Annotated in this window: 49 protein-coding genes; 33 read left to right on the top strand and 16 right to left on the bottom strand. The window is 67.5% G+C overall.

Translation table 11 applies throughout. The features are described 5' to 3' along the window. Positions 1–80: 80 nt before the first annotated feature. A complete protein-coding gene (locus J7J50_RS07810) occupies positions 81–977 on the bottom strand; it encodes a LysR substrate-binding domain-containing protein (protein WP_215056913.1) in 897 nt (298 codons plus the stop codon). Positions 978–1,080: 103 nt separating this feature from the next. Here J7J50_RS07810 and J7J50_RS07815 point away from each other — a divergent pair, with 103 nt between their 5' ends. Next, positions 1,081–1,677, top strand: a complete 597-nt coding sequence (locus J7J50_RS07815) for a short chain dehydrogenase (RefSeq protein ID WP_215056914.1) — start codon at positions 1,081–1,083, stop codon at positions 1,675–1,677. A 6-nt stretch (positions 1,678–1,683) separates the two neighbouring features. Here the strand turns inward: J7J50_RS07815 and J7J50_RS07820 are convergent, their stop codons facing one another. The 11 genes from J7J50_RS07820 to rph all read right to left on the bottom strand — a co-directional run bounded on the left by J7J50_RS07820 (position 1,684) and on the right by rph (position 11,607). After that, positions 1,684–2,145 (bottom strand): nuclear transport factor 2 family protein, encoded by a 462-nt coding sequence (locus J7J50_RS07820; RefSeq protein WP_215056915.1) that lies wholly within the window; start codon positions 2,143–2,145, stop codon positions 1,684–1,686. A 138-nt stretch (positions 2,146–2,283) separates the two neighbouring features. Continuing rightward, a complete protein-coding gene (locus tag J7J50_RS07825) occupies positions 2,284–2,715 on the bottom strand; it encodes a nuclear transport factor 2 family protein (protein WP_215056916.1) in 432 nt (143 codons plus the stop codon). A gap of 75 nt (positions 2,716–2,790) precedes the next feature. Beyond that, entirely contained in the window at positions 2,791–3,111 is a 321-nt protein-coding gene (locus J7J50_RS07830; protein ID WP_215056917.1) for a low molecular weight protein tyrosine phosphatase family protein, read from the bottom strand. Positions 3,112–3,118: 7 nt separating this feature from the next. Further along, entirely contained in the window at positions 3,119–4,477 is a 1,359-nt protein-coding gene (gene pepQ, locus J7J50_RS07835; RefSeq protein WP_215056918.1) for a Xaa-Pro dipeptidase, read from the bottom strand. A gap of 340 nt (positions 4,478–4,817) precedes the next feature. After that, on the bottom strand, positions 4,818–5,168 hold the full coding sequence (locus J7J50_RS07840; RefSeq protein ID WP_057941739.1) for a PilZ domain-containing protein: 351 nt from the start codon (positions 5,166–5,168) through the stop codon (positions 4,818–4,820). Continuing rightward, positions 5,165–7,480, bottom strand: coding sequence for a DUF1631 family protein (locus tag J7J50_RS07845; RefSeq protein ID WP_215056919.1), 2,316 nt, complete (start codon positions 7,478–7,480; stop codon positions 5,165–5,167). The genes J7J50_RS07840 and J7J50_RS07845 overlap by 4 nt, the downstream gene beginning before the upstream one ends. A gap of 219 nt (positions 7,481–7,699) precedes the next feature. Continuing rightward, positions 7,700–8,863, bottom strand: a complete 1,164-nt coding sequence (gene hemW, locus J7J50_RS07850) for a radical SAM family heme chaperone HemW (protein ID WP_215056920.1) — start codon at positions 8,861–8,863, stop codon at positions 7,700–7,702. A gap of 52 nt (positions 8,864–8,915) precedes the next feature. After that, positions 8,916–9,491 (bottom strand): hypothetical protein, encoded by a 576-nt coding sequence (locus tag J7J50_RS07855; protein ID WP_215056921.1) that lies wholly within the window; start codon positions 9,489–9,491, stop codon positions 8,916–8,918. Then, positions 9,488–10,081, bottom strand: a complete 594-nt coding sequence (gene rdgB, locus J7J50_RS07860) for an RdgB/HAM1 family non-canonical purine NTP pyrophosphatase (protein WP_215056922.1) — start codon at positions 10,079–10,081, stop codon at positions 9,488–9,490. Before rdgB ends, J7J50_RS07855 begins: the two co-directional genes overlap by 4 nt. Continuing rightward, positions 10,078–10,470: a VOC family protein gene (locus J7J50_RS07865; protein ID WP_215056923.1), complete on the bottom strand. Its 393-nt coding sequence runs from the start codon at positions 10,468–10,470 to the stop codon at positions 10,078–10,080. Before J7J50_RS07865 ends, rdgB begins: the two co-directional genes overlap by 4 nt. 372 nt (positions 10,471–10,842) lie before the next feature. Further along, complete coding sequence (gene rph, locus J7J50_RS07870; RefSeq protein WP_215056924.1) at positions 10,843–11,607, bottom strand: ribonuclease PH; 765 nt, start codon at positions 11,605–11,607, stop codon at positions 10,843–10,845. Between the two features lie 68 nt (positions 11,608–11,675). Between rph and J7J50_RS07875 the strand changes: the two genes are divergently transcribed. From J7J50_RS07875 to J7J50_RS07895, 5 genes are all read left to right on the top strand, one after another. After that, positions 11,676–12,536, top strand: a complete 861-nt coding sequence (locus J7J50_RS07875; RefSeq protein ID WP_215056925.1) for a YicC/YloC family endoribonuclease — start codon at positions 11,676–11,678, stop codon at positions 12,534–12,536. Positions 12,537–12,645: 109 nt separating this feature from the next. Further along, entirely contained in the window at positions 12,646–13,260 is a 615-nt protein-coding gene (gene gmk, locus J7J50_RS07880; RefSeq protein ID WP_215056926.1) for a guanylate kinase, read from the top strand. A 213-nt stretch (positions 13,261–13,473) separates the two neighbouring features. Further along, entirely contained in the window at positions 13,474–13,773 is a 300-nt protein-coding gene (gene rpoZ / locus J7J50_RS07885) for a DNA-directed RNA polymerase subunit omega (RefSeq protein ID WP_036108756.1), read from the top strand. A 703-nt stretch (positions 13,774–14,476) separates the two neighbouring features. Then, entirely contained in the window at positions 14,477–16,636 is a 2,160-nt protein-coding gene (locus J7J50_RS07890) for a bifunctional (p)ppGpp synthetase/guanosine-3',5'-bis(diphosphate) 3'-pyrophosphohydrolase (RefSeq protein ID WP_251044543.1), read from the top strand. A 177-nt stretch (positions 16,637–16,813) separates the two neighbouring features. After that, positions 16,814–17,197 (top strand): RidA family protein, encoded by a 384-nt coding sequence (locus J7J50_RS07895; RefSeq protein ID WP_215056928.1) that lies wholly within the window; start codon positions 16,814–16,816, stop codon positions 17,195–17,197. Positions 17,198–17,304: 107 nt separating this feature from the next. Here the strand turns inward: J7J50_RS07895 and J7J50_RS07900 are convergent, their stop codons facing one another. Next, positions 17,305–18,372, bottom strand: coding sequence for an AraC family transcriptional regulator (locus J7J50_RS07900; protein ID WP_215056929.1), 1,068 nt, complete (start codon positions 18,370–18,372; stop codon positions 17,305–17,307). A 172-nt stretch (positions 18,373–18,544) separates the two neighbouring features. Between J7J50_RS07900 and J7J50_RS07905 the strand changes: the two genes are divergently transcribed. From J7J50_RS07905 to J7J50_RS07945, 9 genes are all read left to right on the top strand, one after another. Further along, the gene (locus J7J50_RS07905; protein WP_251044544.1) at positions 18,545–19,789 is read left to right on the top strand and encodes a parallel beta-helix domain-containing protein; all 1,245 of its coding nucleotides are present in this window, start codon (positions 18,545–18,547) and stop codon (positions 19,787–19,789) included. 3 nt (positions 19,790–19,792) lie between these two features. Then, positions 19,793–20,983: an SO2930 family diheme c-type cytochrome gene (locus J7J50_RS07910; RefSeq protein WP_215056930.1), complete on the top strand. Its 1,191-nt coding sequence runs from the start codon at positions 19,793–19,795 to the stop codon at positions 20,981–20,983. Between the two features lie 239 nt (positions 20,984–21,222). Further along, entirely contained in the window at positions 21,223–23,646 is a 2,424-nt protein-coding gene (locus tag J7J50_RS07915; protein ID WP_215056931.1) for a TonB-dependent receptor, read from the top strand. 72 nt (positions 23,647–23,718) lie between these two features. Next, complete coding sequence (gene recG, locus J7J50_RS07920; protein ID WP_215056932.1) at positions 23,719–25,836, top strand: ATP-dependent DNA helicase RecG; 2,118 nt, start codon at positions 23,719–23,721, stop codon at positions 25,834–25,836. A gap of 613 nt (positions 25,837–26,449) precedes the next feature. Beyond that, positions 26,450–27,184, top strand: a complete 735-nt coding sequence (locus tag J7J50_RS07925) for a hypothetical protein (protein WP_215056933.1) — start codon at positions 26,450–26,452, stop codon at positions 27,182–27,184. A gap of 417 nt (positions 27,185–27,601) precedes the next feature. Beyond that, positions 27,602–28,258, top strand: coding sequence for a DUF4166 domain-containing protein (locus J7J50_RS07930; RefSeq protein WP_215056934.1), 657 nt, complete (start codon positions 27,602–27,604; stop codon positions 28,256–28,258). Next, positions 28,255–29,196 (top strand): nucleoside hydrolase, encoded by a 942-nt coding sequence (locus J7J50_RS07935; RefSeq protein ID WP_215056935.1) that lies wholly within the window; start codon positions 28,255–28,257, stop codon positions 29,194–29,196. Before J7J50_RS07930 ends, J7J50_RS07935 begins: the two co-directional genes overlap by 4 nt. A gap of 394 nt (positions 29,197–29,590) precedes the next feature. Continuing rightward, the gene (locus J7J50_RS07940) at positions 29,591–29,833 is read left to right on the top strand and encodes a type B 50S ribosomal protein L31 (RefSeq protein ID WP_215056936.1); all 243 of its coding nucleotides are present in this window, start codon (positions 29,591–29,593) and stop codon (positions 29,831–29,833) included. 718 nt (positions 29,834–30,551) lie between these two features. Then, positions 30,552–31,859, top strand: a complete 1,308-nt coding sequence (locus tag J7J50_RS07945) for a citrate synthase (protein ID WP_215056937.1) — start codon at positions 30,552–30,554, stop codon at positions 31,857–31,859. Positions 31,860–32,003: 144 nt separating this feature from the next. Here J7J50_RS07945 and J7J50_RS07950 read toward each other — a convergent pair whose 3' ends face one another. Together J7J50_RS07950 and J7J50_RS07955 are read right to left on the bottom strand one after the other, a co-directional pair. Continuing rightward, positions 32,004–32,657: a hypothetical protein gene (locus J7J50_RS07950; RefSeq protein ID WP_057941760.1), complete on the bottom strand. Its 654-nt coding sequence runs from the start codon at positions 32,655–32,657 to the stop codon at positions 32,004–32,006. Positions 32,658–32,881: 224 nt separating this feature from the next. Further along, the gene (locus J7J50_RS07955) at positions 32,882–35,455 is read right to left on the bottom strand and encodes a penicillin-binding protein 1A (RefSeq protein WP_215056938.1); all 2,574 of its coding nucleotides are present in this window, start codon (positions 35,453–35,455) and stop codon (positions 32,882–32,884) included. Between the two features lie 576 nt (positions 35,456–36,031). Between J7J50_RS07955 and J7J50_RS07960 the strand changes: the two genes are divergently transcribed. The 13 genes from J7J50_RS07960 (at position 36,032) to J7J50_RS08020 (ending at position 51,677) form a co-directional block, all read left to right on the top strand. Further along, the gene (locus tag J7J50_RS07960) at positions 36,032–37,090 is read left to right on the top strand and encodes a pilus assembly protein PilM (RefSeq protein ID WP_215056939.1); all 1,059 of its coding nucleotides are present in this window, start codon (positions 36,032–36,034) and stop codon (positions 37,088–37,090) included. Then, complete coding sequence (locus J7J50_RS07965; protein ID WP_215063040.1) at positions 37,090–37,911, top strand: PilN domain-containing protein; 822 nt, start codon at positions 37,090–37,092, stop codon at positions 37,909–37,911. The genes J7J50_RS07960 and J7J50_RS07965 overlap by 1 nt, the downstream gene beginning before the upstream one ends. Then, entirely contained in the window at positions 37,908–38,618 is a 711-nt protein-coding gene (pilO, locus tag J7J50_RS07970; protein ID WP_215060607.1) for a type 4a pilus biogenesis protein PilO, read from the top strand. Before J7J50_RS07965 ends, pilO begins: the two co-directional genes overlap by 4 nt. Before the next feature lies 1 nt (position 38,619). After that, complete coding sequence (locus tag J7J50_RS07975) at positions 38,620–39,171, top strand: pilus assembly protein PilP (RefSeq protein ID WP_215060609.1); 552 nt, start codon at positions 38,620–38,622, stop codon at positions 39,169–39,171. Between the two features lie 15 nt (positions 39,172–39,186). Continuing rightward, positions 39,187–41,310 (top strand): type IV pilus secretin PilQ, encoded by a 2,124-nt coding sequence (pilQ, locus tag J7J50_RS07980; protein ID WP_251044546.1) that lies wholly within the window; start codon positions 39,187–39,189, stop codon positions 41,308–41,310. Positions 41,311–41,647: 337 nt separating this feature from the next. Continuing rightward, the gene (locus J7J50_RS07985) at positions 41,648–42,670 is read left to right on the top strand and encodes a MoxR family ATPase (protein ID WP_215060612.1); all 1,023 of its coding nucleotides are present in this window, start codon (positions 41,648–41,650) and stop codon (positions 42,668–42,670) included. A 130-nt stretch (positions 42,671–42,800) separates the two neighbouring features. Then, positions 42,801–43,697, top strand: coding sequence for a DUF58 domain-containing protein (locus J7J50_RS07990; RefSeq protein WP_215060614.1), 897 nt, complete (start codon positions 42,801–42,803; stop codon positions 43,695–43,697). Beyond that, positions 43,697–44,149 (top strand): DUF4381 domain-containing protein, encoded by a 453-nt coding sequence (locus J7J50_RS07995; RefSeq protein WP_215060615.1) that lies wholly within the window; start codon positions 43,697–43,699, stop codon positions 44,147–44,149. Before J7J50_RS07990 ends, J7J50_RS07995 begins: the two co-directional genes overlap by 1 nt. Beyond that, complete coding sequence (locus J7J50_RS08000; protein ID WP_215060617.1) at positions 44,149–45,168, top strand: VWA domain-containing protein; 1,020 nt, start codon at positions 44,149–44,151, stop codon at positions 45,166–45,168. The genes J7J50_RS07995 and J7J50_RS08000 overlap by 1 nt, the downstream gene beginning before the upstream one ends. Continuing rightward, positions 45,165–46,907: a VWA domain-containing protein gene (locus J7J50_RS08005; protein ID WP_215060619.1), complete on the top strand. Its 1,743-nt coding sequence runs from the start codon at positions 45,165–45,167 to the stop codon at positions 46,905–46,907. Before J7J50_RS08000 ends, J7J50_RS08005 begins: the two co-directional genes overlap by 4 nt. 5 nt (positions 46,908–46,912) lie before the next feature. Continuing rightward, complete coding sequence (locus J7J50_RS08010; RefSeq protein ID WP_215060621.1) at positions 46,913–48,616, top strand: BatD family protein; 1,704 nt, start codon at positions 46,913–46,915, stop codon at positions 48,614–48,616. A 291-nt stretch (positions 48,617–48,907) separates the two neighbouring features. Beyond that, positions 48,908–50,284, top strand: coding sequence for a dicarboxylate/amino acid:cation symporter (locus J7J50_RS08015; RefSeq protein WP_215060623.1), 1,377 nt, complete (start codon positions 48,908–48,910; stop codon positions 50,282–50,284). 460 nt (positions 50,285–50,744) lie between these two features. Then, positions 50,745–51,677, top strand: a complete 933-nt coding sequence (locus J7J50_RS08020; protein WP_215060625.1) for a transporter — start codon at positions 50,745–50,747, stop codon at positions 51,675–51,677. Positions 51,678–51,781: 104 nt separating this feature from the next. Here J7J50_RS08020 and J7J50_RS08025 read toward each other — a convergent pair whose 3' ends face one another. Further along, the gene (locus J7J50_RS08025) at positions 51,782–52,558 is read right to left on the bottom strand and encodes an IclR family transcriptional regulator C-terminal domain-containing protein (RefSeq protein WP_215060627.1); all 777 of its coding nucleotides are present in this window, start codon (positions 52,556–52,558) and stop codon (positions 51,782–51,784) included. Positions 52,559–52,942: 384 nt separating this feature from the next. On the opposite strand from J7J50_RS08025, the gene J7J50_RS08030 reads away from it, so the two are divergent. From J7J50_RS08030 to pcaG, 5 genes are all read left to right on the top strand, one after another. Beyond that, on the top strand, positions 52,943–53,803 hold the full coding sequence (locus J7J50_RS08030; protein WP_215060629.1) for a CoA-transferase: 861 nt from the start codon (positions 52,943–52,945) through the stop codon (positions 53,801–53,803). Then, a complete protein-coding gene (locus J7J50_RS08035) occupies positions 53,800–54,594 on the top strand; it encodes a CoA-transferase subunit beta (RefSeq protein WP_215060631.1) in 795 nt (264 codons plus the stop codon). Before J7J50_RS08030 ends, J7J50_RS08035 begins: the two co-directional genes overlap by 4 nt. Then, positions 54,591–55,799 carry a 3-oxoadipyl-CoA thiolase gene (gene pcaF / locus J7J50_RS08040; RefSeq protein WP_215060634.1) on the top strand — a complete coding sequence of 403 codons (1,209 nt, stop codon included), beginning with the start codon at positions 54,591–54,593 and terminating at the stop codon, positions 55,797–55,799. The genes J7J50_RS08035 and pcaF overlap by 4 nt, the downstream gene beginning before the upstream one ends. 106 nt (positions 55,800–55,905) lie before the next feature. Then, positions 55,906–56,610 carry a protocatechuate 3,4-dioxygenase subunit beta gene (pcaH, locus tag J7J50_RS08045; protein WP_215060636.1) on the top strand — a complete coding sequence of 235 codons (705 nt, stop codon included), beginning with the start codon at positions 55,906–55,908 and terminating at the stop codon, positions 56,608–56,610. Positions 56,611–56,620: 10 nt separating this feature from the next. After that, on the top strand, positions 56,621–57,184 hold the full coding sequence (gene pcaG / locus J7J50_RS08050) for a protocatechuate 3,4-dioxygenase subunit alpha (protein ID WP_215060638.1): 564 nt from the start codon (positions 56,621–56,623) through the stop codon (positions 57,182–57,184). Positions 57,185–57,193 lie beyond the last annotated feature (9 nt).

Genomic DNA, 57,193 nt, shown 5'->3' on the forward strand with positions numbered 1-57,193 from the left:
CAGCCCCAAAGCAAATCCCCCCTGGCCCCCCTTTTTCAAAGGGGGGAATCCTTCGGGCGGGCGTGCAACGACTCCTACGCCTAAACTTCCGGCCCCAACCGCTCCAACACGAACTCGATAAACCGACTGAGCTTCGGCAGCGGCTGCCGATCGCGCGGATACAGCAGATGCACCGGTCGCGGCGGCGGCAAGTCGTGCTCGAACAAACGCACCAATCGCCCGGCGGCGATATCGTCGGCCAACAGCACCTCCGGCTGCAGGACGATGCCGCACCCGTCCAGCGCCGCGCGCCGCAACGCTTCGCCGTGATTCGACGCGAACCGCCCGCTCAGCCGCAATGGCTCCGGGCCGATGCTGCCGAAACGCCAGCCGGCGTCGCGAAGCCAAAGCAGATGATTGAGGCAACTGTGATCGACCAGTTCGCGCGGATCGGTCGGCGTGCCGCGCTCGCGCAAATAATCCGGTGAGGCGCAGACGGTCATCCGGTACGGCCGCAACGGCCGCGCGATCAGATGATCGGAATCCGGCAACGGCCCGATCCGGATCGCGGCGTCGAAGGCTTCCGCGATCAGGTCGGACATGCGATCGGCCAGGGCCAGGTCCAGCGAAACGTCCGGATAGACGCGCAGAAACTGCGTGATCACCGGCGCGATCGCCGCGCCGCCCAGGGTCAGCGGCGCGGTCACGCGCAGATGGCCGCTGGGACGGCGGTCGTCGCGCAGGCGCTCGGCCACGGTGTCGGCGCGGCGGACCTGTTCCAGGATCAGCCGCGCCTCGTCCAGGAACGCCACGCCCACTTCGGTCAGCCGCTGCTTGCGCGTGTCGCGCTGGAGCAGGCGCGCGCCCAGATGCTCTTCCAACTGGCGGATGTGCTTGCCGACCATCACCGCCGACAACTGCTGCGCCTGCGCCGCGGCGGCGAAACTGCCGGTGTCGGCCACCGCGACGAACACGGCCATGCTGCGCAACTTGTCCACGTGGGCTAACCCGGAGTTAGGGGAGCGCGAAATCCTAGCGCATTCACCGGGCGCGCCTCGGTGCGCAGACTGGGCGCCTGAATTCCCAACCCGGACTATCCCCATGAAGATCCTGCTCGTAGGCGCCAGCGGCACCCTCGGCCGCGCCATCGCCGACACGTTGAAAAACCACGAAATCCTCGCCGCCGGCCGCAGCAGCGCCGACTACCCGGTCGATATCACCGACGACGCCAGCGTCGAGGCGCTGTTCGCCAAGACCGGCAAGCTCGATGCGATCGTGTCCGCGGCCGGCGTGCTGCACTTCGGCCCGCTGGAATCGATGCGCCCGGCCGATTTCGCCATCGGCTTGAACGACAAACTGCTCGGCCAGGTGCGTCTGGCGCTGCTGGGCCAGCATCACCTCAACGACGGCGGCTCGATCACCCTGACCACCGGCATCGTCGCCGAAGAGCCGATCCGCGCCGGCGCCAACGCCAGCGCGGTCAACCGCGCGCTGGAAGGCTTCGTGCAAGGCGCCGCGCTGGAACTCAGGCGCGACCTGCGCATCAACACGGTCAGCCCGAACGTGCTGAGCGAATCGTGGCAGGCCTACGGCGCGTTCTTCCCGGGGTTCGAACCGGTCACCGCCGCGCGCGCGGCGCTGGCGTATCAGCGCAGCGTCGAAGGCATCCAGAGCGGACGCGTGTTCAAGGTCTGGTGATGGCGCTCACGGCGCATCGGGCAGGCGCAGCGACGCTTGCCCGAGCACGTAGCGCCAACCCTGCGCGGTGCGCGCGTAGGTGTCGCTGTACCAGAGCCGGTATTCGAACGGCACGCCATCGGTCTTGCCCTTGAGCCACAACAGGGCGGTGACCACGCCGGTGTCGCCCCACACCCGCACGCGGCGTTCGCTGGCGTCCTGGCGTTCGTAGACGGTGCGCGCGTCGCGCGCCTCGCGCAGCAGCGCGGCCTTGTCGCTGATCTGGCCGCGGCCGCTGATCAGGACGAAATCGTCGTCGAGGATGTCCGCCATCGTCGCCGCATCGTTGGCTTTGACCGCGGCTTGGTAGCGGATGTCGAGGGCTTCGATCGCGGTCAGGTCTTCGCGCTGACCGGCCGTCGCCGCGCACGGCGATGCGAGCGAAGCGGCGAACAGGCAACCGCTTGCGAGGGCAGAAGGACGGGACATGAACTCGCTCCTGACAGGTTTGCGTCAGGCTAATCGGCGCCGCGTCGCGGCGCTCGCCGGAATCGGACAAGGTCATCGCGATGTTTGCCATGGCTTGCGCCTCCGCCCGCCCGCCGCGATCCGCGCCGCTTCAAAAATTCACTCGCGCTGCAAGATCGCCTTCATGCTCCGATGCTCGATCGGCGCCGAAGTGTGTTCGTGAACGATCTTCCAGCCGCCGTCGCGCCGCGCCAGCCCCAGGGTGATGCGGTTGTTCAACGAGCGCAGCCGTTCGCCGGACGCGGCGAAGGCGGTGTAGCTCAGGATCGCGTGGCCGATCGCCAGATCGGCGCCGAGCGTCGCCTGCGCCTGGTCGATCCCGACCACGACCCGCTCATCGCCGAGCGAGCCGAACCAGTCGCGCACCATCGCCCGCCACGGCTCGATGCCGCGCATCGACCAGTCGCTCCACATGTCGAAGATATGCACGTCGGCGTCGTAGAGCGCGACCAGGGCTTCGACATCCTTGGCCAGTACCGCGGCCGCATAGGCTTGCAGCGTGTGCAGGACGGGATCGTGCGTTTCGGCCATGGCAGTGCTCCGGTGAGGAAGGAAGGGATCGTGGATCTACGATCAGGTTCAGGACGGGCAGGCCGCGACGGGCGATCACAGATGCTTCGGCACCCGCGCCAGCAGCAACTCCACCAGCGCCGGCGCCATGTACTCGTAGTCGTCGGGAATATCCAGGCAGACCACGCGCTTGCCGCGCAACTGCGGCTTGAACTTGTGCTGCAACTTGTTGCGCTGGGCCTTTTCCATGACGAAGATCAGCTGCGCCCACTCGACCAGCTCGGCGCCGAGTGGTTGCTCGGCGTCGTGATTCAAGCCGGCCGAGGCGACGTCGAGGTCGTCGCGGCCGGCGAACACCTGTTCGGCGGTCGGGCTGCGCAGCTTGTTCTGGCTGCAGACGAACAGGACCCGGCGCATGCGCGATTCAGGCCGTGGCGGCGAATTCGTCGCGGGTCAGGTTGATCGGCGCGGCGTCGGTGCAGACCACGTCGTCCTCGATGCGGATGCCGCCGAACGGACGGAAGCGGTCGATGCGGCTCCAATCCACGCTGTCGGCGTGCTCGCCCTGACGCAAGCCGTCGAGCAGCAGATCGACGAAGTACAAACCCGGTTCGATCGTCACCGCCATGCCGGGCTCCAGCACGCGGGTCAGGCGCAGATACGGATGTCCGGCGGGCTTGTCGATGCGGCCGCCGCGATCGGAGGCGGCGAAGCCGGCGACCTCGTGCACCTGCAGGCCGATGCCGTGGCCGATGCCGTGCGGGAAGAACACGCCGCTGACGCCAGTGGCCACCGCCGCTTCCGGCGATGCCTTGAGCACGCCGAAGTCGTTGAGGATGCCCGCCAACGCCAGGTGCGCGTCGAGGTGGATGCGCTTGTAATCGGTGCCGGCGCGGACCTGATCGCACATCTTCAGCTGCGCGGCATCGACCGCGTCGATCAGCGCCTGGAATTCGTCGCGCGCATCGCTCGCATAGGCGCGGGTGATGTCGCAGGCGTAGCCGTGGTGGCTGGCGCCGGCGTCGATCAGGAAGCTGCGCGATTGCGCCGGCGCTTCGCGATCGAGCTCCATGTAGTGCAACACCGCGCCGTTCTGGTTGAGCGCGATGATGTTGCCGTAGGGCAGGTCGTGGGCGTCCTGGCGCGCGGCGGCGCAGTAGGCCAGGTGGATGTCGAATTCGCTCAGGCCGGCGCGGAACGCGGTCTCGGCGGCGCGGTGCGCGCGCACGCCCTTGCGCGTGGCTTCGCGCATCATCGCCACTTCGTATGGCGTCTTGTAGGCGCGGTGGTATTCCAGGTAATCGATCACCGGCTGCGGATTGTTCGGCGCGTAGTCGCCCAGCGCGCTCTGCGGCTCGCCGAGGATCGCGCAGCGCGCGGCGTCCTTGGGCAGATGCGCCAGCGCTTCGTCGGGCTTGCGGATCACGATCACATCGAAGTGCTCGACCCAATAACCGCTCGGCGCCTGCGGCACCACGTGCCAGTAATCGAAGGGCTGCAGATAGATCAGCGTGGGCTTGCGGCCCGGCGTGGCGATCAGCCAACTGCCCGGATTGCGGGTCAGCGGCAGCCAGGCCTTGAACTGCGGGTTGACCGCGTAGGGATAGTCGCGATCGTCGAAGAATTGGTAATGCAGGTTGCCGCTGGGCACGACCAGATGGTCGAAACCGCCGCGGTCGAGCGCTTCTTGCGTGCGGCGATGCAGTTCGGCGACGTGCTGCGCGTACAAGGCGTCGATAGCGGCGGACGCAGAAGAATCGGCGGTGCGGGCGGGGGCGTTCATGCGGGCGGGCCTGAGGGGAACCGGGCTATTTTGCCGGATTGCGGGGGAGGGGGATTTGCCGGTGCGGTGGGGCTGTCGGCGGCGAGCGACCAAGCCCCAGCGTTTGGAGCCCCTCTCCCGCTTGCCACCCAAGGTGACTTCCTTCGGGGCGCGGGGTGAGTGGACGCTGCTTGCGAGCCACTGGCTCGCGTGTCCGCGAACGCCCAAACGCAAAACGTTTGGGCCGGGAAGTGGTTGGGGTGAGGGCGCGCGGGGTCGCCGGTTGCATCGTCAGCCGAGTTTCGCGCGCCCTCATCCGCCCTTCGGGCACCTTCTCCCGCAAGCGGGAGAAGGGAGTGGGTTACTCGTAACTCGCCCCAGGCGAATCCAGCCACTGCCGCAAATGCAGCATCCCGTCCTCGGGCATGGCGATGAAACGGAAGCCGGTCCAGGTCTGGCCGGGCACGCTGGCGCGGTCCTGCCACAGCAGGTGCGCGCCGACTTCGATCGGCGAGGCGTGCTGCGGCGCGTCGCGCAGGTGGAAACGCAGTTGGTACAGCGCATCGTCGGTCAGCGGCGCGCTGGCGATCAGCATCATCCCGGTCTCGGACAGATTGCCCAGATGGCCGATCACGGTCTCGGTCATGGTGTCCACGACCTGCACCGTCTCGACGATGCGGCGACGACGGGTGCGGCGGAATTCTTCGTTCATGCCCGCGCTCCGTCGCCGTCGGCGTTTTTGCGCGCGCCGCCGAAGCCGCGCAGCACGTCCAGCGCGGCGTGCCAGGCGCGATCGACCAGGCGATTGCGTTCCTGCTCGACCACCCGCGCCTGTCCGCGCGCCATCATCCGCGCCAGGCTGTCCAGCGATTGCTCGCCCACGCGCTGGCCGCGCTGATTGACGAACAAGGCGTTGTCGGTGACCGGGCTGAACCACGACAGCCGGCGCCGCACCGCGTCGCCCTGCTGGTTCTGCACGAATTCGAACCACGTCCCGAACGGCAGCGCGCGGATGCGCTCCCAGCATTCCTGCTCGTGCGCGTCGCGCGAAGGCATCGGCGCGCGCGGGATCGGCGGGCTGTCTTCGCCCAGGCGGGTGCGCTGGCGCAGTTTCATCGCCAGCTCAGTGCGCGAGGCGGCTTCATCGCTCATGGCCGGGCCGACGGTGAGCTGGCGCGAGATTGCGCCGGCGTCGTCGGCGTGATAACCGACCAGGGTCAGCGCGTGTTCGATATCGGCGTCCAGGCCGCGCGGCGTGGCCGCGCCGGCGCCGCTGTGGTTGGCGGCGACGATCTGCCGGGTGATTTCCAGCTGCCGCTTCCAGGCTTCGGATTCTTCTCCGTGGCGCAGCAAGGTCAGGGTGAGTACGTCGGCCCAGGCCTGGCTCAGCAAGGTCTGGACGAAGCGCGGCAGGCGCTGGTCGGCGGTGCTGGTTTCCAGCGCTTCGAACGCGCGGCGCTTGGCCAGTTCGAGTTTTTCCTTGCCGCGCGCGGCCTCGACATGGCGGCGCTCGGTCACCTCGGCCTTGCGCGCCAAGGTTTGCAGATGGTCCTGCAAGCGCTGGTTGGCCGAGTCGAACGCGTCCGGGCTGCCGCGGTAGTGTTCGATCACGTGATCGACCGCCTGCCGCAGCGGCTCGTGCAGCTGCGGATCGACGTCTTCCGTCGGCGTCCAGCGCGCGCCGGCCTCGGCGACGGTGTTGAGCAGTTGCAGCGCCGGATGGCCGTCGTGGGCCAGCAGCGAGCGGTCCTGCAGGGCCGCGTGCAGCAGCGGCGCCTGCAGGCGGTTGAGCAGGGTCGAGATCATCGCGTCGCCGCGCAGGCGCTGGTCGATTTCCTCGAACAGCAGGCCGAGCAGTTCGAACACGTCGCCGTCTTCGCGCGACAAGGTGGTCGGGGCGGGTGCGCCGTCGACGGGACGGCTGCGTGCGATCAACGCCTGGCGCAGATCGGCGATCTTGCGCAGCGGCTGCGGGCCGCGCGGGCCTTCGTCCTTGATCTGGTTGAGCGCGTTGAGCAATTCAGCGGTGTCGAGCGGTTCGGCCGGCGCCGTCGCCGTCGCGGCCGGCGGGCGCGGACGCAGCTTGTCGACCAGTTCGCGGCGTTCGGACAGCCACTGCTGCAAGGTCGCGAAGTCGAGCGCGTCGGTCGCGGGCGTCGCGCCGGCCTGGCCGGACCAAGCGGTGTGCGGGCGCGCCGCGCCGGTCGCGGCTGCGGCCGGGGTTTGCGGCGGGCTGCCGGCCGTGGATTCGGTTCGCGCGATCTCGGCCGCGGCCGGCGCCGCCGTCTGCGCGGTCGGACGCGCGCGCAGCGGCACGAACGACAGACTCGGTAGCACGTTCTCGCGGGTCAGCAGGGCGTTCATCGATTCGACCAGAGCGGCGTAGCCCAGCATCACCTGCTGATCGAACACCCGGTACAAGTCCAGCCGCGATTCCAGGCTGATCTGCAGCGGCTGGCAGGCCTCGGCGAAGCTGCGGATCAACCGCTGCGGGCCGACCGGCAGGCGTTCGCTGTCGAACGCGGGCGCGCCGGCGAGCACGCCGAAGCGCTGGCCCAACAACAGCAGGCCGAGCCCGGCGCGCGATTCGTGGCGGCTGGCGATGCTGCGCAGCACCGTGCTTTCGTCCACTTCGCTGTCGTCCACCAACCGAAGTTCACGAAATTGAGGCGCGGCGTTAGCAGCCAGGCGCGAAACCCCACCCGCCGCATTCAGCGGATCCCGCAACCGGGTCAGCGAGCTTTCCAGCGCCAGCAGATAACGCGGAATCAGGTCCGCGCGCCGCAACCGCACCAGCCGCAGGGTTTCGAGATAACCCGACTGCAAGCCGGGATTGCGCGCCTGATCGGCCTGGCGGAACAACTGCTGTTCGAACTCGGCCAGCATCCGTTCCAGTTGCGGCGCGGTTTCGTCGCTGACCAGCGCGTACAGCTGTTCCAGCAAGCGACGAACGCGGCGAGGCAATGCAGCCGTGGCCAAGGTGGCCCGCGGTGAAGCGTCCAGTGGGTCGAACGTGACGGACATGGGATTTCGGTGCTGACGACCGCGAGATATAACCACGCCTCCCCGGCGCAGGCCAGCCCGAAAGGTCCGGGCGCAGCGTGCAGCCGACGGGAGGCGGCCATTGGCAGTTACGTTCTCAGGTGCGTGCAACGGCCACGCCGCAGTCTGGCCGCGGCGGCGTGGCGAAGCCGTGATTCCGCGGCGCGGGCGCGGCGGCGTCCAGGCGCTGCGCGGACAGGACTATTGCGACAGGAACAGCCCGACCACATCGTTGGTGAAACGTCGGCCCAGCTCGGTCGGCCGCACCCGGTCGCCGTCGCGTTCCAGCCAGCCGTGGGCGTAGGCCGCCTGCAATTGCGGCTCGATGTCCTGGCGCGACAGGCCCATGCACGACTCGAACGAGTCCAGCGAAAAGCCCTCGACCAGCCGCAGCACGTTGAGCATGTATTCGAACGGCCGCCGCTGCGGCGCGATGCGATCGTCGTCGCCGATCGCCGCCGGCGTGCCGGCCGCGGCCAGGTACTGGGTCGGATGCTTGAGCTTCCAGCGCCGCAGGATGTCCTGCTCGGAGCCCAAGGTGATCTTGGCGTGGGCGCCGGCGCCGATCCCGAGGTAATCGCCGTAACGCCAGTAATTGAGGTTGTGCTGGCAGCGCCGGCCGGGGCGGGCGTAGGCGCTGACCTCGTACTGGCCGTAGCCGTGCTCGGCCAGCAGGGCCTGGCAATGCTCCTGGATGTCCCAGGCGCCGTCTTCGTCGGGAATGTCCTGCGGCGGACGCGCGGCGAAGACGGTGTTGGGTTCCAGGGTCAGCTGATAGTGCGAGATGTGCGCCGGATCGAGGGCGAAGGCGCGCTCCAGGTCGGTCTCGGCCATGGCCAGGGTCTGGCCGGGCAGGGCGTACATCAGGTCCAGATTGAGATTGTCGAAGCCCGCGTCCTGGGCCAGCTTCACCGCCGAATCGGCGTCAGCGCTGTCGTGGATGCGGCCCAGCCGCTTCAGGCAGCCGTCGTCGAAGCTCTGGATGCCGAAACTCAGGCGGTTCACGCCGGCGGCCTTGTACAGCTCGAAGCGGCCGTGCTCGGCGGTGCCCGGATTGGTTTCCAGGGTGATCTCCGCGCCCGGCGCGAAGCGCAGGCGCGCGCTGGCGCCCTGCAGGAAGCGGTCGATGAACTCCGGCGGGAACAGGCTCGGGGTGCCGCCGCCGAAGAACACGCTGTGCACGGTGCGGCCCCAGACCAGCGGCAGGTCGTGTTCGAGGTCGGCGATCAGGGCATCGACGTAGGCGTCGAACGGCAGCGCGCCGCGGCCCTCGTGCGAGTTGAAGTCGCAATACGGGCATTTGCGCACGCACCAGGGCAGGTGCACGTACAGCGACAGCGGCGGGGTGGTCAGGGCAGGAGTCAACAGCGCGGGCCGGGCGCCAGGGCCCGGTATCGGTCGGAGGGGAGCCGATAGCTTACCGGTCGAGCGCCGCCCCGTAGCGGCGGGCGGCGAGCAGGGCGCGCAGATTGGCGTCCAGGGACACGTCCGGGCGGGCCTGGACCACCAGGCGCATGATCGTGGCCAGCGGCTCGGCGCGGCCGTCGCCGGACATGTCGCCGTCGAAAATGGTCGCCGTGGTCCAGCCCCGGTGCTCCGAGGGGGCCAGGCGCAGTTCCAGGGTCGAGGTCAGGCGCAGGCGCCCGTCCTTGGCCCGGTGCAGCGACATGCCGACCACTTCGTGCGGCTCGAAGGCGCGGCCGCGATGGCCGCTGGTGATGTTGGCGTAGCGGATCAGCCCGCCCGCGGAGGCGTCCACGCTGACCCGCTGGACCGCGGCGGCCGCGATCAGCCCGACCAGGGCCGCGAGCAGGCCCAGGGCCAGCTCGATCTCGGTGCTGAAGTTGTTGGCCCCGGCGCGCAGGCCGTCCTGGCGTATCCAGATCGCGATCGGCAGCGCCATCAGGTACAGCACCGCCACCAGCAGCACGGTGTGGCCGCCGGTGCGGAAGGCCCGGCGCGGCGGTGCGGCGGCGCGCAGCATGCGGTTCATCGCGCGACCTCGGCGAGCCTGGCGCGCAACGCCGCCAGCGCGAGCGCGCGATGGCTTACGCGGTTCTTCAGCGCGTCGTCGATTTCGCCGGCCGGCACCTGGTGCTGGGTATCGAAGAACACCGGCTGATAGCCGAAGCCGCGATCGCCCTGGCGCTGATGCAGGATGCGGCCGTGCCAGACGCCTTCGGCGATGACCGGGCGCGGATCGCCGGCGTGGCGCAGCAGCACGATCACCGCATAGAAATGCGCGCCGCGCTGATCGTCGGGGACGTCCTTGAGCGCGCTCAGCAGCTTGTCGATGTTGCCCTGGGCGTCGCCGTGGCGGTGATAGCGCGCCGAATACAGACCCGGCGCGCCGCCCAGCGCATCCACGCAGATGCCCGAGTCGTCGGCGAGCGCCGGCAGACCGGTGACCGCGCAGGCATGGCGCGCCTTCAGCAGCGCGTTCTCGACGAACGTGCTACCGGTTTCCTCGATGTCTTCGACCCCCAGATCGGATTGCGCCACCAGTTCGATGCCGGTGTCGCTGAGCAGGTCGCGCAGTTCCGCCAGCTTCCCGGCGTTACTGCTGGCCAGCACTAATCTCATGCCTTAAGTTCCAGCAAATCCCAGCGATTACCGTACAGGTCTTCAAATACGGCGACCGTGCCGTAGGTCTCGACGCGTGGAGATTCCATGAAGCGCACGCCGCGTTCGAGCATGGCGGCGTGGTCGCGATGGAAGTCGTCGGTGTGCAGGAAAAACCCGACCCGGCCGCCGGTCTGGTCGCCGATGCGCGCTTGTTGTCGTTCGCCCGAGGCCCGCGCCAGCAGCAGGGCGGTTTGCGCGCCGTCGGCGGGCGCGACCCGGACCCAGCGCTTGCCGCCGCCCTGGTCGATGTCTTCCAGCAAGACGAAGCCGAGCGACTGGGTGTAATAGGCGATGGCCTGGTCGTAGTCGGCGACGACCACGGTGATGCTGCCGATGCTGCGATTCATGACGATTCTCATGCGGGACCGCGCCCGCCGCGCGATCGGCGGCGGTTGCGGTCGAAAACGCGAGGCCGTGCCGGCCCCGTCGAAGCGGCGCCGGATCGAGGGGATGTCGAACGGCTTGCGACAATGATCGCGCAAGCGGCGGGAAGTTCAGCGCGGGCAGCGGAATTTGCGACGGATTACGCGGATGTGAGCACGCGTGATCGGGGGCTTGTGCTGGAAGCGGGAATTGGGATTCGGGAAGCGGGAAGCGGGAAGCGGGATGGGCGCTGTTGCGCCGAAGGCTTCGAAGCCTGCGCGGCGCGGCGCGCGGTGCGTTCGCGCGCCGCGAGGCGAATCGGGACGCCTCCCGATCCGCCCGCGGATATCGCGTGCTTAAACCGCCAGCGCTTCGCGCTGCTTGAGCACGAGTTCGGCGATGCCGGCTTCGGCCAGCGCCAGCAGGCCGTCGAGTTCTTCGCGGCGGAACGCATGGCCTTCGGCGGTGCCTTGCAGCTCGATGAAGCCGCCGCCGTCGTTCATCACCACGTTCATGTCGGTGTCGCAGTCGCTGTCTTCGGCGTAGTCCAGATCCAGCACCGGCACGCCGCGGTACACGCCGACCGACACCGCCGCGACCGCGCCGAAGATCGGATCGCGGGTGATCTCGCGCCGCGCCTGCAACCAGCGCACCGCATCGACCAGGGCCACGTAGGCGCCGGTGATCGCGGCGGTGCGGGTGCCGCCGTCGGCCTGCAGCACGTCGCAGTCCAGGGTGATGGTGCGTTCGCCCAGCGCCTTGCGGTCGATGCAGGCGCGCAGGGCGCGGCCGATCAGGCGCTGGATTTCCAGGGTGCGGCCGCCCTGCTTGCCGCGCGCGGCCTCGCGGTCGCTGCGGGTGTGGGTGGCGCGCGGCAGCATGCCGTACTCGGCGGTGACCCAGCCTTCGCCCTTGCCGCGCAGGAAGCCGGGGACCTTGTTTTCGACGCTGGCGGTGCACAGCACCTGGGTCTGGCCGAAGCTGACCAGCACCGAACCCTCGGCGTGGCGGGTGTAGCCGCGCTGGATGGTGACCTCGCGCATCTGGTCCGCGACGCGCCCGCTGGGGCGTGCGAGCGGACCGGCCGGAGCCTGGGCGGGTGCGGCTTTGGGACCGGTCATAAGCGCGGATTTACCGTTTGAGGGCCGGCGAGTTTACCATTCGCTCCCTGTAGGCTCGGAATTCGCGAATGATTCGCAGCATGACCGCCTTCGCCAGCGGCGAACGCGCGACACCCTGGGGCACGCTCGGCTGCGAGTTGCGCTCGGTCAACCACCGCTTTCTCGAGCTCGGCGTGCGCCTGGCCGATGAGCTGCGCGTGCTGGAACCGGCGTTGCGCGAACGCATCGGCGCGCGCATCGGCCGCGGCAAGCTCGACCTGACCTTGCGCCTGCGTCCGCCGGAAGGCGGCGACGCGCTGCAGCTCAATCCGACCCGGCTGCGCGAACTCAGCGATCTGGCCATCGATCTGTCGGCGCGCTTCCCGGCGCTGCGCACCGAGTTCACCGACCTGCTGCAATTTCCCGGCGTGCTGCAGGCGCCCAGCACCGATCCGGCCGAATTGCAGGCGCAGGCGCTGGCGCTGCTGGACAGCGTGCTCGACGAATTCGTCGCCTCGCGCGAGCGCGAAGGCGGCAAGCTCGCGGCGGTGATCGGCGAGCGCGTGGACGCGATCGCCAAGATCGCCTTGGACGTGCGCACGATGATGCCGGCGATCCGGGTCGGGCAGCGCGCCAAGCTCGAAGCGCGGCTGGCCGATCTGGCCCAGCCGGCCGACAACGGCCGCGTCGAGCAGGAACTGGTGATGTGGCTGCAGAAGCTCGACGTGGACGAAGAACTCGACCGCCTCGACTCGCACGTCACCGAAGCGCGGCGCGTGCTCAAGCTGCGCGAAGCGGTCGGCCGGCGCCTGGATTTCCTGCTGCAGGAATTCAATCGCGAAGCCAATACCCTGGGTTCCAAGTCGGTGGACGCGCGCAGCTCGGCCGCGGCGGTCGAGCTCAAGGTGCTGATCGATCAGGTCCGCGAGCAGATTCAGAACATCGAGTAGCCGGGAATCGGGAATGGGGAATCGGGAATCGTAAAGAGCTCCCGCTGACGCCGTTCGCGATTGCCGCTCTACCGATTCTCCATTCCCGATTCCCGATTCTCGAGCCCCAATGCGCGGAACCCTTTACATCGTCGCCGCTCCCTCGGGAGCCGGAAAATCCAGCATCGTCAACGCGGTGCTCGCGCGCGATCCGGACATCCGCCTGTCGATCTCGTTCACCTCGCGCCAGCCGCGTCCGGGCGAGCGGCACGCCGAGCACTACCACTTCGTCAGCGCGCAGGAATTCGAGGCGATGGTCGAGGCCGGCGATTTCTTCGAGCACGCGCGCGTGCACGGCGACTGGAAGGGCTCGGCGCGGCAGTCGGTCGAGCCGTTCCTGTCGGCCGGCAAGGACGTGCTGCTGGAAATCGACTGGCAGGGCGCGCGCCAGGTGCGGGCCAAGGTGCCCGACGCGGTCAGCGTGTTCATCCTGCCGCCGTCGCGGCAGGCGCTGGAGTCACGCATGCGTTCGCGCGGGCAGGACAGCGAGGAAGTGATCCGCCAGCGCCTGGCTGCCGCGCGCGAGGAGATGTCGCATTACGGCGAGTTCGACTACGTGATCGTCAACGAGATCTTCGACACCGCCGTGGACGAGATGTGCGCGATCTTCCAGGTCAGCCGCCTGCGCCTGGAGCCGCAGGTGGCGCGGCATTCGCGGTTGATCACGGCGCTGCTGGCGGATTGAGTCCCGGGGCCGGATCGCCGCGCGGGCGGCCCTGGCCGCCGCCGGAATCGCCGATTTCGCGCGCGAGACTCGGGTGGTCCGGCCTTCGGACCGCTAAGTGGCTGATTCATAAAGTCTAAAGACCGTAAATCTTGCCATGGAATCGCATAGTGGCTAGACTTCCCGGTCCCCATCCGCGTTACTAAAGACGGCCGCACCGGCCGCAGGAGCCCCATGGCCCGCATCACCGTCGAAGATTGCCTGGAAGTGGTCGATAACCGCTTCGAACTCGTCATGCTGGCCGCCAAGCGCGCCCGCCAGCTGGCCAACGGCGTCGAGCCGCAGCTGGACAACAGCGAAGCCAACGACAAGCCGACCGTGCTGGCGCTGCGCGAAATCGCCGCGCGCCAGGTCAACCCGGAATACATCGACGCGGTCGAGAAGGCCGAGCGCGAGCGCAAGGAACGCGAAGCCCTGGAATGGGCCGCCGCCGAAGTGGTCGCCGACGACGACCTGTCCAAGGGCGACGACTGAACCACCCGTCCCGCGCTCCGCGCGGGCCGCGGTACCGAAACGGCTCCGCCTCGACGGGGCCGTTTTCGTTTCTGCTGGAGGACGCCGAGGTCTGTTGTAGGAGGGGCTTCAGCCCCGATGCTTTCGGCTCAAATCGCCCGAAACCTCACCGCGACAGAAGCGAATGCGCCCCGCCAAGGTCTGTTGTAGGAGGGGCTTCAGCCCCGATGCCCTTGGCTCAAATCGCCCGAACCCTCGCCGCGACAGGAACGAATGCGGCCGGCCAAGATTTGTTGTGGGAGGGGCTTCAGCCCCGATGCTTTCGGCTCAAATCGCCCGAAACCTCACCGCGGCAGAAGCGAATGCGCCCCGCCAAAGTCTGCTGTAGGAGGGAGCTTCAGCCCCGATGCTTTTGGCTCAAATCGCCCGAAACCTCACTGCGACAGAAGCGAATGCGCCCCGCCAAGGTCTGTTGTAGGAGGGGCTTCAGCCCCGATGCCCTTGGCTCAAATCGCCCAAAACCTCACCCAGGTCGGAGCCAAAAGCATCGGGGCTGAAGCTCCCTCCCACAAAAGACGCCCTGAACCAGACAGCCCCCAACTGCGCAAGCCGTGACGGCGTACTTGCGCCGACCTGAGCCGCCGCCACATTCAAAGTACGTAATGCGTTGCGCCATGCGCCGCCGCACGCGTAAATTTCCGTTATGACACCTGCCGAGCCCGCGTTGAACACCTATCCCGCCGCTCCCGACGAAACGGAGCTGCCGGACTACGTGCGCGAGCTCGAGCTCGCGGCGCACTACCTGCCCGAAACCCAGCGCCTGCTGCTGCGCCGCGCCTGGGCCGTGGGCGCGGCCGCGCACGCCGGGCAGACGCGCAAGTCCGGCGAGCCCTACATCACCCATCCGGTCGCGGTGGCCAAGGTGCTGGCCGACCAGGGCCTGGACGTGGAAACCCTGGTCGCGGCGATCCTGCACGACACCATCGAAGACACCCCGGTCACGCGCGAATGCCTGGCCACCGAGTTCGGCCCGACCGTCGCCGAACTGGTCGATGGCGTCACCAAGCTCGACAAGCTGCAGTTCCGCGATCGCCAGGAAGCCGCCGCGGAAAGCTTCCGCAAGATGCTGCTGGCGATGGCGCGCGACCTGCGCGTGATCCTGATCAAGCTCGCCGACCGCCTGCACAACATGCGCACCCTCGGCGCGCAGAGCGCGGAAGCGCGCGAACGCATCGCCCGCGAGACGCTGGAGATCTACGCGCCCATCGCCCAGCGCCTGGGCATGAACCTGATCAAGGCCGAACTGCAGGACCTGGGCTTCCGCGCCCTGCATCCGTGGCGGCACGCGGTCATCGAAAAACGCATCCGCACCCAGCCGGTGGTGCGGCGCGAGTCGCTGGTGCAGATCGAAGCGCATCTGGCCCAGCGGCTGGCGAAGGAGAAGCTTCAACATCGCTTGATCAGCCGGGTGAAATCGCCGTGGAGCATCTACACCAAGATGCATCACGAGCATAAGAGCTTCACCCAGGTGATGGACGTGTTCGGCTTCCGCGTCGTGGTCAAGAGCGTGCCCGACTGCTATCACGCGCTCGGCGTGGTGCATTCGGCCTACAAGCCGCTGGATTCGCGCTTCCGCGACTTCATCGCCATTCCCAAGGCCAACGGTTACCAGTCGCTGCACACGGTGCTGTTCGGCCCCTACGGCTCGCCGGTGGAAGTGCAGATCCGCACCGAGGACATGGACCTGATCGCCGAACGCGGCATCGCCGCGCACTGGTCGTACAAGCACGGCGGCGAAGGCCCGAACAGCGCGCAGTCGCGCGCGCACAGCTGGATCGCCAGCCTGGTCGAGTCGCAGCGCGCGACCGGCTCGTCGCTGGAATTCCTCGAAAACGTCAAGGTCGATCTGTTCCCGGACGAGGTCTACCTGTTCACGCCCAAGGGCGACATCATGTCGCTGCCGCGCAATTCCACCGCGCTGGATTTCGCTTACGCCGTGCACACCGACGTCGGCAACCGCGCGGTCGCCGCGCGCGTGGACGGCAAGCTGGTTCCGCTGCGCACCAAGCTGGCCAGCGGCCAGCGCGTGGAGATCATCACCGCCAAGTCGTCCACGCCCAAGCCGCAGTGGCTGGAGTTCGTGGTATCGGGCAAGGCGCGCACCTCGATCCGCCAGCAGCTCAAGCAGCTCGAACACGAGGACGCCGTGCAGCTCGGCCATCGCATGCTCGACCGCTCGCTGGAAGTGCTGGAAACCTCGCTGGACCGCATTTCGACGCTGCGCCTTGAGGTGTACCTGAGCGAAAACCGCTACCCGCGCCTGGAAGCGCTGCTGGCCGACATCGCGCTGGGCAACCGCATGCCCAATCAGGTCGCGTTGGCGCTGGCGCGCGAGGCGCCGGGCAAGACCCGCGGCCGCGCCATCGACCGTCCGCGCCTGCCCGAAGACAAGATCCTGATCACCGGCGCCGAGCGCGGAGTGATCAGTTTCGCCAACTGCTGCTTGCCGTTGCCGGGCGACGAAATCATGGGCTACCACACCGCCGGCAAGGGCATCGTGGTGCACCGCATGGATTGCCCGAACCTCGCCGACTACCGCAAATCGCCCGACCGCTGGGTCGCGATCGGCTGGGACCGCCAGGTCTCCGGCGATTTCGCCGCGGCGCTGCGCATCGAGGTGGACAACCGCCCCGGCTCGCTGGCCCAGGTCGCCGCCGCGATCGCCGAAGCCGAATCCAACATCGACCGCGTCGAATACCTGGAGCGCGACGCCAACATCGCGATCATGCGTTTCGCCATCGAAGTGCACGATCGCAAGCATCTGGCCGATGTGATGCGGCGGGTGCGCAGGCTGGCGGTGGTGCTGGGTGTGCAGCGGATGTAGCTGGCGGCGGGAATCGGGAATGGGGAATCGGGAATCGTAAAAGCGGGCTTTGCGAGATCGGCCGGTTATTCGGCTTCGCCAAACTGCGGGTCAGGCCCGCTTTGCGATCCTGGACCCCACGCCCCGGCTTTTGCCTTTACGATTCCCGATTCTCCATTCCCCATTCCCGGCTCTCAAATGTCCCGCGAAATCATCCAAACCGACCAAGCCCCGGCCGCGATCGGCCCGTACTCGCAGGCCGTGCGCGTCGGCGACACCGTCTACCTGTCCGGTCAGATCGCGCTCGACCCGTCCAGCGGACTGGTCGTCGAAGGCGACATCGAAGCGCAGGCGCATCGCGCCTTCCGTAACCTGCAGGCGGTGTGCGAAGCCGCCGGCGGTTCGCTGGCCGACATCGTGCGGCTGGGCCTGTACCTCACCGACCTGGGCGCGTTCGGCAAGGTCAACTCGGTGATGGGCGAGTACTTCAATCCGCCGTACCCGGCGCGTTCGACCGTGGAAGTGTCGGCGTTGCCGCGCGGTGTCGCGTTCGAAGTCGATGCGGTGATGGTGCTGCGCTGATGTAGGAGGGGCTTCAGCCCCGATGCTTTTCGCTCAGATCGCCTGCAACTTCATCGCGACCTGAGCGAAAAGCATCGGGGCTGAAGCCCCTCCCACAGAGAATCGGGCTATTTTCGCTCGCGCGCCATCTCCACCCACAACCGCTCGCGCAGCGCGCGCGGCGTTTCCCCGGTCAGGCGTTTGAACGCGCGGCGGAAATCGCGCGGGTCCTTGTAGCCGATCGCCGCGCCGACGCTGGCGATGGTCGGGCCGCGTTCGCGCAGCAGCGCGTAGGCGCGGTCGATGCGCAGGCGGTCGTGGATCTCGTGAAAGCTGCTGCCTTCGCCGGTCAGTTGCCGGCGCAAGGTGCGTTCGCTGACATGCAGTTGTGCGGCGATGCCGGTCAGCTTGGGGTCCTGCGGCAACTGCGCGCGCAGCAAACGCTCCACCGCCGCCGACACTTCGCCGGGCACCGGGCCGCGCGGCATCTGCGCTTCGCACAGCGCCAGCACTTGCCTGGACGCGATCGGGTTGTGGGTCGGCAACGGCACCATCAGCCAGCTTTCGTCCAGCACCAGCCGGTCCTGCGGCTGATCGAAGGCGATCGGGCAGTCGAACACGTCCTGGTAACTGGCGCGGTACTCCGGCGCCGGATAACTGAATTCCAGGCGCAGCGGCCGCAGCGTGTCGCCGACCAGCCCGCGCGCCAGCGCCAGGCAACTGCTGAAGAATTCTTCCGCGACGAAACGGTGGATCGACGGAAACGTCAGGGTCATCTGCCCGGCCAAGGCCAGCGTGCCGGCCTCCGACGCGCTTTCGACGAAGCGCATCAGGCTGCCGACCACCGGGGTGAAACGCAGGCCGATCTGCAAGGCCTCGCCGAAGGTCGCCGCCGTGGTCATGGCCAAGCCGAGCAGGCCGAAATTGCCTACGTGCTGGCCGCGGCCGATGTCCAGGCCGATGCTCGGCGGCAGCACCTTGAGCGCGCGCTCGATCACCACCGCGGTCGGTCGGTCGGGCAGGCGCACGCCGGGGTCGCCGACCTGGGCGCGGCTCAGGCCGGTGCCGGCGAACCAGTCGTCGCTGGGCGCGCCGATCCGGTCCGCGGTCTCCAACAAGCCCCACAGCAGGTTCGGCGACATCAGCGCGATGTCGGCCTTGACGCTGGTGTTGTCCGGATCGGATGGCTGAGGCATCGCCCCTCACGATACTTGGCCGCACGGTTGACCGCGAATGCCCCCTTAGTGTGCCGCATTCGCCCTCACGCGCGCTCACCCCGGCGGCGGAGACTCGTCGTTCAGCCACCTTCGGGCCGTCGCGCGCCGCAACCCGCGCGGCGGCGCCGATCGCCAACATCACGGGGACTCCATGAGCCAGCCGATCCAGCCGATCCGCGCCTCCGTTCTAGCCGTTGCCGCCGCGGCCGCCCTGGCCGCCGGTTGCGGTCCCGAGCAGGCCCAGCACACGCCGACCGCGCAGGTCGCCGCCGGCGACGCCGCCTTTGCCGACAGCTTCCGCACCCGCTTGCTCGACGCCAAGGCCGGCGAGGTGATCGAAGTGCCGGCCGGCCGCTACACCTTCGACCGCAGCCTGACCTTGCGCGTGGACGGCGTGACCATCCGCGGCGCCGGCCCGGACAAGTCGGTGCTGAGCTTCAAGGGCCAGAAGGCCGGCGCCGAGGGGCTGCTGGTCAACGCCAGCAATTTCACTTTGGAAAACATCGCCATCGAGGACAGCAAGGGCGACGGCCTGAAGGTCAACGAAGCGGAAAACATCACCATCCGCAACGTGCGCGTGGAATGGACCGGCGGCCCGAGCACCAAGAACGGCGCCTACGGCCTGTATCCGGTCAAGACCCGCAACGTGCTGATCGAAAATTCAGTGTCGATCGGCGCCTCCGACGCCGGCATCTACGTCGGCCAGTCGCGCGACGTGATCGTGCGCAACAGCCGCGCCGAGTTCAACGTCGCCGGCATCGAGATCGAGAACACCATCAACGCCGATGTCTACGACAACATCGCCACCAACAACACCGGCGGCATCCTGGTGTTCAACATGCCGGCGCTGTCGCAGCAGGGCGGCGCGATCCGGGTGTTCAAGAACAAGGTGTTCAAGAACAACACCGCCAACTTCGGCGCCAAGGGCACGCCGGTGTCCAGCGTTCCGGCAGGCAGCGGCGTGGTGGTGAATTCCAACGACGATGTCGAGATCTTCGACAACGACATCAGCGACAACGCCACCACCAACATCATCGTCTCCAGCGTCTATTCCACCGGTTACAAGGACGACAAGGCGGCGAAGGATTTCGATCCGTATCCCGAACGCATCTCGATCTACGGCAACCGCTTGAAAGGCGGCGGCGATTCGCCGGACGGCCTGGACCTGAAAGCGCTCAAGACCGCGATCTACGGCCTGAGCGGGCATTTCCCCGATGTGCTGTGGGACGGCTACGCCAACGCGGCGTTGAAGACCGGCCCGCAGATCTGCATCCGCGACGTGTCCGGCGTGGTCAACGCCGACGGTCCCGGCGGCTACAAGAACCCGAGCCAGGACACCAAGCCCTACGCCTGCGATCTGCCGAAGCTGCCGGCGATCGACCTCAAGCGCGGCTGATCGATGCGCCTGATCACGATGCGTCATGCGGCGTTCTTGTTGTTGGCGTTGTTGCCCGCGGCCTGCGCGAAACCGGCCGCGGACGAAACCGGACGGGCGGCGCGGACGCCCGCCGGCATCGCCGCGGACTCGCCTTGGCAGCCGGTGCATTTCTTCGCCGAAGGGCAGCCGGAGGATCTGGCCGACTGGAATATCCTGCGCATCGCCGGCGGCCGCCTGCAATTGAATTCCGGCGTCTTGCCCTACGACCTCAACACACCGCTGTTTTCCGACTACGCGCACAAGCTGCGCACGGTGTGGATGCCGAAGGGGCAGGCGGCGGCGTACGACCCGCAGCAAGAGTTCGACTTTCCGCTCGGCACCGTCTTCAGCAAGACCTTCTACTACCCGCGCGGCGAAGGCGACGCCGTGCTGCGCAGTGCCGACGATGGCCCGGACCTGCGCGGCGGCGGTCTCGACCTGAGCAAGGTGCGGCTTGTGGAGACGCGCTTGCTGCTGCGGCGCAAGGACGGCTGGTTCGCGCTGCCGTATGTGTGGAACGCGGAACAGACCCGGGCCAGGCTGATGCGCGGCGGCGAGCTGGTATCGCTGGAGTTGGTCGATGCCGACGGAAAGCGCGAAAGCGCCGACTACCAGGTGCCCGATCAAAATCAATGCGCCGGCTGCCACGCCACCGACATGAAGACCAAGGCCCTGCATCCGCTCGGCCCGCGCGCGCGCCATCTCAATCGCGATTTCGCTTACGACGACGGCCTGGCCAATCAGATCGCGCGCTGGACCCAGGCCGGCTATCTGCACGATGCGCCGTCGCCACAGTCGGCGCCACGCGACGCCAACTGGCGCGACGCGGACGCGCCGCTGGAAGCGCGCGCCCGGGCCTATCTCGACGTCAACTGCGGCCACTGTCACAACCCGAAGGGCCCGGGCAACACTTCCGGGCTGTGGCTGGACGCGGCGACGCAGGAGCCGTTGCGGCTGGGCCGTTGCAAACTGCCGATCGCGGCCGGCAAGGGCACCGGCGGTCTGCGTCACGACGTGGTGCCGGGCAAGCCCGACGAATCGATCCTGACCTTCCGCATGCTCAGCGACGACCCGTCGGTGATGATGCCGGAACTGGGGCGCAGCGTCGTGCACGAAGAAGGAGTAAAACTGATCCGCGACTGGATCGCCGCGCAACAGGGGCAGTGCGGATGATCGCGACACAGCCACGGCGTCTTTTGTAGGAGGGGCTTCAGCCTCGATGCTTTTCGCTCCGATCGCACGCGACTTTCGAAAGGCCTGATCGAAAAGCCTCGGGGCTGAAGCCCCTCCCACAAAAGACCCGCGCGATCGCCGAATACCGTAACTCGAAGGGAATCCGGAACCAGAAAGATCCAGCAAGAACGCCACCGATGCATGCGTTCGAATCCACGACAACGAGAGGGGAGCTTGAGATGTCGCTGCGTAAACACCGCTTGGTCATCGCGACCAACACCGTGCTGACCGCGTTGTGCGGAGGCGCCTTCGCCCTGGCCGTGCCGGCCGCCTTCGCGCAACAGTCGGCGCCGAAAGAACTGGACAAGATCACCGTCACCGCGCAGAGCCGCGAGCAGGCATTGCAGGACGTCCCGATCGCGCTGCAGGTGGTGACCGATCAACTGATCGACGACGTCGCCGCGCAGGACCTGGGCGATCTGGACAGTTTCGTGCCGGGCCTGGTGGTGGACAGTCAGCAGCCGACCCAGCCCGGATTCGAGTTGCGCGGCATCAGCACGGACGACTTCGGCATCGGCACCGATCCCGCGGTCGGCGTCTATGTCGATGGCGTGTACGCGGGCCGCGGCGGCGGCGTGCTGCTGCCGTTCACCGACGTGGAGCGCATCGAAGTGCTCAAGGGCCCGCAGGGCACGCTGTTCGGCCGCAACACCGCCGCCGGCGCGATTTCGATCATCACCCGCAAGCCCGATACCGCCGCGACCGAAGTCAAGGCCAAGCTGCGCATCGGCAACTACGGCAAGCAGTACGTCGATGGCATGTTGAACCTGCCGACCGGCGAGGATTCGGCGTTCCGCTTCAACGCCCTGATCAATCACGCCGACGGCTGGATTCAGGACGCCGAAACCGGCCGCGACCTCAATCCGGAAAACAACTGGGCCACGCGCGCCGCGTTCAAGACCCGCTTCGGCGAGCGCACCAGCGCGTTGATCAGTTGGGATCACGAGAGCCTGGATCAGCTCGGCCAGGCCACCACCGGCATCGTCGCGCTGCCGCCGGCGCCGGGCCTGCCGAGCTTGCCGGTGGACGAATCGGCGTACCTGGACCCGCGCAAGATTCCCACCGTCAGCGACGCCGAAGGCAACGAAGAATCGCGGCGGTTCGACGGCGTGACCCTGATCGTCGATCACGGCTTCGACTGGGGCGGTTTCACCTCGACCACGTCCTGGCGCGACTACGACTCGGTCAACCGGGTCGAAGAGGACGGCACCAATCGCCGCTATCTCTACGTCGATTCGACCAATACCGAAAGCAACCGCAGCTATTACCAGGAATTCAAGTTCGCCGGCAGCACGGACAAGCTCGACTGGGTCGCCGGCGCCAGCTATTTCGACGAACGCGCGCGCCAGACCAGCGAAGTCAACGCGATGACCGATTCGGTCGATACCATCGTGCAGAACCTCGGCCTGGCGCCGACGCCGGACGGGCGCCTGTTCGGTTTCTTCGACGATATCCTGCAGGCCAACGGCATTCCGCTGACACTGCTCGGCCATCGCTGGAACGAGACCTTCCGCAACACGCTCGACACCAAGGCCTATGCGGTATTCGGCGATGTGATCTGGCACGCGACCGACAAGCTCAACCTGACCGTGGGCCTGCGCTACACCCGCGACGAGAAGAAATTCTCGTGGCTCAACACGCCGCGCTATGCGCCGACCCTGGATGCGACGTTGGATCAGCTGCAGGCGATCGGCTTCTTCGATCTGGTCGGCCTGCCGCGCGAAGCCTTCGTGTTCGACGTGGCCTTCATCGATCCGCCGGCGATGTTGAACAAGGGCATCACGCGCCGCACCTCCAACAGCTGGACCGACCTGAGCCCGCGCTTCGTCGTCGATTACCACTTCAACGACGACACCATGGTGTTCGCGTCGCTGGCCAAGGGCTACAAGGCCGGCGGCTTCAACTCGTTGCAGATCGGCAGCAGCTTCGAGAACGAAGACGTGTGGAACTTCGAGACCGGCATCAAGAAGGCGTTCCCGGCGCAACGCCTGCAGGTCAACGCGTCGGCGTTCTATTACGTCTACGACAACCGTCAGGCGGTGCGGCTGGACAGCAGCACCGACATCCCGCGCTTCGTCATCGACACCTCCGACCTGGAAGCCTACGGCCTGGACTTCGACATGCGCTGGCAGGCCACCGATCACTTCGGCCTGGACTTCAACGCCAGCTTCATCGATTCGACCTACAAGAACTACGTGACCTCCGACGGCATCGACGCCAGCGGCGATCCCACCGGCCTGCCGTACTGGTCCGCGGCCGGCGGCGCGCATTACGTGTGGGAACTGGGCGAGCACGGCGACGTGCGCGTGTCGCTGCGCCACGCTTATCGCGGCAAGGTGCGTTGCAGCGAGGAGTCGCGCGCACAGAACCGCTGCGGGGTGAGCCCGGCGCTGGACCTGGGCGAGGCGCAGAACCGCACCGACCTGCGCATCGGCTGGACCTCGCCGCAGGGCCGCTGGGGCCTGGCCGCCTACGGCAACAACCTGTTCGACAATCAGTACATCAACGCGCTGGGCACTTACGGCAAGAACGTGCTCGGCACGGTCGGCGCGCGGGTGAGCGAGCCGCGCACCTACGGGATCGAGTTCAGCGCGAAGTACTGACGGTGAGGAATCGGGAATCGGGAGATCCGATTCTCGATTCCCCATTCCCGATTCCCGCCCTATCCTTAGGCCATGCCGAGCCGTAAGGACGGGCCCTCCGTCGATCTCCACACCCAACCGCTGCCCCGTATGCCCGGGGTCGGCCCGAGCGTGGCCGAAAAGCTCGCCGCGCGCGGGTTGGTGAGCCTGCAGGATTTCTGGCTGCATCTGCCGCGCCAGTACGAGGATCGCACTCAGATCACCCCGATCCGGCTGCTGCAGGCCGGTGTCGCCGCCCAGATCGAAGGGCGGGTGGAGGCGGTGGATCGCGGCTTTCGTTACCGGCCGATGTTGCGCGTGGCGGTCGGCGACGATTCGCGCGCGACCGTGGTGCTGCGCTTCTTCCATTTCCGCGCGGCCCAGGTCGCGCAGTTCCGCGCCGGCGCGCGCGTGCGCCTGTACGGCACGCCCAAGCCCGGCCAGAACGGCCTGGAGATCGTCCATCCCAGTTACCGCGTGCTCGAGGACGAAGACGAAATCGCCCTGGGCGAACAACTCGATCCGGTCTATCCGGCGATCGAAGGCATCGGCCCGGCGACGCTGCGCCGCCTGATCGGCTTCGCCCTGGATCGCTTGCCCGACGACGCATCGCTGGAGCTGATCCCGAGCGAATTGCGCGAACGCCTGCGCCTGCCGACCCTGCGCGAAGCCCTGCTGACCGTGCACCGCCCGCCGGTGGATGCCGACGTGGCCGCGTTGATCGACGGCCGCCATCCGGCGCAGCGCCGGCTGGCGCTGGAAGAGTTGCTGGCCCATCACCTCAGCCTGCGCCGACAGCGCATCAGCCAACAGGCGCACAAGGCGCGGCCGCTCAAGCAGATGCCGTTGGCCGAGCGCCTGCGCAAGTCGCTGCCATTCAAGCTCACCGGCGCGCAGAAACGCGTGTTCGACGAAATCCGCGTCGATCTGGCCAAGCCTTCGCCGATGCTGCGACTGGTGCAGGGCGATGTCGGCAGCGGCAAGACCGTGGTGGCTGCGCTGGCGGCGATGCTCGCCGTCCAGCACGGCCGCCAGGCCGCGCTGATGGCGCCGACCGAATTGCTGGCCGAACAACATCTCAATAATTTGCGTAAGTGGCTCGAACCCCTGGACGTGCGCGTGGCCTGGCTGGCCGGCAAGGTCACCGGCCGCGCGCGCAAGACGGTGCTGGCGCAGGTGGCCAACGGCGAAGCCCAAGTGGTGGTCGGCACTCATGCGCTGATGCAGGAGGGCGTGGCCTTTCGCGATCTGGCGCTGGCGATCGTCGATGAGCAGCACCGCTTCGGCGTGCACCAGCGGCTGGCGCTGCGCGACAAGGGCGCCGGCGGCGCGGTCGGCGAGGACGCGATCGTGCCGCATCAGTTGGTGATGACCGCAACCCCCATCCCGCGCACCCTGGCGATGACCGCCTACGCCGATCTCGACGTATCGGCGATCGACGAACTGCCGCCGGGCCGCACGCCGGTGCAGACCGTCGCGCTCAGCGAAGAGCGCCGTCCCGAACTGGTGCAGCGCATCCGCACTGCCTGCGCCGAAGGGCGGCAGGCGTACTGGGTCTGCACGCTGATCGACGATTCCGACGAAGTGATCGCGCAAGCCGCGCAGACCACGTTCGAGGAACTGTCCGTGCAACTGGCGCCGTTGCGGGTCGGCCTGGTGCACGGCCGCATGAAGGCGAAGGAAAAGCAGGAAACGATGCGCGCGTTCAAGGACGGCGAGCTGGATCTGCTGGTCGCCACCACCGTGATCGAAGTCGGCGTGGACGTGCCCAACGCATCGCTGATGATCATCGAGAACGCCGAGCGCCTGGGCCTGGCGCAGTTGCACCAGCTGCGCGGCCGCGTCGGCCGCGGCAGCGCGGCATCGAGTTGCGTGCTGCTGTATCGCTCGCCGTTGTCGGGGCTGGCGCGGCAGCGGCTGGAAACGATGCGGCAGACCCACGACGGTTTCGTCATCGCGGAAAAAGACCTGGAATTACGCGGCCCCGGCGAACTCCTCGGCACCCGCCAGACCGGCCTCGCGGGCTTCCGCGTCGCCGATCTGGGCCGCGACACGGATCTGCTGCCGCTGGTGCAGGAACTCGGCGAGCGCTTGCTCAAGACCTCGCCGGAACTGGCCGAGCGCATCGTATCGCGCTGGGTGGGCGGAGCGGTGCGCTACGCGTCTGCTTGAGTTTCGAAGGCAGCGGCGAAGTTTGTGATGAGCTTCGCGCAGTCGCAGTGTCGGCGAACCGCTTCGGGTCTAATGATGCGGCTACGGGTTCTCAAGGATGGCGACGCCCGTCGCCGGAGCAACCGGGCCATCGACAGGAGTCTTGCATGCCCATCGCATTCGATCAGCCGCCCACTGCCGGTTACGACAGCAACAACTCGCCGGTCGGCTTGATGTTGATGCGGATCGGTGGAGGGGACTCGCTGCTGCTCACAAAGATATGCTGCTCGGGCGGTCGAAAATCTGCTGGCCGTGTGAGGGCAAAGCTTCCGCCGGAACCGTCTTAGATCAAACCGCGCAATTGCACCCGATTGCCATTCTTGCGATAGCTCGGTGCAATGAATGCGCCGCGATAGATCGTCCAGGGAGCGGGATGTAAGTGCCCTTGCCATGATCATTGACGGCCGTCGCGGCTGCAGCGGGTGTTTGTTCCGCTTGAACTACGGCTACGATCTCGGTTTCAGTCAACGCTTGGGCCGCCGACAATTGCGATAACTTGAGAGATGTCGGCGCAAGGTGTTCGTTACCGTCAGGACATCGGTCCTGATTACCCACGATGAGCAGGCGTAAAAACATGATTCAAGAGCAGGATTTGCTGGCTCTTTTCGAGAACGTCATCTCTATCGGCGACGGCGTGCTCAAATGCCAGTTGGATACACCCAGGGCGGTGTATCACCACTATCTCAAACCTGCGGCGGCAGGTTCTGAGAGCCCTGATCTGTTGATGGTTTCGAAAAATCGCGAAGACGATGAATTTGCTCGCTTAGTGTTAACCAGTCTCGATGTGCCGGATGTGCCGAAGCGCTTGATTCATGTGGATTTTCCGAAAGATCGATATAAATTTTCCGGCGCCTTGATCGCACCCCCGGCGTATTATTTTTATTTGAACGGCCTGCCCGACGACAAGCGCAAGAACTTGCTTTTGTGCTTGCCTTGTCATCATTCCGAATTCTCGGGTGACGAGTCGGCCGATGAATTTGTTTCGATGTGCAGGAAGGTTCCTGCGCTGGAGTGGGGGCGCGAAATTCATCCAAAAATCGTGCTGTATTTCGATAACCCGGCGACCGGTGGCGGCAGCGCGGAGCCAGGGGTTCTGGTCGATTTTGATTTGCTGCTTCGTGAGATTGACGGTATTGACGGCGTCGAGAATGCGTTTGTCGACATCACCAATTACCGCGGTGGCGTCCGTGAAGTCCTGTCTATCGGAAGGGACGCTTTCGTACTGATCACTGAGCGCGATGATTCGAACCAAGAGCTGATGGGCAAAGAGCTTTTAGTCGATCGCATATGGGCTTTCTTGACGGATTGATGCGAAAGAAATTTTTGGTGTCTGTTGTCCGGGCGACCTTTCTCTTCGCATTTCCGTCGCCTTTTGAGCCCTGGATGCCACCAGATTGAGTGTCAGCGATTGTCGGAAACGGCAGTACGCTGCTCTCTTTGTCGTCTAGGAAACAGAAATTTCAGGCGTGGGCTGCAACCGACAGCGGGAAACAACTCAGGCCGGCGGTACTGTTGGCGCGGACTCGTTTGCATACGGGTATCGGTGGTAGCTATGTAGGCGATCGTCCGTCTTTCGCTCAGGGAGGCAAGCTGACCTCCAGGGTCAGATGAGGGTGCACAGGCTCAAGGATCGCGGAAATCGACGAATTTCCCCGCCGCGCACCCCGATTCCCACACGTCCGCAAGATTTGGCATAGTGTGCCGCCAGCTGGAGGTTGTGCCCCGGATGCCGGGAGTCCCTCAAAACGCGGCAACGCAATGGTTCGGCCCGGCTTTCGACCGGCTGCATCCCTTGCTGCAAGCGCTGCACCGCAGCGGCGGCACCCTGGGCGGGGAGATCGCCATCTCCACCGGCGCCGGACTGGCCGGACGCATCGGGCGCCGGTTGGCGCGCAAGCGTGGCATTCCGGTGGATCGGCCGCGGCGCGGGTTCCGGGTCGATATCGTCCACGACGAACAGCGGATGCAGTGGCGCCGGCGTTTCGACGACGGCAGCGAACTGCTCTCGGTATTTCGTCCCGTGGGCCGTTACCCGGACGGGTATTGGCTGGAATCCACCGGCCCGGCGCGGATGATGCTCGGCGTCGATCTCGACGGCGGCGGTTGGCGCTGGCGCCTGCTCGGCGTCGATGTGCGCGGCATGGCGTTGCCGCTGTTTCTGTTTCCGCGCACCGACGCCTGCAAACGCATCGAACGCGATGAGCGCGGCGAAAGCGGCGAGCGTTATCGCTTCGCTGTCGCGTTCTCATTGTTTCCCTTCGGCGAACTGCTGCGCTACGAAGGCGCGCTGCACGCCATCCCGGCCGTTTCGGCCTCATCGGCCGATCCGGCCGGCGCAGCGGTGTTCGCTGCGCAAAGTTCCGCAGAACGAGTGACTACATGACCGACCGCATTCCCCTGCTTATCGACACCGACCCGGGCGTGGACGACGCGCTCGCCTTGCTGATGGCGTTCAACGATCCGCGCCATGAGCTGGTCGGCCTGACCATCGCCGCCGGCAACGTCGGCCTGAAACACACCGTCGCCAACGCGCTGAAGCTGTGCGAAGTGGCCGGTGTCGATGTCCCGGTGTTCGCCGGCGCCGACGCGCCGCTGCTGCATCCTTCGCCCGACGCGGGTTATGTGCACGGCCAGGATGGTTTCGGCGATGTCGGTTATGAAGCCGCCAAGCGGAAAGTCGAAGCCGAGCACGCCGCGCTGGCGATCATCCGTCTTTCGCACGAACACGCCGGCAAACTGCTGCTGGTCGCGCTCGGGCCGCTGACCAATGTCGCGCTCGCGCTCAAGCTCGATCCCACCTTGCCGCAACGCATCGCGCGTCTGGTGGTGATGGGCGGCGCGGTGACCTGCCAGGGCAACATCACGCCGGCGGCGGAGTTCAACATCTATTTCGATCCCGAAGCCGCGCACATCGTGTTCGAAGCGTTCGAACACCTGGATCTGGCCGATTGGGAAGCGGTGGTCGCGCACGGCCTGCTTCACGATCGCGTCGTCGGTTGGTTCAAGACCGATTCCGCGCGCGGGCAATTCTACGAGCGCATTTCGGAGAAGACCCGGATGTGGTCGATCGACCGCCGCGGCGATCACTGGCATGCGGCCGACGCGTTGGCGATGGCGTTCGCGCTGGAACCCGAAGGTGCGCTGGACGTGCAGTCGCGGCCGGTGTCGATCGAGCTGGACGGCACTCACAGCCGCGGCGCGACGGTGGTCGATTGGCGTCGTCAGGAGGGCAAGCCGGATAAGGCGGCTATCTTGATGAAATACGATCAACAGCGCTTCGAAAATCTGATCCAAGCCGCCCTATCCGCGTCCCCCGCGTAGGCATTAGGCGGCCGCCGCCCCGATCCGAAGAACCCAGCCACTTCGCCAACCAGACAAGCCAAGAGCCCAAGCCGCCCAACCCCCGGGCGGCTTCACCTAGCCATCAAACAAACCGACAGCTGTCAGGTGTTAGGACAGCGCCGAGGAGGCTGCCGCAGGAGCGAGTGCTCTCAATGAAGGGAGTTCCGCGCCCGCCCGCGCCCTCACCCCAACCCCTCTCCCGCAAGCGGGAGAGGGGCTCTAAAGGCGCTTCGGACGGTCCAGGCGGCTGCCAGCAGACCGGCCGGGCAAGGCCAGCAGCCTAACCCCACCTCCCCCAAACCCCACACTTGCACCACCCCCCAACCCCCCGCTATACTGCCCGACTTTCCCGCACACCTTAAGGTTGAGTGCCATGAAGGCAGGCATCCATCCCGAATACCGCAACGTCGTCTTTCAGGACGTCACCACCGACTTCCAGATCCTTACCCGTTCGACCCTGTCGAGCAAGGAAACGATCAAGGTCGATGGCGCTGAGTATCCGTTGATCAAAGTCGATATCTCTTCGGCTTCGCACCCGTTCTATACGGGCAAGCACAAGATCATGGACACCAGCGGCCGCGTCGATAAGTTCCGTAAGCGTTACGCGCAGAAGTAATTCGCGTCGCCGAAGCAATTCGGAACACATCGCTGCACGCATAACGGCTGCCCGCGAGGGCGGCCGTTTGCGTTTGCGCGCTTTCCGGCGTTGCGTGGCTTAGCCCGGGCCTGTTCGTCGAGAGCGCTTGCCTCGATGCCGATCAAGCCGCGCCAGGCTGTCCGCGTCCATCCCGAATCACACGGGCCCGGCACCGCTTTGGCCCCGGCTCGCGCGCACCAATCTCCACTGGTCCGGTCGAAGCCAGCCGCCATGTTCGCGTGCGCAGCTTTCGGCTGAGCGCTTGTCGCGTCCCGCTGAGCGCCCTCACCGCCGCGATCCCGATCGCCGGCGATGAACAAAGCCGGCCATTTCGGCAACCCGCCCGCCGCAATCATCGCCGCCTCCGCGGCCGCCCCGGTTCCGGCCCCGTTCCAGCCCGAAACCGCGCGAATCCAGCCGCAATCCACTCCACCGCAACCCCGCCGCCGCCCACTGGCACGTCAGCCGCCACATCGCGGCAACCGGACGGTCAAATAATCGTCGTAAGCGCCCGGCCGCCTTGGATTCCCGCCCCGGGCGCGAAACGCTGCGTGCCCCCGGTGACGCCGGCCCCAGCAAACTCCGAGCATTGGCTCTGAGAGCGTTGTGCGATAATTCACTATCGCAACGTGCTTGCGACCCCCTGTTCCCCTCCTGCCGCGGCCACCCTCCGCGGCAGCAGACTGAGGAGTGTTTCGTGTCCGAAGATTCCAACAAAACCCGCCTCGATCAGGTCACCGTGACCGCCGGCGACAAGAACTTCGCCCTGCCGGTGCAGCACCCGGTGCTCGGCGCGCCCTGCGTCGATATCGCCAAGCTGCCGAAAGAAACCGGGATGTTCACCTACGACCCGGGCTTCACCGCGACCGCCAGCTGCAAGTCGGCGATTACCTACATCGACGGCGACGAAGGCGTGCTGCTGTATCGCGGCTACCCGATCGAACAGCTGGCCGAGAACTCGAACTTCCTCGAAGTCGCCTATCTGCTGATGAACGGCGAACTGCCGTCGGCGACCGAGTTCAGCAAGTTCGAACACGAAGTCACGCATCACACGATGATGCACGAGGCCTTCCGCACCTTCCTCTACGGCTTCCGTCACGACGCCCATCCGATGGCGATGTTGGTCGGCATGCTCGGTTCGATGGCGAGCTTCTATCACAACGAGTTGGACCTGGAAGATCCGGAGCAGCGCCGTCTGGCCGCGATCCGCCTGATCGCCAAGGTGCCGACCATCGCCGCCGCCTGCCACCGTTATTCGATCGGCTGGCCGATCCGTTATCCGAAGAACAGCCTGGACTACACCACGCGCTTCCTGCACATGCTGTTCGAAGTGCCGAGCGAGCCGTTGCAGCTGAGCCCGGTCGCCGCCAAGGCGATGGACCTGTTGTTCATCCTGCACGCCGATCACGAGCAGAACGCATCGACCTCGACCGTGCGTCTGGTCGGTTCGACCGGCGCCAACCCCTACGTCAGCGTCGCTTCCGGCGTCGCCGCGTTGTGGGGACCGGCGCACGGCGGCGCCAACGAAGCCGTGCTCAAGATGCTCAACGAGATCGGCCGTCCGGAGAACGTCAAGGCCGCGGTCGATAAGGCCAAGGACAAGGAATCGGGTTTCCGCCTGATGGGCTTCGGCCACCGCGTCTACAAGAACTACGACCCGCGCGCCGCGCTGGTGCGCAAGATGACCCACGACGTGCTCGGCGAACTCGGCGTCAACGATCCGCTGCTGGAAGTGGCGATGAAGCTGGAAGAAGCGGCGCTGAAGGACGATTACTTCGTCCAGCGCAAGCTCTACCCGAACGTCGATTTCTACTCGGGCATCATCTACAAGGCGCTGGGCATCCCGGTGGAAATGTTCACGGTGATGTTCGCCATCGCGCGCACTGCCGGCTGGGTGTCGCATTGGCTGGAACAGCAGAACGATCCGGAGAACAAGATCGGCCGTCCGCGCCAGATCTACACCGGTCACGGCGTGCGCGACTACGTGGCCGCCGACAAGCGCTGAGACGTTCGCACTCGCGATCAGTGAAAACGCCCCGTTCGCGGGGCGTTTTCTTTTGTGCGAAGGGCAGGTCGCGATTGGTTCGAAGTTGGGTTGCGCTGGCCGCTCAGCGCTGGCCGCGCATCGTGCGCGCGACCGCGGCAACCGCTAGCCGCGTTCGAATTCGGAAATTTCCTCATCGGCGAGCAACTGGCGCAACTGGCTCGCGGTCGCGCGTCGCATCGGTTTCTCATCGACGTTCGACAGCGGCGCCTGGCGCAATACGTCCAGCGGCAATACCGTCAGGTCGAAGGTCAGTTCCTCCGCGCTGAACACCCACACCGGAAAGTCTTCGCTGCGTTCGCGGTCCAGACGCAGGCGGCGATCGCGCGCTTCGGCCGGGATGCGGTGGTGTTCGAGGAACATCGGCACGGCTTCGGGATCGTCGCTGTACAGATGCAGCGCGACCGGGCTGCGCGCGTCGGCGGTGCCGTCGAGCACCGGGCCGATCAGGCGCGGCTCGAATTCGCGGAAGAACTCCAGCGCGCGCAGGGCCGCTTCGCGGCGCTGGCGCAGGCCGCCGAGATGTTCGCGTTGAAACAGGCGCTGGTATTCGCGCAACGCGTCTTCGATCTCGCGGTTACGCGGCAGCGAGGCGTCGTCGAAAATGCCGAGGCGTTCGGCGGCTTTCAGCTTGGCCTGGTGGTAGTCGCGGATCCCGCTTTCGGCGATCAGGCGGGCGGCTTCGTGGGCGAGGCGGTGACGGCGCTCGCGGATGCGGGTCTGCGCATGCTGATGTGCGTGCTGTCGGGCCTGGTGCATCTCGACCTCCGGGCTGGCACGGCACGGCGAGGGCTTTCGCCGCGGCCGGGTAAGCCGGCAGGCCCAAAACTAGCACGTTCGTCTATCACGGCAATGTCCAGGCCGGGACAGGGGGTTCAGGCGCCAGATAGGGCAAGGACGAGCGCCGGCGCCGGCGCGCGGGCAAGAAAAAGGCCGCATGCGCGGGGGCATGCGGCCTTCGTCGGTGGTGCGGCTGGTGGCGGTCAGAAGATGTCGAAGGACTCTTCCGAGGGCGCGGCGTCTTCGTGGCCGTAGTCGGTGTAGGTCTGCATGCGCTCCAGATCCTCCGCCTTGACCCATTCCATCACGCCGCCGGCGCCGTCGGGAATCAGCGCGCCGTTGCCGGCCACCGAGACCTTGACCATGCCCTGCGGCGGCTCGTTGGGCTGGATCGGCTGATCCTTGAGCGCCACGCGCATGTAGTCGATCCAGATCGGCAGCGCGGCCTTGCCGCCATATTCGCGGTAACCCAGCGACTTGTAGTTGTCGCGGCCGACCCAGACCGTGGTGACGTAGGGGCCGCCGACGCCGGAGAACCAGGCGTCGCGGTGCTCGTTGGTCGAACCGGTCTTGCCGCCGACGTCTTCGCGGCCGAGTACCTTGGCCGCGGTGCCGGTGCCGCGTTTGACCACGTCGCGCAGCATCGAGATGATCTGGTAGGCGATGCGGTCGTCGATCGCGCGCGGGGCGACGTTCATGGCGGCGATTTCGGCCGGGGTGAGCGGCTTCTTCGCCGGTTCCGCCGGCTTCTTGTCCTTGTCCTTGCCGCTCTTGTCCTTGGGATCGGGCTTCTTGGCGTCGGCGCTGTCGGTGCCCGGCGCGGGGCCCAGGTCGAAGCCATCGACGACATTGTTGGCCGGCAACGCCGCCGAGGCGGTGGCGCCGCGGCCGACGCATTCGGAGCAGGCGGTGGCGGGCTTTTCCTTGAACACCACCGCGCCGGCGCGGTCCTTGACCTCGTCGATGAACCACGGGGTGATGCGGAAGCCGCCGTTGGCGAAGGTGGCGTAGCCGCGAGCCACCGACAGCGGCGTCAGCGAGGCGGTGCCCAGCGACATCGACAGGTTCGGCGGCAGTTGCTCGACTTCGAAACCGAAGTGGCTGATGTACTTGCGCGCGAAGTCCACGCCGATCGCGTCGAGCAGGCGCACCGAGACCAGGTTGCGCGACTGCACCATCGCCTCGCGCACCCGCATCGGGCCGGCGAAGTTGCCGCTGTCGTTCTGCGGGCGCCACAGATGGCCGCGGCGATCCTTGAACACCACCGGCGCGTCGAGCACGATCGAGGCCGGGTTGTAGCCGCGTTCGAACGCGGCCGCGTACACGAACGGCTTGAAGCTCGAACCCGGCTGGCGCCGCGCCTGGGTGGCGCGGTTGAACTTGGCGCCGGCGAAGCTGTAGCCGCCCGACAATGCGCGCAGGGCGCCGTTGCCGGGTTCCAGCGACACCAGCGCGGCCTGCGCCTGCGGCAGCTGATCCAGGCGGTAGCTGACCACCGGCGGTTCGCTAGGCGCGGCCGGGGCGGGGTCGCCGGGCTTGGCTTCGGCGGCCGCCTTGGCCGGGGTTTCCAGGCGCGCGATGCGGGTCACGTCGCCGCGCTTGAGCAGGCTGCCGGGACTGCGTCCGGCGTAGCCCTGCTTGTCGTCCAGGGTCAGCTCGGTGCCGTCGCCGAGGACCACGGTGGCTTGCGAGCCGCTGATCGACAGCACCACCGCCGGCAGCAGGTTGGCCTGCGCCGGAATGCCGCGCAGGCGCACGCGCGCGGCCGTGGCGTCTTCGCTCGGGGCGAGGTCGAAGTGTTGTTCGACGCCGTGCCAGCCGTGGCGGCGGTCGTACACCGCCAGGCCGTCGCGGATGGCCTTGTCGGCGGCGATCTGCAGGGGCGGGTCGATGGTGGTGGTGACGTGGTAGCCCTTGGTCAGCGCTTCGGCGCCGTAGCGGGCGACCATTTCCTGCCGCACCATTTCGGCCACGTACGGCGCGTAGACCTCGACCGGGCGCTCGTGCGGCGTGGCGTGCATCGGCACGGCCTTGGCCTGGGCGGCTTCGGCGGCGGTGATGAAGCGCTGCTCGGCCATGCGGTCGAGGATGTAATCGCGGCGCAGCTTGGCGCGCTCGGGATTGCTCAGCGGGTTGCCGCTGGAGGGAAACTTCGGAATGCCGGCGAGCGAGGCCATCTCGTCGAGCGACAGCTCGCTCATCTTCTTGCCGTAGTAGAACTCCGCCGCCGCGCCCACGCCGTAGGCGCGGTTGCCGAAGAAGCTCTTGTTCAAGTACAGCTCGAAGATCTCGTCCTTGCTCAGCTCGCGCTCCATGCGCATGGCCAGCAGCATTTCGCCGAGCTTGCGCTTGTAGCTGTATTCCGAGCTCAGGAAGAACTGGCGCGCGACCTGCTGGGTGATGGTCGAGCCGCCCGGCACGCGCTTGTCGTCGGTGGTCGCCAGCAGCCAGATCGCGCGGCCGATGCCTTTGTAGTCGATGCCGTGGTGCTGGTAGAAGCGCGAGTCTTCGATCGCGATGAACGCCTGCTTCTGGCGTTCGGGCACGTCTTCGATCGCGATCGGATAGCGCCGGGTCTCGCCGAACAGCGCCATCAGGCGGCCGTCGCGGGCGTAGACGTACATCGGTTCCTGCAGTTCCACCGTGCGCAGGGTTTCGACGTCGGGCAGTTTGGGGACGATCAGGTAGTACAGGGTGCCGAGCGCGATGGCGCCCAGCAGGGCCACGCCGATGAACGCGTAGAGCGCCCAGCGCAGCCAACGGCGAATACGGGACATCGAATCGGGTTCCGGAGTCGGTGGTCGTGACGGGCAAGTATAGAGGAGCGCGGATCGCGACCCCGATCCCGATTTGCATCGGTTTGGACGGGGCCTGTGCCGGGCCGGGTCGGTGACGGTCGGGTGAAGTCGGGCCGCGCCCAGGGCGGGAGCGGCGCCGGCGCCGCGCCGGGCCGGGCTCACCCAGGCTCACCGGTTTGCCATGGACCTTGCCGGACCTGTGAACGGCCGCGCATTGCCGCGTTAGGGTGGTCGCGCGAACTGTAGCGGCCGGCACGGATCGCGGCGGCGCGGCGATTGCAGGATCGGTGAACAGCGGCCTGGAGCGACATCCGGGCCCTGGCGAGCACGCCCCGTCTCGTGATTGCGATCGCATGTCGCTGGCTCATGGCGGATTCGTTGCATCTGGCACTTGACCTGTGGACTGACGGTGGTGGTCACGTGACGCCAAGGGTCAAAAAAGCACGACTGGGTTGGCAAACCCAAAAGAAGTGGTTGCCAGCCTGTGAAAAGTCCGTTATCTAATCCGGGGCCACACGAAGTGCGCGTAAGCGCTTGTGGCATGGGGAGATAACTGTGGGACTCATCACAAAAAGCCAGCCGGCCTTGGTCGGTGTGGATATCAGCTCGACCGCGGTAAAGTTGCTGCAACTCTCACGAGTGGGCAATCGCTACCGCGTTGAGCATTATGCGGTCGAACCGCTGCCGCCCAATGCGGTGGTGGAAAAGAACATTGTCGAGGTCGAAGCGGTGGGCGAGGCGATCAAACGCGCTGTCGCTCGATCGGGGACCCGCGTGAAGCACGCCGCCGCCGCGGTCGCCGGTTCTTCGGTGATCACCCGCGTCATCGGCATGCCGAGCGATCTCGACGAAGACGAGTTGGAATCGCAGATCGAGCTGGAGGCGGCCAACTACGTGCCGTATCCGATCGACGAGGTGAACCACGACTTCGAAATCCTCGGCCCGATGCCGGGCAGCCCGGACATGGTCCAGGTGCTGCTCGCGGCCTCGCGTTCGGAGAACGTCGAAGTCCGGGCCTCGGCGCTGGAGCTCGGCGGCCTGACCCCCAGGGTCATGGACGTCGAAGCCTTCGCCATCGAGAACGCCTTCGCCCTGCTCGCCGACACGCTCAGCAGCCCGCGCGACGGACTGGTGGCGCTGGTGGACTCCGGCGCGACCATGACCACGCTCAATGTCTTGCGCAACGGTCGCAGCCTGTATCACCGCGAACAGGTGTTCGGCGGCAAGCAGCTGACCGACGAGGTGATGCGCCGCTACGGGCTGAGCTACGAAGAAGCCGGTCTGGCCAAGCGCCAGGGCGGGTTGCCGGAGAGCTATCAGGCCGAGGTGCTTGAGCCGTTCAAGGAGGCGATGGTCCAGCAGGTCAGCCGTCTGCTGCAGTTCTTCTATGCCGGCAGCGAGTTCAACCGCGTCGATCAGATCGTCCTGGCCGGCGGCGGCGCCTCGATTCCGCGCATCGCCGAGATGGTCGAAGAACAGCTCGGCGTACCGACCACCGTGGCCAATCCGCTCGCGCACATGACCCTGGGCCCGCGTGTCCAGGCCCATGCGCTGGCGCAGGACGCGCCCGCGCTGATGATTGCCTGCGGCCTGGCCCTGAGGAGCTTCGACTGATGGCACGCATCAACCTGCTCCCGTGGCGCGCCGAGCGCCGCAAAGCACGACAGAAGGAATTCGGCGCCATCCTCGCCTTGTCGGCCCTGGCCGCCGCGGCGCTGTCGGTGCTGATCGTTTTCTACTACAGCAGCGAAATCAGCGGCCAGCAGAACCGCAACACCTTCCTGGAAGGGCAGATCGCGGAAGTCGATAAGAAGCTGACCGAAATCGAAGAACTCGACAAGAAGAAGGCCAAGCTGCTCGCGCGCAAGGAAGTGATCGAGAAGCTGCAGTCCAACCGCTCGCAGATGGTGCACCTGTTCGATTCGCTGGTGCGCACCATTCCCGACGGCGCGGTGCTGACCGCGATCAAGCAGGACGCCGAGACGCTGACCCTGGAAGGTCGCGCTCAGTCCAACGCCCGCGTCAGTAGCTACATGCGCAACCTCGAGGTCTCCGGCTGGATGAGCAAGCCGGACCTGACCATCATCGAGGCGAAGGATGGTGGTGGTAAGGGTCTGCCGTACGAGTTCAAGCTGACGGTGAAACTGGCCAACCCGAACGCGCCCAAGGACGAGGACGGCGACGGCATTCCGGACGCGCCGGTCGCGGCTCCGGTCGATGCGGCCGCCGCCGCTGCCGGCACCGCGCCCGCGGGCGGTACGGCTCCGGCCGGTTCCGCTCCGGCCGCCGCGCCTGCCGGTGCCGCCGCGCCGACGGCCAAGCCCGGTGCCGCACAGCCCGCCCCGGCCAAGCCCGCGCCCGAGGCCGCCAAGCCCGCCGCCACCCCGGCCAAGCCCGCGCCGGCCGCCCCGACCAAGACAGGAGCCGCGTCGTGAGCAGAAAGGCTTCGATGAAGAACTTGGACTTCAACAACATCGGCGGTTGGCCGCGTCAGGCGCAGATCATCTTCTGCGCCGTCGTCGGCATCGTGATCATCGGCCTGGCCTGGTGGCTGTTCGTCAGCGACAAGCGCACCGAGCTGGAAGGCCTGGAGCGCAAGGAAACCGAACTGCGCGGCACCTTCGAGACCAAGCAGGGCCGCGCCGCCAACCTGGAGCCGCTCAAGCAGCAGCTGACCCAGATGGAACAGCAACTGCAGCAGATGCTGCGCCAGCTGCCCAGCAAGACCGAGATGCCCGACCTGATCGTGGACATCTCCCAGACCGCGCTGGCCACCGGCATTTCCAACGAGCTGTTCCAGCCCGGCGCGGAAGTCCCGAAGGAGTTCTACGCCGAGAAGCCGATCGCGCTGCGCATGGTGGGCACCTACCACCAGTTCGGCGCCTTCGTCAGCGGCGTGGCTTCGCTGCCGCGCGTGGTCATCATGACCATGCACGACATCTCGCTGAAGCCCAAGGGCAGCAACAACAAGGACGCGCTGGGCGGGATCACCCCGAACAGCCCCCTGGAGCTGGCCGGCACGGTCAAGACCTACCGCTATCTGGATGAAGACGAGATGGCTGCGCAGAACAAGCCGGCCGACGGCACGGCAGGCGCGAACGGCGCTCCGGCGCCGGCCGGCGACAAGAAGGAGGGCACCTGACATGCGCGCTTCCTTCGTGCTTAACCGCTCTTCGCTCGCCGCCGCCTGCGCGGTCGGCCTGGCCCTGCTCGGCACCGGTTGCTTCCGCAGCATCACCAGCACGCCCGGCGAGGCGCCCAATCTCGAGAAGTGGGTCGCCGAGATCAAGGCCAAGCCGGCGCCGCCGCTGGACCCGCTGCCGGTCATGCAACAGTTCGAGACCTTCGAGTACGCCGCGCAGGATCTGCGCGATCCGTTCAGCACCGCCTTCACCGACGAGGACACCGGATCGGGTCCGCGTCCGGAGAAGGCGCGACGCAAGCAGCCGCTGGAACAGTTCCCGCTCGATGGTCTCGACATGGTCGGCACCCTCGGACGCGGCAGCGGTATCGTGGCGCTGGTCATGGCGCCCGACAAAGTGACTTATCGTGTTCGACCCGGTGCGTACATGGGGCAGAACGACGGTCGTGTGACCGCCGTGACTGAGGAACGCATCGACTTGGTTGAACTGGTGCCGGATGGCGCAGGCGGTTGGCTGGAACGTCCGGCTTCCGTGGCGCTGGAAGATCAATGATTAGGGGATAGCATGATGATCGTATTCAACGCCAACAACATGCCGTCGGACCGACGCCCCATGGCCTCCGGCACCCGCATGGCCGGGCCCCGCATGGCCGGACTGGTAGTCGGTCTGCTGGCCGGCATCAGCGCCGCGCAAGCGGCGCCGCAGACGGCTCCGGCGGCACCCGCCGTCCAGCCGCCGGTCGCGCTCGCGGCCGCGCCGGCCGTGGCACCGACGCCGAGCAACGACCCGTCCAAGCAATTGCCGGGCACGATTTCGGTCGCCAACATCGACTTCAAGCGCGGCGACGGCGGCTCCGGCAAGCTGATCGTGCGCTTCAGCGGTGAAGGCGCATTGCCCGACATGCGCAGCCAGGGCGCGCAGGTGATGATCAACGTCGGCAACGCGCAGCTGCCGGCTTCGTTGCAGCGTCCGCTCAACGTCGCCGACTTCGCCACGCCGGTGCAGCGCATCGACGCGCGCACCAGCGGCACCGGCGCGCAACTGGTGCTCAACACCAGCGGCGCCTACGACACGATGGCGTACCAGACCGGTCGCGACTACATCGTGGAAGTGGTGCCGCGCACGGCGCAGAGCGGCAATCGCGCGGTAGGCGCGGCGGCCACCGCCGGCGGCGCCAAGCCGGCCTCCGGCGCGTCGCCGACCTCCGGCAGCATCAGCGCTCCGGCCCCGGTCGCCCGCACTTACGGCGGCCGTCCGGTGACCTTCAACTTCCAGGACGTGCCGGTGCGCACGGTGCTGCAGTTGGTCGCGGAAGAGTCCAACCTCAACATCGTCGCCGCCGACACCGTGCAGGGCAACGTGACCCTGCGCCTGGTCAACGTGCCGTGGGATCAGGCCCTGGACATCGTCCTGCAGGCCAAGGGTCTCGACAAGCGCCGCAGCGGCAACGTGGTGTGGGTCGCGCCGCAGGCCGAAGTCGCCAAGTACGAGCAGGATCGCGAAGACGCGCGCATCGCCCTCGACAACCGCGTCGACCTGACCACTGAGTACGTGCAGGTCAACTACCACAATGCTGCGCAGATCTATAAGGCGTTGACCGAGGCCAAAGGTATCGGCGGTGGCGGCACGGGTGGCGGCGAAGGCTCGAACAGCGAAAACGGCTTCCTCTCGCCGCGTGGCCGCCTGGTCGCCGACGAGCGCACCAATACCTTGATGATCAGCGACATTCCGAAGAAAGTCGCACAGATGAAGGAGTTGATCCGGGTCATCGACCGTCCGGTCGATCAGGTCCTGATCGAGGCCCGCATCGTCATCGCCAACGAAAGCTTCGCCCGCGATCTGGGCGCGCGTTTCGGTGTGTCCGGCCAGAAGGGCGACGTGATCACCAGCGGTACGCTGGAGAGCATCAACAACTACCGCAACACCACCGCCAAGAACGATCTGATTCGTGGTCAGGCGAGCAGCTTGATCGATGACGCGTTGGCGGCCGAGCAGCGTAACGATATTACCAAGGGCACGGCCCTGCGCGATCAGGCCCGTTCGCTGCTGCAGACCTTGACCAATCCGGCGTTCCTGTTCCCGGCCAGCCTCAATGCCAACCTCCCCGCAGCCACTTCCGGCGGCGCGCTCGCGTTCACCATCCTCGGCAAGTTCGTCGACCTGGACATAGAGTTCAGCGCGATGCAGACCGAGGGTCGCGGCGAAGTGGTCTCCAACCCGCGCGTGGTCACCAGCAACCAGCGCGAAGCGGTGATCAGCCAGGGCCAGGAAGTCGGCTACGTGACCATCTCGCCGCAGCAGGGCGGCAACAGCATTCCGATTCCGAACGTGCAGTTCAAGGACGTGCTGATGGAGATGAAGGTCAACCCGACCATCACCAACGACGGCCGCGTGTTCCTGAATCTGAACGTCAAGAAGGACGAGGTCGAAGGCTTCATCGATACCTCGATCGGTCAGGTGCCGCGGATCGCCAAGCGCAACATCAACACCGCGGTGCTGGTCGAGGACGGCCAGACGGTCGTGATCGGCGGCGTGTACGAGTTCAAGGACCGCACCGATCTGTCCAAGGTGCCGTTCCTGGCCGACATCCCGTTCCTCGGCAATCTGTTCAAGAAGAAGGGCCGCAGCAAAAGCAAAGCCGAGCTGTTGATCTTCGTGACGCCGAAGGTGATGAAGGTGTCGCAGCGCTGATTGCGGCGTCGTTTCGGCAAAGAGGGCCTGCGGGCCCTCTTTGCGTTTGTGGCGGCCGGCGATTGCCGCATTCGGCCGTTCAGGCGCGCGCGGCCGGCGCCGGCTGCGGTCCGGCGAATCCGCCTCCGCCTCGGTTCGACCGCCGGCCACGACCTTCGGCACTCCCGCCTCGCCGCCGCTTGGCGCCGAATGAAACTGGCGGAACGCGCTCGATATCGAGCGTCCCGCTCGCCCGCTGGCCACGCTCTGTGCCTCCGGGTTGAACCTCGGCGGCCGACTTCGGTCAAAATCGACCCGAACCTTTCCCGCCCCGCCCCCGCTCGCAACTGGATACCGGATGGACAGCGCACCGCAGATCGCTCAGCAAACCGTCGTCGCCGACGTCGACATCGCCCGCTTGCACGATGCGTTCAAGCATCTGCGCGATGCCCTTTCGCTGGAGATCGTCGGCCAGGCCGAGTTGATCGAACGGCTGCTCATCGCCTTGCTGGCCGACGGCCATCTGCTGGTGGAAGGCGCGCCGGGCCTGGCCAAGACCAGCGCCGTGCGCGCGCTCGCCGCGCGCCTGGAGGCCGAATTCGCCCGCGTGCAGTTCACCCCCGACCTGCTGCCGGCCGACCTCACCGGCACCGAGGTGTGGCGCCCGCAGGAAGGCCGCTTCGAATTCCAGCCCGGGCCGATCTTCCATCCGATCCTGCTCGCCGATGAAATCAACCGCGCGCCGGCCAAGGTGCAGTCGGCGTTGCTGGAAGCGATGGGCGAGCGCCAGGTCACCGTCGGCCGCGCCACCTACGCGCTGCCGCCGCTGTTCCTGGTGATGGCGACCCAGAACCCGATCGAACAGGAAGGCACCTTCCCGCTGCCCGAGGCGCAGCTCGATCGCTTCCTCATGCACGTGCGCATCGGCTATCCCGAAGCCGCGGCGGAAACCGAAATCCTGCGGCTGGCGCGCGAACGCGCGCGGCAGACGCTCAAGGCGGTGACCGAGCCGGTCGCGCGGATGCCGCTGGCCGACGTGTTCGCCGCGCGCGCGGCGGTGCTGGACTTGCACGTGGCGCCGGCGGTGGAACGCTATCTGGTCGAGATCGTGCTCGCCTCGCGCGACGCCGGCCGCTACGACCCCGCGCTCGCGCGCCGCATCGCCTGGGGCGCGAGCCCGCGCGGCTCGATCGCGCTGGAGCGTTGCGCGCGCGCCCACGCCTGGCTGGGCGGACGCGACTTCGTCACCCCCGACGACGTGCGCGCGATCGCGCCGGAAGTGCTGCGCCATCGCATCCTGCCCAGCTACGAAGCCACCGCCGAAGGCTGGGACGGCGATCGCCTGCTCGGCGAACTGCTCAAGAAGGTGCCGTTGCCTTGAGGGCGGGAGAGTCGGGATTCGGTATGGGAGACGGCGGCCCGCGCGGCGCCGGATGGATCGATGAGCTGCCGGACCAGGGATCGGGAATGAACACTGCGGACAGCGGCGTGAGCGGACGTGGAATCGGTCGATGAGTGATGGAATCGTTCCGAGCTTGGCCGAGCTGGTCGCCTTGCGCGCCGCCGTCAGCGGCCGCCGCAGCGCGCGCCTCGGTCGCCACGGCGTCAGCGGACAGGCGTTGTCGCCGCTGCGCGGCCGCGGCATGGAATACGCCGAGTCGCGCGAGTATTCGCACGGCGACGACGCGCGCCACATCGACTGGCGCCTGACCGCGCGCACCGGCCGCGCCCACACGAAATTGTTCCAGGCCGAGCGCGAGCGGCTGACGCTGATCGTCGCCGACACCGCGCCGTCGCTGTATTTCGGCACCCGCGTGCGCTTCAAGTCGGTGCAGGCCGCGCGCGCCGGCGCGATCGCCGCCTGGGCCGCGGCGCGCGACGGCGACCGCATCGCCGCGCTGCGCGGCAGTCTGCGCGAACCGCCGGTGAACCCGGGCTCGGGCCCGCGCGGCGCCTTGCGCGTGCTCGATGCGATGGTGCGCTGGTACGCACAGGCGCCAGCCGAGGATGCCGGCCTGGGCGTCGCCCTGGATCACGCCGCGCGCTTGCTGCGGCCGGGTTCGCGCCTGATCGTGCTGGCCGATCCGGGCAGCGTTGCGGCCCTGCCGCAGCGCCGCTGGGCGGTGCTGGCCCAGCATCACGAAGTGGTCGTGCTGCTGCTGACCGATCCGATCGAAACCCAACCGCCGCGCGGCGCCTTGCCGTTCAGTCGCGACGGCCAGCGGATCGAACTCGACCTGGGCGTGGACGCGCAGCGCCAGCGCTGGCACGACAGCTTCGTCGCCCCGGTCGAGGTCGCGCTGGAAAAACTGCCGGTGCGCGGCGTGCGCGTGCAGGCCTTGTCGAGCGATGCGGCCAGCGAATCCTGGCTGCCGCTGCTGGGCCGCGCGCGGCCGTTGGTGGCGTGATGGCCGCGCCGCTGGTTCTGCGCGATGTGCACCTGCCGGCCGCGCCCTCGTGGTGGCCGCTGGCGCCGGGCTGGTGGGCGCTGATCGCGGTGGTCGTGATCGTGTCGCTGGCCGCGTATCTGTGGCATCGCCGCCGCACTCGCCGCCGCCGCGAGATCGAGCAGGTCTTCGATCACGCCCTGGCCCAGGCCGGCACGCCCGCGGCCGAGGTCGCGGCGATATCGGAACTGCTGCGCCGCGCCGCGCGCCGTCGCGATCGCGACGCCGACCGCCTGCAGGGCCAGCAGTGGCTGGAATTTCTCGATCGCGGCAGCAAGCGCCAGGATTTCGCCGCCGGCAGCGGCCGCCTGTTGCTCGACGGCGGTTACCGGCGTCAGGTCGATGCCGCCCAGGCCGCGGCGTTGCGCGAGATCGCGCGTCGCCGGTTCCTGCAATGGATGGGCGTGCGCTGATGGCGAGCTTGGCTGTGATGCTGTCCGAATGGCGCGAAGTGTTCGCCTGGCCCTGGCTGCTGGCGGCGCTGCCGTTGCCGCTGTTGGTGCGCTGGCTGCTGCCGGCCGCGCGCGACGGCTCGGCGGCGTTGAAAGTCCCGTTCGGCGCGCGCCTGGATACGGTCGCCGCGGCCGGCGGACGCAGCCTGCGCGGCGGCGCCGGCGCCGGCGTGCTGGCCTGGATCGCGTGGGCGCTGCTGTGCGTGGCGGCGGCGAGGCCGCAGCAACTGGGCGAAGCGATCCGTCCGCCGCAGGTCGGCCGCGGCATGATGCTCGCGCTGGATCTGTCCGGCAGCATGAGCGAACTCGACATGAGCCTGGGCCGCCGCGCGGTCGACCGGCTGACCGCGGCCAAGGCCGTGCTCGCGGATTTCCTCGACCGCCGCGCCGGCGATCGCATCGGTCTGGTGGTGTTCGGCAATCACGCCTACGTGCTCGCGCCGCTGACCTTGGACCTGACCACGGTGCGCGATCAACTCGAAGACAGCCTGGTCGGCCTGGCCGGCCAGGAAACCGCGATCGGCGAAGCGGTCGGCCTGGCGGTGCGGCGCCTGCGCGACCAGCCCAGCGACGAGCGCGTGCTGATCCTGCTCACCGACGGCGTCAACACGCCCGGCACCGCCGATCCGATCCGCGCCTCGGAAATCGCCCGCGACGAGGGCGTGCGCATCCACACCATCGCTTTCGGCGGCGACGGTTCGATGTCGTTGTTCGGAATCAAGATTCCCACCGCCGGCGGCGGCGCGGAAGTCGATGAAGCGGCCTTGCGCCGCATCGCGCAAGTCACCGGCGGGCGTTTCTTCCGCGCCCAGGACACCGCCGAACTGGTCGGCATCTACGCCGAGATCAATCGCCTGGAGCCGGTACAGCGCCCGGGCAAGGCGGTACGTCCGCGGCTGGAGCGCTACGCGTGGCCGTTGGGCGGCGCGTTCGTGTTCGCCTTGCTGGCCTTCCTTTGGCCGCGGCGGAGGACGGCATGAATTCGGCCTGGAACGATCTGGTCGGCCATCTGGCGCCGCTGATCTGGCTGCGTCCGCATTGGCTGTGGGCCTTGCTCGCGCTGCCGCTGCTGGGCTGGCTGTGGTTGCGCCGCAGCCGCTCGCGCAATGTCTGGCGCGAACGGGTCGATGCGCATCTGCTGCCGCATTTGCTCGAAGCCAGCGGCGGCCGGCGTTCGAATCTCGCCGCGGTGGCGGCGGCGCTGGCCTATCTGTTCGCGGTGATCGCGATGGCCGGGCCGAGCTGGTCGCAGAGCGCGCAGCCGCTGTGGCAGGGGCAGACGCCGCTGGTGATCGCGCTGGATCTGTCCAGCCGCATGCTCGCCGCGGATCTGCCGCCGACCCGCCTGGCGCAGGCCAAGGCCAAACTGTCGTCGCTGCTGGCGCGTCGCAGCGGCGGCCAGATGGCCTTGGTGGTGTATGCCGACGATGCCTACACGGTCGCGCCGCTGACCGACGATCCGCGCAATCTGAGCGTGTTCCTGGATTCGCTCGCACCCGACATCATGCCCGGCGACGGCCAGCGCGCCGACCGCGCGATCAAGTGGTCGGCGCAGTTGTTGAAGCAGGGCGGTTTCGCGCGCGGGCAGATTCTGTTGATCACCGATCGCGCCGACGAGCGCGAGCGCAGCGCCGCCAATGCCGCGGCTGGCGACGGCTACCGGGTTTCGGTGCTGGGCCTGGGCAGCAACAGCGGCGCGCCGTTCCAGCGCCCGGACGGACGCATCGTGATGGCGCGCCTGGACACGCAATCGCTGCGCGCGCTGGCGGTCGAAGGCGAGGGCCGCTACGCCACCATCGCCCGCGACGACAGCGATCTGCGCGAACTCGGCGTGCTCGCGCCGGAGCGCGGCGATGTTGGCGCGGCCCAGGGCGAGAAACGCCTGGCCCGCGAGGACGACGGCTATTGGCTGCTGCCGCTGTTGATGCTGCTGGCGCTGTTGGCGTTCCGCCGCCGCAGCGGCGTCGCCGCGGTCGCGCTGCTGTGCCTGTGGCTGCCGATGGCGCCCGGTCACGCGCAATCGCTGTGGACCCGCGCCGATCAGGCCGCGCACGAACGCATCGCGCAAGGCAATCAGGCCTATCAGCAGGGCCAGTTCGAACAGGCCGCCGATCTGTACAAGCGCAGCGACGGCGCCGACGCGCAATACAACCTCGGCAATGCGCTGGCGCGCCAAGGGCAGTATCCGGAAGCCATCCAGGCTTACGATCGCGCGCTCAAGCAGCAGCCCGGCATGGACGATGCGATCGCCAACAAGCGCGCGGTCGAAGCGGCGATGAAGCGCAAGCCGCCGAAGGGCGGCGACGGCGCCAAGCAGCCCAATCCGTCCGGCGACAAGCCGCAGGACCCGAAACCCTCCGACGATTCGAAGTCGCCCAATCCCGACCAGGGCAAGCCGCAACAGCCGCCGCAGGGCCAGAACGAAAAAGACCCGGCGCAAAACCCAGGCAAGGCGCCGGCCGACGACAAAGAGGCCCAACGCAAGGCCGACGCCGAGCAGCGCGAACGCATGCAGCGCGAGCTCGAACGCCAGGCCAAAGAAGGCGACAAGGGGCCCAAGGGCGAACGCGAACCGGCGCGCACGCCGGCGCAGCGCGAGCGCCGGCAGGCCAACGACGCCTGGCTCAAGCGCGTGCCCGACGACCCGGGCAGCCTGCTGCGGGAAAAATTCAAGATCGAATACGCCCGGCGCCAGATGTCGGCGTTGGAAGGAGATTGAGGCCGATGCCGCGTTACCTGCTCAAATTCGCGCTGTGCCTGCTGCTGGCCGGCTTCAGCGGCGGCGTGTTCGCGCAGACGCGCGCCTGGCTCGATCGCGACAGCGTCCGCGCCGGCGAGACCGTCACGCTCAACGTGGAATCCGACGGCAATGTCGGCGGCGGCCCGGACTATTCGCCGCTGTACGAAGATTTCGAACCCCTCGACAGCAAGTCCAACACCCGCATCGAACCGGGCAACGGCGGCATGGTGGCCCGCAGCCGCTACGTGCTGACCCTGCGGCCCAAGCGCAGCGGGCGGCTCACCGTGGCGGCCCTGCGCGTGGGCGGCGTCTACACCAAGCCGTTGAATCTGTACGTCGAGCCCGAGCCGGCGGACACGCAGCCGGCGATCGCCTCCAGCGCGCAGGTGTTCGTCGAAGTCGTGCCCGACGATGAAAATCCTTACGTGCAGCAGGCGGTGGGTTGGCTGGTGCGGTTGTATTCGTCGGTGCCTATCGTCGGCGGCAAACTCGATCAGCCGGTGCCCGACGGCGCCTCGCTGATGAAGATCGGCGACGACGCCCAGTACGAACGCAACATCGGCGGCAACACCTACACCGTGGTCGAGCGCCGCTATCTGCTGGTGCCCGAGCGCAGCGGCCGGATGAGCGTGCCGCCGGCGGCGTTCGACGGCCGCAGCGCGCCGAGCCTGATCGATCAACTGGTCGGCGGCGGCGGCGATCCGCAGCACGCGCGCAGCAAGTCGCGCGTGCTCAACGTGCGGCCGGTGCCGGCCAACGCGCCGCAGCCGTGGCTGCCGCTGCGCAGTCTGGATCTGCGTTACCGCACCACGCCGCAGCAACTGCGCATGGGCAACGCCGCCAGCGTGGTGGTCGAGGCCACCGTCGATGGCGCGAGTCTGGCGCAGTTGCCGGAATTGCAGTTGCCGCCGATCGACGGTGTGCAGGTATTCGCCGAGCCGGTGCAGGCCGACGAAGGCTTCACCGGCGGCCGGCCGCGGGTGAAGCTGACGCGCAAATTCTCGCTGGTGCCGGCGCGCGAAGGGCCGGTGCATCTGGACGGTCTGCGCCTGGACTGGTGGGACGTGGCCGCCGGCACCGCGCGCAGCGCGAGCTTGCCGGCGCTGAGTTGGACGGTCACGCCGGCTTCGGGCGCGGCGACCGGCTCGGCCCGCGCGACCGGCCCGGCCGCGGATGCCGCGGGCGGCGAGGGCAACGCTGCCGCCGGCGCGGTCGATGCCAGTGGCGCGGCGACGTCGGGAGGTACCGGCTGGGCGGTCGCGGCGGTGCTGTTCGCGCTGCTGTGGCTGGCGACGCTGCTATGGGCGCTGCACCTGCGCGCGCAACCGCGCGGGTTCGCCGCCGCCAAGCCGGCGCCGCAGGCGGCCGCAACCGAGGCCGCGGCCTTGACCTTGAATTTGCCGGCGCTGCGTCAGTTGATCGACGTCGGCGACTTCGACCATATCGCCAGCGTGCTGCGTGGGCTCGCGCGCCCGCCCGCCCGTGACGACGACGAACTGATCGAACGGTTGGCCGACCCGGGCCAGCGCGGGGCCGTGCAGGCGCTGCGCCGCGCGCGCTGGGGCGGCGGCGACGGCGTGGCCGCGCGCACCGCGCTGCGCGCCGCGTTCGCCAAGGCGCCGCAGTGGCGGCAGGCGCAGGGCGAGGCGGCTTCGCCGCTGGCGCCGCTTTATCCGGTGCGCAAGTAAGAGCGAATCTGCCTGGAAGAGCAAATCCCCCTGGCCCTCCGGCCCACAGGCACAGCCTGTGGGCGTTCAGTGCCGCGCGAACCTGCGGTTCGCAAGCGCGGCCCTTCACCCTTTTCAAAGGGGGGAACCGGGTCTGGTTGGGGGCGTAGGGATATTCCGAACCCCGCTGTTGCCGTTCCCCCCTTTGAAAAAGGGGGGCAGGGGGGATTCGCTCCACCCCCAAGCCATCGGTAAAAAAGCCCCCGCCAACCCCTGGTGTATCCTGCCCGCTGTTTTGGCCAGGCCGGATTCATGAGCGAAACCTCCAACCCGGGCAAGAAACTGCCGCTGCACTGGAAGATGGCGATCGGCTTCGCGGCCGGTCTGATCCTGGGGCTGATCGTCTACGCCGCCGGCATCGGCAGCGTGAGCTGGGCGCAACTGGCCGGCAACGCCTGTCCGGCGCTCGCGCCCGGCGCCGAACTGGGCTGGCAATGCCGCCCGCTGCTCAAGCTGTTCACCGAAATGGTCACCGCGCCGGCCGGCGAAATCTTCCTGCGCCTGATCTTCATGCTGGTGATCCCGCTGCTGTTCTCGGCCCTGGTCATGGGCGTGAGCGAGATGGGCGACATACGCTCCTTCGGCCGCGTGGGTTGGCGCACCCTGGGCCTGACCGTGATCATGTCCGGTCTGGCGGTGGTGCTCGGCCTGGTCATGGTCAACATCTTCCAGCCCGGCGCCGGCGTCGATCCGGCCCAGGCCCAGCAGTTGATGAGCGAGAACGCCGAGCGCACGCAAAGCATCGTCGCCGGCAGCGCGCATGCCCCCAAGGGCATCCAGATGCTGATCTCGATCGTGCCCGACAACGTCATCAAGGCCGCCGCCGACGACGCGATCCTGGCGGTGATGTTCTTCGCCCTGATGATCGGCGTCGGCACCGTGCTGACCCGTTCCAAGGCGGTGGACACGCTGCGCGAAGGCATCCAGGGCCTGTTCGATATTTCGATGACGCTGATCGGCCTGGTGATCAAGCTGGCGCCGTATGCGGTGTTCTGCTTCATGTTCAACCTGGCCTCGGCGTTCGGCTGGGACTTGCTGTTCAAGCTGGCCAAGTACGTGGCCGTGGTGGTCGCGGCGCTGGCCATCCACCTGTTCGTGGTCTATTCGCTGGCGCTCAAGTTCATCGGCGGCCGCTCGCCGCTGGAGTTCTTCAAGGGCGCGCAGGAAGCGATGGTGCTGGCGTTCTCCACCGCGTCCAGCAACGCGACCCTGCCGACCGCGCTGCGCGTGGCCGACGAATTGAAATTGCCGCGGCGCATCTCGCGCTTCGTGCTCACCGTCGGCGCGACCGCGAACCAGAACGGCACCGCCTTGTTCGAAGGCGTCACGGTGATCTTCCTGGCGCAGTTCTTCGGCGTCGATCTGACCCTGGGCCAGCAGGTCATGGTGATGCTGGTGTGCATCCTCGGCGGCATCGGCACGGCCGGCGTTCCGTCGGGCTCGTTGCCGGTGGTGGCGATGATCTGCGCTATGGTCAAGGTGCCGCCGGAAGGCATCGGCCTGATCCTGGGCGTCAACCACTTCCTCGACATGTGCCGGACCACGCTGAACGTCACCGGCGATATCGCCATCGCCGCGATGGTTTCGCGCGGAGTCGAAGATCCGCCGGCGGAGCAGTTGAGCGACTGAGGCCTCAGTCGCGTTACCGACATCGAACGCCCGCCTTCATGGCGGGCGTTTCGTTTGCGCCGTCGATCGCGTCGGCGCGCGCAGCGATGCATGGATTTTTCTTGGTGTTGATGTCTTGATGTAAGCGATCAGATCGCTTAGTGGCACATCCAATGTGCTGAGATCACAGCCACTACCGTGCGCGCCCGAACCATTGCGCGGTAATCGCACAATACTTCGTATTTCGCACTTGATGTGCGAGTGCGAGCGGTTCTAGCGTTGCTCCGGTCCTGGAAGCAAGCAATGCGCAAACGCTCCGTTCGATGCGCACGGATTCGCTTGCCGGGATCGCCCCGCGTATCGCCAGATCGGCGCCGTGGTGGATGAGCCGATGCCGCGTATTCGCCGCGTACTCGCAATGCGTCGTCATGACGGGCGAGGGCCGGCTGCGCAGAACCCGTTCCGCAGAGGGGGATAACTGATGTGCAACCGATTCGGCGCGAGCGTGCTCGCGCTTGCCTTGGCTTTGCCTGCGCCGGCGTTCGCGCTCGATCTGCCGGCGCCGCCGGTCAATCTGGGGTCGACCAGTTTCGAGGACGGCGGCGGCGGCAAGGGCTTGATGTTCCAGTGGAGCATGAGCCATTTTCGCGCGTCCGACAGTTACGATGCCGCCGGCCGGCGCCGGCCCGGCGCGTTCAACCGCGATCTGTGGGTGGCGCGGCCGCATCTGGCGTATGCCTGGGACATGCCCGTGCTGGGCGGCTTGCCGGGTGTCGAGGTCATCCAGCCCATCGCCAGCATCGATATCAAGACAGCGACCCTGGACGAATCCCAGACCCGGCTGGGCAACACGTTCGTCGGTCCGTTCGTGCAATGGTCGGGCAAGAAGTTGTTCGGCCGGCCTTTCAGTTCGCGCCTGACCCTCGGCTTCAACCTGCCGCTGGGCGCGTACGACCGCAATGCCGCGTTGAACCTGGGAAATCACTATTGGAGCTTCAATCCGTACTACGCCTTCACTTGGCGCGCCACGGACAAGCTCGAGACCAGTGGCCGCCTGATGTATCTGTGGAACGGCCGCAACAACGATCCGGAGACCGCGGTGCAGGCGCGGTTCGGCGCACCGCTGCGGCATACCCAGGTCGGGCAGGCTTGGCATATGAATCTGAGCGTGTCGTATCAGATCGCGCCGCAATGGCGATTGGGCGTCGGCGGCTATGTGTTCAACCAGATCGATCCCGATCGCATCAACGGCATCCGCCAGCCCGGTTCGAAGGAGCATCTGTTCGGCGTCGGCCCCGGAGTGCAGTGGCGCGGCGACAAGGATCGGTTGATCGCGAACTACTACTTCGAAAGTCACGCGCGCAATCGCGCCGAAGGCGAGCAACTGGTGTTGCGCTGGATGCACGTGTTCTGAGCGCTGCCGCCGCCCCGCGCCGCCGCCGCCCCGCGCCGCCGCCGCGCGGCGGCGGCGGGAACCGAGCGATCGCCCGCGCGCCGCGCGACCGGCTCGCGGCCGGCTCAGTGCAGCAACGATTCCAACTGCATCGCCGCGCGGCGCAACTCCGGCAATACCTCGCTTTCCAGCGCGCGCAAGGTGACCCGCGCCGTCGCGGTGCCGACGTTGATCGCCGCGACGATTTCGCCCTTGGGCGCGCGCACCGGCACCGATATCGAGCGCAGTCCCAGTTCCAGTTCCTGATCGACGATGCAGTAGCCGCTGCGCCTGGCCTTGGTCAGCAGTTCGCGCAAACGATCGCGTTCGACCACGGTGCGGTCGGTGCGCGGGCGCATCGCCACGCTCGCCAGGTAGGCATCGAGCCGCTCCGCCGGCAGGTGCGCCAGCAGGATGCGGCCCAGCGAGGAGCAATAGGCCGGAATGCGGCTGCCGGGGCGCAGGCCGATCGACATGATGCGCACCGTTTCGGCGCGCGCCACATACAGTGCTTCGTCTTCGTCCAGCACGCCCAGCGAACACGACTCGTGGATGCGGTCGCGCAATCCGTCGAGTACCGGTTGCGCCATCTGCGCCAGGGTCGCCGACGACAGGTAGGCATTGCCGATGCCCAGCACCCGCGGCAGCAACGAGTAACCGCCATCGTGCTCGGCGACATAGCCCAGGCGCAGCATCGTGTACAGCGCGCGCCGCACCGCCGCGCGCGGAATCCCGACCTCCAGGCTGATCTGCGAAACCGTCAGCACCCGGCTATGCCCGGTGAACGCGCGCAGCACCGCCAGCCCGCGCGCGAAGGACGTCATGAAGTCCGGATCGCCTTCGCAGACTTCGATGGTTTCCATGATGTGACGAACCGCGCCGGAACGTTGCGGCGGCGCGGGCGCAGCGGCTGCGCGGGACACGGATTTAGGCGAGGGTTTTTTCATATGTTTTTTCTACTGATTTTTAGTGGTGCTTATGGCACCAGTTGAATGCAGTAAATGTGTCGGCGCTCGATCGACTGTCCGGTAATCGCACAAAAAATCGATATTCGAACTTGAATGCTGCGCCGCGATCACCCTAGCGTCTGTCGCGACGGAGCGCCACTGCCACTTTGCGCAGCGACCGATTCGTCGAATGCGATGCCGGGCGCGCAGCGCTCCCGGCGCGCGACGAACCGACGCGGCGCATGCGCGAAGGTTCGCACCACTCCCACGATTTCCAGATCCGATCCAGGGACGCGACACATGGCCGACATCATCGAACTGCGCGAAGCCATCGCCACGCATGTGAGCGACGGCGATTTCGTCGCGCTGGAGGGATTCACCCACCTGATTCCTTTCGCCGCCGGCCACGAACTGATCCGCCAGCGGCGACGCCGCTTGACGTTGGCGCGGATGACGCCGGACCTGATCTACGATCAACTCATCGGCGCCGGTTGCGCGGACGCGCTGATCTATTCGTGGGGCGGCAATCCCGGCGTCGGCTCGCTGCATCGTCTGCGCGATGCGATCGAACACGGTTGGCCCAGGCCGCTGAGCGCGCGTGAGCACAGTCACGCCGATCTGGCCAACGCCTACGTCGCCGGCGCGGCCGGCTTGCCGTTCGCGGTGTTGCGCGCCTACGCCGGCTCGGACTTGCCCAAGGTCAATCCGCAGATCCGCTTCATCGAGTGTCCGTTCACCGCCGAACGTCTGGCCGCGGTGCCGGCGCTGCGGCCGGACGTGACCGTGATCCATGCGCAAAAAGCCGACAGGAAAGGCAACGTGCTGCTGTGGGGGATACTCGGCGTGCAGAAGGAGGCCGCGCTCGCGGCGCGCCGGGTGATCGTCACGGTCGAGGAAATCGTCGACGACCTCGATGCCTGGCCGAACGCCTGCATCCTGCCCGGCTGGACCATCGACGCGGTATGCGCGGTTTCCGGCGGCGCGTTTCCTTCCTACGCGCACGGCTACTACGCCCGCGACAGCCGCTTCTACACGGCCTGGGACGCGATCGCCCGCGATCGCGAAACCTTCTCGGACTGGATCGAGCGGTATGTGCTCGCCACCGACGATTTCGCCGGATTCCGCCGCAAGTTCGACGAGACCCACGGGGTCGCGGCATGAGCGGGAGCGACTTCAGCACCGAGGAAATCATGACCGTCGCCGCGGCGCGGCGCCTGCCCGATCGCGCGGTGTGCTTCGTCGGCATCGGCCTGCCGTCCGCCGCCGCCAATCTGGCGCGGCTGACCCATGCGCCGAACGCGGTGCTGATCTACGAATCCGGCCCGATCGGCACGCGTCCGCGCGTGCTGCCCTTGTCGATCGGCGACGGCGAACTGGCCGAAACCGCCGACATGGTGGTCGCTACGCCGGAGATATTCCGTTACTGGCTGCAGGGCGGCCGCGTCGATGTCGGCTTTCTCGGCACGGCCCAGATCGATCGCTTCGCCAATCTCAACACCACCGTGATCGGCGATTACGTCGCGCCGAAGGTGCGCCTGCCCGGCGCAGGCGGCGCGCCGGAGATCGCCGCCTGCGCGCGCGAGGTGCTGGTGATCGTCAAGCAGTCGGCGCGCAGCTTCGTCGAGAAGCTGGATTTCGTGACCTCGGTGGGTCACGGCGAAGGCGGCGATCATCGCCAACGCCTTCGCCTGCCGGGACGGGGGCCGACCGCGGTGATCACCGACCTGTGCGTGATGGAGCCCGATGCGCACAGCCGCGAACTGACCGTGGTCAGCCTGCATCCGGGGGTGAGCCGCGAGCAGGTCGAGTGCGCGACCGGCTGGCCGCCGCGCTTCGCCGCGGACCTGGGCATCACTCCCGCGCCCAGTTCGCGCGAGCTGGACACCCTGCGCGCCTTGCAGGCGCGCAGCGCCGCGGCGCACGGCGCGCAGCCACAAGCGGGTGCGGCATGAACGCGGCCTTTGTCTGCGACGGCATCCGCACCCCCATCGGCCGCTACGGCGGTGCGCTGTCGGGCATCCGCGCCGACGATCTGGGCGCGCTGCCGTTGCGCGAACTGATCCGCCGCCATCCGCAACTGGATTGGCGGACGCTGGACGAAATCTGGTTGGGTTGCGCCAATCAGGCGGGCGAGGACAACCGCAATGTCGCCCGCATGAGCGCCTTGCTGGCGGGGCTGCCGGCGCAGGTGCCGGCGACCACGCTCAACCGCCTGTGCGGCTCGGGCCTGGACGCGGTCGGCAGCGCGGCGCGCGCGATCGTCGCCGGCGAGGTCGATCTGGCGATCGCCGGCGGAGTCGAATCGATGTCGCGCGCGCCCTATGTGATGGCCAAGTCGGCCGGCGCCTTCGCGCGCGATCAACGCATCGAGGACACCACGATGGGCTGGCGATTCGTCAACCCGCGGCTGCAGGCCAGTCACGGCGTGGAGACGATGCCGGAAACGGCCGAGAACGTGGCCGAAGCCTTCGCGATCTCGCGCGCCGACCAGGATGGCTTCGCCTGGCGCAGCCAGCAGCGCTTCGCGCAGGCGCGCGGCCGCGGCTATTTCGACGGCGAAATCGTCGCCGTCGAATCGCGCGGGCGCAAGGGCGAGCGCTGCCTGCTCGAACACGACGAGCATCCGCGCGCGGACACCACGCTGGAGGGGCTGGCCGCATTGAAGGCGCCGTTCCGCGACGGCGGCAGCGTCACCGCCGGCAATGCCTCGGGCATCAACGACGGCGCCGCGGCGCTGCTGCTGGCGTCGGAAGCGGCGGTGGCGCGGCACGGATTGACGCCGCGCGCGCGGGTGCTGGGCATGGCCACCGTCGGGGTCGAGCCGCGACTGATGGGCATGGGACCGGTGCCGGCGGTGCGCAAGCTGCTGGCGCGGCTGCATCTGCATATCGAAGACATCGACGCGATCGAACTCAACGAAGCCTTCGCCGCGCAGGCGCTGGCCTGTCTGCGCCAGCTCGGCATCGCCGACGACGCGGCGCACGTCAACGCCAACGGCGGCGCGATCGCGCTGGGCCATCCCCTGGGCATGAGCGGTGCGCGGCTCGTGTTGACCGCGATGCGCCAACTCGAACTCGGCGGCGGACGCTACGCGCTGGCGAGCATGTGCGTCGGCGTGGGCCAGGGCGTGGCCTTGGCGCTGGAGCGAGTGCGATGAGCGCCGCTGCCCGCCGAATCCGCGCGAGCACGATGCCGGCGTCCCGGCACCGCCGTTTCTACCCCGAGCTTCGCCCGCGGCGCGGCTCATCCGCGATGGACATGCCATGAAACCGATCGTCGGATTCCGTCGGCCGTACTGGAACACCCAGCCGGACTTCATCCATGAGCCTTATCGTTCCAGCGTGCTGCGCGGACCGACCCGCGCGCCGATCGCGATCGCCGCGACCTTGTCGGAAGTCACCGGGCCGGATTTCGCGCGCCTGGTCCTGGGCGAGCACGAACACGATTTGACCTGCGGCCACGCCGGCGAACCGCAGGGCGAACGCATCGTCGTCTCCGGGCGGGTACTGGACGAGAACGGCCGGCCGCTGCGGCGCAGCCTGATCGAGATGTGGCAGGCCAATGCCGCCGGCCGCTATCTGCACGAGCGCGATCAACACCAGGCGCCGCTGGACCCGAATTTCAGCGGCGAAGGACGCGCGCTGACCGACGAGGACGGCCGCTATCGCTTCGTGACGATCAAGCCCGGCGCGTATCCGTGGCGCAATCACTACAACGCGTGGCGACCGGCCCATCTGCATTTTTCCCTGTTCGGCGCCGGCTTCGGCAGCCGCCTGATCACCCAGATGTACTTCCCCGGCGATCCGCTGCTGGCGTTCGACCCGATCTTCAACTGCGTCGGCGACGAGCAGGCGCGGGCGCGGATGGTCGCGCAGTTCGACTGGGAGAACTGCATCAACGAGTTCGCCCTGGCCTACCGCTTCGACATCGTCGTGCGCGGCCGTTGCCAAACGCCGTGGGAAGCATGAGGACGCAGGCATGAGTTTCCGGCAAACCGCATCGCAGACGGTCGGTCCGTATTTCATCATCGGCCTGGGCGCCGGCGTGCGCACGGACCTGAGCGAGGGCGCGCAAGGCCAGCGCGTGGTGGTGCACGGCCGGGTGTTCGACGGCGAGGGCGCGCCGGTCGGCGATGCCCTGATCGAAACCTGGCAGGCCTGCGCGCGCGGCCACTATGCGCATCTGGACGATCCCGGCGCGTCCGCGGCCGGCGCCGGTTTCGAGGGCTTCGCGCGAGTGCCGACCGACGCCGAAGGCGGCTTCCGTCTGATCACGATCAAGCCCGGCCGCGTGGCCGGCGCCGACGGCCGGCCGCAGGCGCCGCATTTGCTGGTCAACGTGCTGATGCGCGGTTTGCTCAAGCAGGCGGTCACGCGCCTGTACTTCGGCGACGAAGCGCAGGCCAACGCGGAAGACGAAGTGCTTGCGCGGGTGCCGGCCGAGCGCCGCGCCACCTTGATCAGCCGGATTCAGGCCGACGGCAGTCACCGCTGGGACATCCACATGCAGGGAGAACGCGAGACCGCGTTCTTCTCGTTCTGATCGCGCGCC

The organism is Lysobacter sp. ISL-50 (assembly GCF_018612875.1).
Classification (GTDB): Bacteria; Pseudomonadota; Gammaproteobacteria; order Xanthomonadales; family Xanthomonadaceae; genus Lysobacter.

Excerpts from the sequence above, each read along its gene's own strand:
- pilQ (WP_251044546.1), top strand. The coding sequence starts at position 39,187 with ATGATCGTATTCAACGCCAACAACATGCCGTCGGACCGACGCCCCATG.
- J7J50_RS07820 (WP_215056915.1), bottom strand. The coding sequence starts at position 2,145 with ATGTCCCGTCCTTCTGCCCTCGCAAGCGGTTGCCTGTTCGCCGCTTCG.
- J7J50_RS07855 (WP_215056921.1), bottom strand. The coding sequence starts at position 9,491 with ATGAACCGCATGCTGCGCGCCGCCGCACCGCCGCGCCGGGCCTTCCGC.
- pepQ (WP_215056918.1), bottom strand. The coding sequence starts at position 4,477 with ATGAACGCCCCCGCCCGCACCGCCGATTCTTCTGCGTCCGCCGCTATC.
- rph (WP_215056924.1), bottom strand. The coding sequence starts at position 11,607 with ATGACCGGTCCCAAAGCCGCACCCGCCCAGGCTCCGGCCGGTCCGCTC.
- J7J50_RS07875 (WP_215056925.1), top strand. The coding sequence starts at position 11,676 with ATGATTCGCAGCATGACCGCCTTCGCCAGCGGCGAACGCGCGACACCC.
- pcaF (WP_215060634.1), top strand. The coding sequence starts at position 54,591 with ATGAACGCGGCCTTTGTCTGCGACGGCATCCGCACCCCCATCGGCCGC.
- J7J50_RS07845 (WP_215056919.1), bottom strand. The coding sequence starts at position 7,480 with ATGTCCGTCACGTTCGACCCACTGGACGCTTCACCGCGGGCCACCTTG.
- J7J50_RS07995 (WP_215060615.1), top strand. The coding sequence starts at position 43,697 with ATGGCCGCGCCGCTGGTTCTGCGCGATGTGCACCTGCCGGCCGCGCCC.
- rdgB (WP_215056922.1), bottom strand. The coding sequence starts at position 10,081 with ATGAGATTAGTGCTGGCCAGCAGTAACGCCGGGAAGCTGGCGGAACTG.
- J7J50_RS07825 (WP_215056916.1), bottom strand. The coding sequence starts at position 2,715 with ATGGCCGAAACGCACGATCCCGTCCTGCACACGCTGCAAGCCTATGCG.
- J7J50_RS08020 (WP_215060625.1), top strand. The coding sequence starts at position 50,745 with ATGTGCAACCGATTCGGCGCGAGCGTGCTCGCGCTTGCCTTGGCTTTG.
- J7J50_RS07895 (WP_215056928.1), top strand. The coding sequence starts at position 16,814 with ATGTCCCGCGAAATCATCCAAACCGACCAAGCCCCGGCCGCGATCGGC.
- J7J50_RS07840 (WP_057941739.1), bottom strand. The coding sequence starts at position 5,168 with ATGAACGAAGAATTCCGCCGCACCCGTCGTCGCCGCATCGTCGAGACG.
- J7J50_RS07865 (WP_215056923.1), bottom strand. The coding sequence starts at position 10,470 with ATGAATCGCAGCATCGGCAGCATCACCGTGGTCGTCGCCGACTACGAC.
- J7J50_RS08000 (WP_215060617.1), top strand. The coding sequence starts at position 44,149 with ATGGCGAGCTTGGCTGTGATGCTGTCCGAATGGCGCGAAGTGTTCGCC.
- J7J50_RS07910 (WP_215056930.1), top strand. The coding sequence starts at position 19,793 with ATGCGCCTGATCACGATGCGTCATGCGGCGTTCTTGTTGTTGGCGTTG.
- J7J50_RS07965 (WP_215063040.1), top strand. The coding sequence starts at position 37,090 with ATGGCACGCATCAACCTGCTCCCGTGGCGCGCCGAGCGCCGCAAAGCA.
- J7J50_RS07990 (WP_215060614.1), top strand. The coding sequence starts at position 42,801 with ATGAGTGATGGAATCGTTCCGAGCTTGGCCGAGCTGGTCGCCTTGCGC.
- J7J50_RS07950 (WP_057941760.1), bottom strand. The coding sequence starts at position 32,657 with ATGCACCAGGCCCGACAGCACGCACATCAGCATGCGCAGACCCGCATC.
- J7J50_RS08005 (WP_215060619.1), top strand. The coding sequence starts at position 45,165 with ATGAATTCGGCCTGGAACGATCTGGTCGGCCATCTGGCGCCGCTGATC.
- J7J50_RS07955 (WP_215056938.1), bottom strand. The coding sequence starts at position 35,455 with ATGTCCCGTATTCGCCGTTGGCTGCGCTGGGCGCTCTACGCGTTCATC.
- J7J50_RS08010 (WP_215060621.1), top strand. The coding sequence starts at position 46,913 with ATGCCGCGTTACCTGCTCAAATTCGCGCTGTGCCTGCTGCTGGCCGGC.
- J7J50_RS07940 (WP_215056936.1), top strand. The coding sequence starts at position 29,591 with ATGAAGGCAGGCATCCATCCCGAATACCGCAACGTCGTCTTTCAGGAC.
- gmk (WP_215056926.1), top strand. The coding sequence starts at position 12,646 with ATGCGCGGAACCCTTTACATCGTCGCCGCTCCCTCGGGAGCCGGAAAA.
- J7J50_RS07930 (WP_215056934.1), top strand. The coding sequence starts at position 27,602 with ATGCCGGGAGTCCCTCAAAACGCGGCAACGCAATGGTTCGGCCCGGCT.
- J7J50_RS08025 (WP_215060627.1), bottom strand. The coding sequence starts at position 52,558 with ATGGAAACCATCGAAGTCTGCGAAGGCGATCCGGACTTCATGACGTCC.
- J7J50_RS07915 (WP_215056931.1), top strand. The coding sequence starts at position 21,223 with ATGTCGCTGCGTAAACACCGCTTGGTCATCGCGACCAACACCGTGCTG.
- J7J50_RS08035 (WP_215060631.1), top strand. The coding sequence starts at position 53,800 with ATGAGCGGGAGCGACTTCAGCACCGAGGAAATCATGACCGTCGCCGCG.
- J7J50_RS08030 (WP_215060629.1), top strand. The coding sequence starts at position 52,943 with ATGGCCGACATCATCGAACTGCGCGAAGCCATCGCCACGCATGTGAGC.
- J7J50_RS07935 (WP_215056935.1), top strand. The coding sequence starts at position 28,255 with ATGACCGACCGCATTCCCCTGCTTATCGACACCGACCCGGGCGTGGAC.
- J7J50_RS07925 (WP_215056933.1), top strand. The coding sequence starts at position 26,450 with ATGATTCAAGAGCAGGATTTGCTGGCTCTTTTCGAGAACGTCATCTCT.
- J7J50_RS07905 (WP_251044544.1), top strand. The coding sequence starts at position 18,545 with ATGAGCCAGCCGATCCAGCCGATCCGCGCCTCCGTTCTAGCCGTTGCC.
- J7J50_RS07900 (WP_215056929.1), bottom strand. The coding sequence starts at position 18,372 with ATGCCTCAGCCATCCGATCCGGACAACACCAGCGTCAAGGCCGACATC.
- J7J50_RS08015 (WP_215060623.1), top strand. The coding sequence starts at position 48,908 with ATGAGCGAAACCTCCAACCCGGGCAAGAAACTGCCGCTGCACTGGAAG.
- J7J50_RS07985 (WP_215060612.1), top strand. The coding sequence starts at position 41,648 with ATGGACAGCGCACCGCAGATCGCTCAGCAAACCGTCGTCGCCGACGTC.
- rpoZ (WP_036108756.1), top strand. The coding sequence starts at position 13,474 with ATGGCCCGCATCACCGTCGAAGATTGCCTGGAAGTGGTCGATAACCGC.
- recG (WP_215056932.1), top strand. The coding sequence starts at position 23,719 with ATGCCGAGCCGTAAGGACGGGCCCTCCGTCGATCTCCACACCCAACCG.
- J7J50_RS07815 (WP_215056914.1), top strand. The coding sequence starts at position 1,081 with ATGAAGATCCTGCTCGTAGGCGCCAGCGGCACCCTCGGCCGCGCCATC.
- J7J50_RS07830 (WP_215056917.1), bottom strand. The coding sequence starts at position 3,111 with ATGCGCCGGGTCCTGTTCGTCTGCAGCCAGAACAAGCTGCGCAGCCCG.
- J7J50_RS07975 (WP_215060609.1), top strand. The coding sequence starts at position 38,620 with ATGCGCGCTTCCTTCGTGCTTAACCGCTCTTCGCTCGCCGCCGCCTGC.
- pcaH (WP_215060636.1), top strand. The coding sequence starts at position 55,906 with ATGAAACCGATCGTCGGATTCCGTCGGCCGTACTGGAACACCCAGCCG.
- pcaG (WP_215060638.1), top strand. The coding sequence starts at position 56,621 with ATGAGTTTCCGGCAAACCGCATCGCAGACGGTCGGTCCGTATTTCATC.